This window comes from Shewanella ulleungensis, from assembly GCF_014648315.1.
Classification (GTDB): Bacteria; Pseudomonadota; Gammaproteobacteria; order Enterobacterales; family Shewanellaceae; genus Shewanella; species Shewanella ulleungensis.
In genome coordinates this window covers 576714-634384 of sequence record NZ_BMQW01000001.1, presented here as the reverse complement: position 1 = coordinate 634384, position 57671 = coordinate 576714, and the positions used below count along the sequence as shown (strand labels likewise).

The 57671-nt window shown below is 41.0% G+C and carries 43 protein-coding genes and 1 pseudogene (2 of these 44 cut by a window edge); 29 read left to right on the top strand and 15 right to left on the bottom strand.

Annotated elements, in window-relative coordinates:
• From IEY40_RS02645 to IEY40_RS02580, 14 genes are all read left to right on the top strand, one after another.
• Positions 1–1471 carry the 3' portion of a secretin GspD/PilQ domain-containing protein gene (locus IEY40_RS02645; RefSeq protein ID WP_188953048.1) on the top strand. 461 nt of this gene lie to the left of the window's left edge, so the window shows 1471 of its 1932 coding nt (coding positions 462–1932); the start codon falls outside the window, past its left edge; its stop codon occupies positions 1469–1471.
• Between the two features lie 20 nt (positions 1472–1491).
• A complete protein-coding gene (locus tag IEY40_RS02640) occupies positions 1492–2217 on the top strand; it encodes a tetratricopeptide repeat protein (RefSeq protein WP_188953046.1) in 726 nt (241 codons plus the stop codon).
• A gap of 370 nt (positions 2218–2587) precedes the next feature.
• Entirely contained in the window at positions 2588–2980 is a 393-nt protein-coding gene (locus IEY40_RS02635; protein ID WP_188953044.1) for a hypothetical protein, read from the top strand.
• An 80-nt stretch (positions 2981–3060) separates the two neighbouring features.
• Complete coding sequence (locus IEY40_RS02630) at positions 3061–3825, top strand: CpaB family protein (RefSeq protein ID WP_188953042.1); 765 nt, start codon at positions 3061–3063, stop codon at positions 3823–3825.
• Positions 3826–3857: 32 nt separating this feature from the next.
• Complete coding sequence (locus tag IEY40_RS02625) at positions 3858–5201, top strand: TadA family conjugal transfer-associated ATPase (protein WP_188953040.1); 1344 nt, start codon at positions 3858–3860, stop codon at positions 5199–5201.
• Complete coding sequence (locus tag IEY40_RS02620) at positions 5188–6051, top strand: type II secretion system F family protein (protein ID WP_188953038.1); 864 nt, start codon at positions 5188–5190, stop codon at positions 6049–6051. The genes IEY40_RS02625 and IEY40_RS02620 overlap by 14 nt, the downstream gene beginning before the upstream one ends.
• Entirely contained in the window at positions 6048–6872 is an 825-nt protein-coding gene (locus tag IEY40_RS02615) for a type II secretion system F family protein (RefSeq protein WP_188953036.1), read from the top strand. Before IEY40_RS02620 ends, IEY40_RS02615 begins: the two co-directional genes overlap by 4 nt.
• 11 nt (positions 6873–6883) lie before the next feature.
• On the top strand, positions 6884–8092 hold the full coding sequence (locus IEY40_RS02610) for a hypothetical protein (RefSeq protein ID WP_188953034.1): 1209 nt from the start codon (positions 6884–6886) through the stop codon (positions 8090–8092).
• An 11-nt stretch (positions 8093–8103) separates the two neighbouring features.
• Positions 8104–8442 (top strand): hypothetical protein, encoded by a 339-nt coding sequence (locus IEY40_RS02605; protein WP_188953031.1) that lies wholly within the window; start codon positions 8104–8106, stop codon positions 8440–8442.
• 543 nt (positions 8443–8985) lie between these two features.
• On the top strand, positions 8986–9522 hold the full coding sequence (locus IEY40_RS02600; protein ID WP_188953029.1) for a Csu type fimbrial protein: 537 nt from the start codon (positions 8986–8988) through the stop codon (positions 9520–9522).
• 67 nt (positions 9523–9589) lie between these two features.
• Complete coding sequence (locus IEY40_RS02595; RefSeq protein ID WP_188953027.1) at positions 9590–10099, top strand: Csu type fimbrial protein; 510 nt, start codon at positions 9590–9592, stop codon at positions 10097–10099.
• 11 nt (positions 10100–10110) lie between these two features.
• Positions 10111–10848 carry a fimbrial biogenesis chaperone gene (locus tag IEY40_RS02590; RefSeq protein ID WP_188953025.1) on the top strand — a complete coding sequence of 246 codons (738 nt, stop codon included), beginning with the start codon at positions 10111–10113 and terminating at the stop codon, positions 10846–10848.
• 2 nt (positions 10849–10850) lie between these two features.
• Positions 10851–14630, top strand: coding sequence for a FimD/PapC C-terminal domain-containing protein (locus tag IEY40_RS02585; protein WP_188953023.1), 3780 nt, complete (start codon positions 10851–10853; stop codon positions 14628–14630).
• Positions 14627–15550: a spore coat protein U domain-containing protein gene (locus IEY40_RS02580; RefSeq protein WP_188953021.1), complete on the top strand. Its 924-nt coding sequence runs from the start codon at positions 14627–14629 to the stop codon at positions 15548–15550. Before IEY40_RS02585 ends, IEY40_RS02580 begins: the two co-directional genes overlap by 4 nt.
• A gap of 92 nt (positions 15551–15642) precedes the next feature.
• On the opposite strand, the gene IEY40_RS02575 is transcribed toward IEY40_RS02580, so the two are convergent.
• The 11 genes and pseudogenes from IEY40_RS02575 to IEY40_RS02525 form a co-directional block, all read right to left on the bottom strand.
• The gene (locus tag IEY40_RS02575; protein ID WP_188953019.1) at positions 15643–18546 is read right to left on the bottom strand and encodes a DEAD/DEAH box helicase family protein; all 2904 of its coding nucleotides are present in this window, start codon (positions 18544–18546) and stop codon (positions 15643–15645) included.
• A 9-nt stretch (positions 18547–18555) separates the two neighbouring features.
• On the bottom strand, positions 18556–19143 hold the full coding sequence (locus tag IEY40_RS02570; protein WP_188953017.1) for a class I SAM-dependent methyltransferase: 588 nt from the start codon (positions 19141–19143) through the stop codon (positions 18556–18558).
• A gap of 99 nt (positions 19144–19242) precedes the next feature.
• Entirely contained in the window at positions 19243–19833 is a 591-nt protein-coding gene (locus tag IEY40_RS02565; RefSeq protein WP_188953015.1) for a hypothetical protein, read from the bottom strand.
• Between the two features lie 342 nt (positions 19834–20175).
• Positions 20176–21264, bottom strand: a complete 1089-nt coding sequence (locus tag IEY40_RS02560; protein ID WP_188953481.1) for an alkene reductase — start codon at positions 21262–21264, stop codon at positions 20176–20178.
• A gap of 18 nt (positions 21265–21282) precedes the next feature.
• A pseudogene (locus tag IEY40_RS02555) lies at positions 21283–22371 on the bottom strand (alkene reductase); the annotation flags it as partial.
• Positions 22372–22782: 411 nt separating this feature from the next.
• Positions 22783–23661 carry an NAD(P)-dependent oxidoreductase gene (locus IEY40_RS02550; RefSeq protein ID WP_188953013.1) on the bottom strand — a complete coding sequence of 293 codons (879 nt, stop codon included), beginning with the start codon at positions 23659–23661 and terminating at the stop codon, positions 22783–22785.
• A 333-nt stretch (positions 23662–23994) separates the two neighbouring features.
• On the bottom strand, positions 23995–26979 hold the full coding sequence (locus tag IEY40_RS02545) for a TonB-dependent receptor (RefSeq protein WP_188953011.1): 2985 nt from the start codon (positions 26977–26979) through the stop codon (positions 23995–23997).
• Positions 26980–27574: 595 nt separating this feature from the next.
• Positions 27575–28249 carry a glutathione S-transferase gene (locus IEY40_RS02540; protein WP_188953009.1) on the bottom strand — a complete coding sequence of 225 codons (675 nt, stop codon included), beginning with the start codon at positions 28247–28249 and terminating at the stop codon, positions 27575–27577.
• A gap of 98 nt (positions 28250–28347) precedes the next feature.
• Positions 28348–28701 carry a YkgJ family cysteine cluster protein gene (locus IEY40_RS02535; protein WP_188953007.1) on the bottom strand — a complete coding sequence of 118 codons (354 nt, stop codon included), beginning with the start codon at positions 28699–28701 and terminating at the stop codon, positions 28348–28350.
• A gap of 143 nt (positions 28702–28844) precedes the next feature.
• Positions 28845–31085, bottom strand: coding sequence for a peptidase U32 family protein (locus IEY40_RS02530; protein WP_188953005.1), 2241 nt, complete (start codon positions 31083–31085; stop codon positions 28845–28847).
• A 257-nt stretch (positions 31086–31342) separates the two neighbouring features.
• Entirely contained in the window at positions 31343–32944 is a 1602-nt protein-coding gene (locus IEY40_RS02525; RefSeq protein WP_188953003.1) for an ABC-F family ATPase, read from the bottom strand.
• Positions 32945–33513: 569 nt separating this feature from the next.
• Here IEY40_RS02525 and IEY40_RS02520 point away from each other — a divergent pair.
• A complete protein-coding gene (locus IEY40_RS02520; protein ID WP_229776985.1) occupies positions 33514–36264 on the top strand; it encodes an EAL domain-containing protein in 2751 nt (916 codons plus the stop codon).
• A 98-nt stretch (positions 36265–36362) separates the two neighbouring features.
• Complete coding sequence (locus IEY40_RS02515) at positions 36363–36899, top strand: VF530 family protein (RefSeq protein WP_188953001.1); 537 nt, start codon at positions 36363–36365, stop codon at positions 36897–36899.
• A 79-nt stretch (positions 36900–36978) separates the two neighbouring features.
• Here the strand turns inward: IEY40_RS02515 and eat are convergent, their stop codons facing one another.
• The 3 genes from eat to IEY40_RS02500 are packed head-to-tail and all read right to left on the bottom strand — an operon-like array spanning position 36979 to position 40691.
• Positions 36979–38379, bottom strand: a complete 1401-nt coding sequence (gene eat, locus IEY40_RS02510) for an ethanolamine permease (RefSeq protein ID WP_188952999.1) — start codon at positions 38377–38379, stop codon at positions 36979–36981.
• A 21-nt stretch (positions 38380–38400) separates the two neighbouring features.
• The gene (gene eutC, locus IEY40_RS02505; protein ID WP_188952997.1) at positions 38401–39288 is read right to left on the bottom strand and encodes an ethanolamine ammonia-lyase subunit EutC; all 888 of its coding nucleotides are present in this window, start codon (positions 39286–39288) and stop codon (positions 38401–38403) included.
• Complete coding sequence (locus IEY40_RS02500) at positions 39288–40691, bottom strand: ethanolamine ammonia-lyase subunit EutB (RefSeq protein ID WP_188952995.1); 1404 nt, start codon at positions 40689–40691, stop codon at positions 39288–39290. The genes eutC and IEY40_RS02500 overlap by 1 nt, the downstream gene beginning before the upstream one ends.
• A 211-nt stretch (positions 40692–40902) precedes the next feature.
• Here IEY40_RS02500 and IEY40_RS02495 point away from each other — a divergent pair, with 211 nt between their 5' ends.
• The 6 genes from IEY40_RS02495 to IEY40_RS02470 all read left to right on the top strand — a co-directional run bounded on the left by IEY40_RS02495 (position 40903) and on the right by IEY40_RS02470 (position 49603).
• Positions 40903–41853: a helix-turn-helix domain-containing protein gene (locus IEY40_RS02495; protein ID WP_188952993.1), complete on the top strand. Its 951-nt coding sequence runs from the start codon at positions 40903–40905 to the stop codon at positions 41851–41853.
• A gap of 87 nt (positions 41854–41940) precedes the next feature.
• The gene (locus tag IEY40_RS02490) at positions 41941–42831 is read left to right on the top strand and encodes a dienelactone hydrolase family protein (protein ID WP_188952991.1); all 891 of its coding nucleotides are present in this window, start codon (positions 41941–41943) and stop codon (positions 42829–42831) included.
• A 222-nt stretch (positions 42832–43053) separates the two neighbouring features.
• The gene (locus IEY40_RS02485; RefSeq protein ID WP_188952989.1) at positions 43054–43893 is read left to right on the top strand and encodes a response regulator; all 840 of its coding nucleotides are present in this window, start codon (positions 43054–43056) and stop codon (positions 43891–43893) included.
• Between the two features lie 96 nt (positions 43894–43989).
• Positions 43990–46998 (top strand): chemotaxis protein CheB, encoded by a 3009-nt coding sequence (locus IEY40_RS02480; protein WP_188952987.1) that lies wholly within the window; start codon positions 43990–43992, stop codon positions 46996–46998.
• 109 nt (positions 46999–47107) lie between these two features.
• The gene (locus IEY40_RS02475) at positions 47108–49177 is read left to right on the top strand and encodes a GGDEF and EAL domain-containing protein (protein WP_188952985.1); all 2070 of its coding nucleotides are present in this window, start codon (positions 47108–47110) and stop codon (positions 49175–49177) included.
• Positions 49178–49186: 9 nt separating this feature from the next.
• Entirely contained in the window at positions 49187–49603 is a 417-nt protein-coding gene (locus tag IEY40_RS02470) for a response regulator (protein WP_188952983.1), read from the top strand.
• A gap of 86 nt (positions 49604–49689) precedes the next feature.
• On the opposite strand, the gene IEY40_RS02465 is transcribed toward IEY40_RS02470, so the two are convergent.
• On the bottom strand, positions 49690–50598 hold the full coding sequence (locus tag IEY40_RS02465) for a LysR family transcriptional regulator (protein ID WP_188952981.1): 909 nt from the start codon (positions 50596–50598) through the stop codon (positions 49690–49692).
• 301 nt (positions 50599–50899) lie between these two features.
• On the opposite strand from IEY40_RS02465, the gene IEY40_RS02460 reads away from it, so the two are divergent.
• The 7 genes from IEY40_RS02460 to IEY40_RS02430 all read left to right on the top strand — a co-directional run.
• Entirely contained in the window at positions 50900–51634 is a 735-nt protein-coding gene (locus IEY40_RS02460; RefSeq protein WP_188952979.1) for a histidine phosphatase family protein, read from the top strand.
• Positions 51635–51701: 67 nt separating this feature from the next.
• Complete coding sequence (locus IEY40_RS02455) at positions 51702–52472, top strand: SDR family oxidoreductase (protein WP_188952977.1); 771 nt, start codon at positions 51702–51704, stop codon at positions 52470–52472.
• 48 nt (positions 52473–52520) lie between these two features.
• Complete coding sequence (locus IEY40_RS02450) at positions 52521–53645, top strand: NADH:flavin oxidoreductase (RefSeq protein ID WP_188953477.1); 1125 nt, start codon at positions 52521–52523, stop codon at positions 53643–53645.
• A 52-nt stretch (positions 53646–53697) separates the two neighbouring features.
• Positions 53698–54909, top strand: a complete 1212-nt coding sequence (locus IEY40_RS02445; protein ID WP_188952975.1) for an acyl-CoA dehydrogenase family protein — start codon at positions 53698–53700, stop codon at positions 54907–54909.
• A gap of 122 nt (positions 54910–55031) precedes the next feature.
• Positions 55032–56066, top strand: a complete 1035-nt coding sequence (locus tag IEY40_RS02440; protein WP_188952973.1) for a phosphotransferase family protein — start codon at positions 55032–55034, stop codon at positions 56064–56066.
• Positions 56067–56112: 46 nt separating this feature from the next.
• On the top strand, positions 56113–56874 hold the full coding sequence (locus IEY40_RS02435) for an SDR family NAD(P)-dependent oxidoreductase (RefSeq protein ID WP_188952971.1): 762 nt from the start codon (positions 56113–56115) through the stop codon (positions 56872–56874).
• Between the two features lie 61 nt (positions 56875–56935).
• Positions 56936–57671: the 5' end (the start) of an acyl-CoA dehydrogenase gene (locus tag IEY40_RS02430; RefSeq protein WP_188952969.1), read on the top strand. 1070 nt of this gene lie beyond the right edge of the window; only the first 736 of its 1806 coding nucleotides appear in the window; it begins with the start codon at positions 56936–56938; its stop codon lies off the right edge, out of view.

The window sequence follows — 57671 nt, the reverse complement described above, 5'->3', positions numbered from 1 at the left end:
ACGTCATTATCTAGATGCCGGCAATAATCAGCTAATCGACAACAGTTTAGTGGTTAAATCATCAAACGATCTGCTTGCTGGGTTAAGTCAAAATATTCGCTTACCATCATTACAACAGCGTAAATCTCCCGGATTAACTAAAGGTAATGCAGCCATCATCAATTTAATCCAAGTAGATTTATTGCCGATGAACATGGCTGAAAAAGTCAAAAAGGCGATTAATCAACTAGGTGGGCAATCAGTTAATGTCAGCCGTATTCAAAAAGGCGATTTGCCTAATGATCAGGCCGACACGTTATTGCTTAGCGGCCAAGTTGAAACCCAGGTTGATTTAGTCAGAGTGCTTAATCTAGCGGCAAGACTATTCACTGGCGATAGAGTCAATACTGTTACCGGTAAAGTCGATAACGACAGTAATGACATTACCGTAATTGCCAATGAGTCTGGCGGACTAATTAACTCGGGCCAACAAAGTAGCAGAGCGGGTTCAACAACCAGCAACTCTACTTCAAGTTCTACGGGCAATAACGTTAAATCGAATATTGCACGTGCAAAATTATTGTCGATGGCCAACGGCAGATTACTTTCCACCATCGAAGTACGCGATTTACCGCAAGTGAGAGTGGCCATTCAAATGTATGAAGTGAATCGTCGAAGCTTAACTCAATGGCGTCCAGATTTTTCATTAATCACTAATGGATACAATAAGTCTGACGGTAACTTTGGTTTAGAAGGCGCAACCAACCAGGCATTAGGCTCAGGCCAGGTTGAAAATGCACTTCAGGTGCTCGGCGGAGCCCTAATTAATAACTTCCAGGTTGGCGGCAGCGAGGTGGCATTTGATTTGTTGTTTTCATTGCTTGAAAAAGACGGCATATCACGAACACTTTCGCGTCCTAATTTAACCGTATTATCAGGCGAAAAAGCAGTATTTCGTGCCGGTGGTGAAGTTCCTGTACCCACATCATTTTCACCTAATGGCATCAGCAGTGGCGATACTGGCGGCAATAGCCAAGGAATATTTAGTGGTACAGAGTTTAAGTCTTTTGGAATCGAACTTGGGGTGCGAGCCATGGTAGATGAAAACGATTTGATAACCCTGGATTTAAGCCCAAGTATTTCAACGCCAGACACCTTATTAACTCAGCAAATTTCATCAAGTACAGGGTCATCATTAACAACTAGCGCATTTAATGTGAGAAACCTAACCACGAGTACCCGTTTACGTGATGGTCAGCCATTAATCATAGGTGGTTTAGTTAGTCGTGATATCAGTGATTCACGTGACTTTGTGCCTGGCATAAACGATGTGCCTTTATTAGGTAAATTAACGGAATCATCGCAAGAAGCCGACACCGCACGTGAACTGATTATTATTGTTACGCCAACGTTAGTGCGCGAACCGCGCCATGACGTAGCATTATGGCAATTCCAGTCTTCAACAGAAATGCTACAAAGCATGCAATATTAATCACAATAGAGGATTAACTGATGAAAACATTATCTTATTTACATATTGCTGGCCTATGTATGCTTACATTAGCCAGCAGTGCTTGTACCAACATCAATAACACTACACAAGCTTACCAACCCGATGAGCAATTAGATGCCGTATTGTCAAAATACAATGTTAATGCATCATACGGTATTCATTGCCAAGGTTATCAAGCTGCGGTGAGTGACTGCGGACGACTGGCAAACGAATTAGGTGCGTTATCGATGAGCTATCCACAGCATCAAAAAATTGGTTTTACGTCTGCCATTGTGTATCACCAGGTGGGCCAAAAAATAGACAGTCAAATGGTGTTAGACCGTCTATTAGCACAACAAAATCCAATGTCTGAAGTCGCTATTTTACGCAGCCAAATTGCCATGCAAGAAGGTAACATTACCCTTGCAAGAACCGTCTTGCAGCGCCAGGTACAATTACAGCCTGACCATCCAGAATTACACGCGACACTAGCCGCAACCTATTATTTAGAGGGCCGTTATAAAAAAGCGCAAGCGGTTATCGCAACCGCAGATAGGTTAGGAGCCCCCGTTTGGCGAACCAGCTATCACTTGGGGTTAATACATGAAGCTCAGTCTCATTGGGCCCAGGCTTGTCACTTTTATGCAGATACTTTAGATTCAATGCCTGATCATCGACAGAGCTTATCTCGCTTACTGTACTTAAGTGATCATCCTGAATGTCGAGTCGCTTACAGCCGAATTTAAACGATGTGTAAAATCTAAAAGCTTCCAGATGGAAGCTTTTTTATTGGGAACTCGGCATATTGCAAACCGCATCCAAGGTTTCGCATTTTGCAAATCATTGTGCTGTTCATATCTGCTATTGCTTAATGCTTATGTTGTCTTGTGGCAACTAAATCAATTCAACATTTACATAAGCTATTGTTTAAATTCTATTATTTTAAATTCTAGCTAAGTTGTCGATATTGGCATGCACTTCGCAACTATTGAAACAGAGGCAAAGATAAGTAATGGGACATGTCTCTTAGTCAAAGAGAAATCTATTCTCTACTCCTAACACAATCAACCAACTGGGTGATGTGAACAAGACAGAAACTAACATGAGGTACACATTATGAAATCAATTAAATCAATGATCAAAAACAGCAAAAAGCAGGGTGGTTTTGTTATGACTTCAGAGTTGATTTTATTATCAACCGTCATGGCAGCAGGTTTAGTTATCGGCCTAACCACAATGCGAGATTCTGTTACCGCAGAACTTGAAGATGTCGCTGAAGCCATTGGCTCGTTAGATCAAAGTTACGCATTTGACGGCATTATCAATGCAGAAAATACTGCCGAAATCAGTGGATCAGGCTTTATTGATGCCGTGGATGTTAATGCCGGTGACGGTGCAACATTTACCTTTGTTGCTAGCGACTTTAGTGAAGCTGCGGTATCGATTTCAAATACGCCTAGTGCTGCAGGCGCTTCTCCTTCAGTAGAAGACGGTAGTTTAGATAATTAATCGTTAGTCTTGGTCGGTTGTCTCACCGCGAGGCAATCGGCGCCTTCAATTAGATTAACAACACATCGAAGAGGTGCAACATGAAACGCAAATTCACAGGTAGTACAACGATAGCCATCGCACTATTCGTGACCTCTGGCGTGTTGGCATCGGCATTAGGTATTCGCCAAATCGATCGTTTAACCACCACAACAGCATTGATATTAACCCAAAACTTACAGGCAGGAGATGTCATTACCTCTGAGGCATTGGTCCGTAAGAAAACTGAACAACAAGGTATTGAACAGAGCATTCAAAATCCACAACTACTGTTGGGTAAAGTCATCAATGTCGCTAAAAAAAGCGGAGAAGCGATTTATGCCAACGAATTAGCGACTCCTAAGGTCAAATCGTTGTCATACGCCGTGCCAGAGGGCCGAGTGCTATTCACCCTAAGCCAGCCGCCATCAGGCTTACCATTTTCTAAGCTAAACCAAGGTGATAGGTTTGATATTTTGGTGAGAGGTCGTACTAATGTGCGAACCGTTGCTCGTAACGTGCAATTAATTGGTTTACTCAAACCACAGAACAAAAATACCGCCAATAGCGGCAGTAAAATAGAGAGTCTTAATTCACAAAATACCAAAGCAACGTCGGGTAAAACAGCACTCGTTATGGCTGTAAGACCAGCTGATGTATATCCACTGGCAAGCATTGGAGCTAACGACATCGTCACTATTGTGCTTCATAGCGCTTATGACATTGCCAATGGCACTCAACCATTATTAGGAATGGCCAAAACCCATCGTGAGGTGATTATTCATAGCGGTAATCGTCGTAAAACCGTCAGCATAGCGCGTGAATAAACGGTATTAATACAACCCGTAGGAGGTGAGGTATGTTTAATTCAGCCCAAAACATTTTTACTCCAACAGCACACAATGTGATGTCGATGCCTAACGACGAAATGCGTCGTCTTAAGCAACTGCTCCATAACAGTTTAATCGATGATATGGAAAACGATGACTCACTTCACTTAAAGCAGCCTGCACAGCTCAAAACGCAATTACATGAGCTTATTGAAACTCTACCAGGTCAACAGCAACAACCCATGAATACGGCAGACAAAAGTTTGTTGATTCAACAGGTCATGGAAGAGTTACATGGGTTAGGTCCTATTTCTGAGTTAATGCTCGATAATGGCGTAACTGACATTTTAATTAATGGTCCTTTTTCAATCTGGGTAGAGCGTCATGGGGTATTACAACAAACCCCGCATACCTTCGACAGTGAATCACACTTAAGACGATTCCTTGAACGCATAGTCAGTGCGCAAGGCCGTCAGTTAGATGCCAATAACCCTATGGTCGATGCCATGCTTGCTGATGGCAGTCGATTACATGCGGTTATACCGCCTTTATCTAACATTGGCGCAGTAGTATCAATCCGTCGATTTCATCACGAAACAATCAGTGCAGAAACACTCGTAAACAGCCGGTTTATTAGTGAAGATATTTTACAGTTTTTAGAAAAGGCGGTTATTGCGGGCGTTAATATTGTCATAGCAGGCAGCGCAGGTGCAGGTAAAACCAGCTTATTAAATGTGATCTCTGGCTTCATTCCTCGTCGTGAACGAGTGATTACCATAGAAGAAACAGCTGAGTTGCAGTTACAGCACCCACACGTTATCCCACTAGAAAGCCGCAGTACAAATGGTGAAGGTCATGGCGAAGTATCATTACGAGCGTTAGTCAAAACCGCATTAAGAATGCGTGCCGATAGAATTATTGTTGGTGAGGTAAGAGGTGGTGAAGTGTTCGACATGCTTCAGGCCATGAACTGTGGTCACGATGGAAGTTTAACCACAGTGCATGCCAATAACCCGAAAGATGTGATTAATAGACTGAGATCACTGGCTCAAATGGAAGAGGCATCAATTAGCCGAGACACCATTGACCAAATGATTAACTCATCTATTCAGATTATCGTGCAAGTGAGACGTTTTAACGATGGTAGCCGTCGAGTGGTTAGTGTCTGTGAAGTTGTACAAACCGAACTGAACACCCAGGTTAGACCGCTATTTGAGTTTAAACACAACACCGAACATGCCAGTAACCGCATCGTGGGCGAACATCTATGTTGCGCTGATTATTGTCACTTAAGCGAAACTATCGCGGCGAAAGGATATGACGTAACGGCATTAAACGAACTGTTCACTGGAGCAGAATATGCCTTGGTATGAATGGCTAATTCTATTAGTGCTTATTATCGTGATGATAATTTGTGCCAAAGAATGGTGGCAAGACAGTAATCTTAAAAAATCTTGGTCTGCTACATCGAGCAAAAATGCATCTGGCTTACAGCACAAATTGCGCTTGTTAGACATTAACCTAGCCCCCATTAGCGTGATATTGGGCATTATTAGCTTGTCTGTTTGCACCTATGTCGCCATCAATTATGCCTTTCCCAAGCAACAAGGTATCGCAATTATAATGGCGCTTGCCATTATGTTGAGTAGCTATTTTTTACTTGATGATTTAGTCACCTGGCGTACAAAAAAAGTGGAAACGGAATTAGTCGATGCCATGGATACGATGCATTCATCGTTGCAGGCAGGTTTATCCCCACTGCAAGCTATTTCGACAGCTGCCAATTTAGCCAAAGGGGTATTGAAGAGTGAATTAACCGAAGTCGTGACTCGTTTGTCGTCTGGTTACGATGCAAGCCAAGCAGTACATCGATTAGTCAGTCGTTATAACACAGAGGGAACCCGTTTATTTGCTCAAGCATTAGTCGCAAGACATCAAACAGGTAGCGATTTTAGTGCAATGCTCCAAGCCGTGAGTCAATTAATGCGCCAGCGTATTGAGCAATATCAATATATTAATAGCCAAATGTCAGCCACGCGCTACGCCGCTATTTTTTGTGGGCTAATGCCTTATGCACTAATCCCGCTTTTTATTTCACAAGAACAGCAATGGTTTACTCCATTACTTGAGCATCCCAATGGTGCTAACTTTTTAAGCACAGCTTTATTTCTACAGATTGTTGGATTCTTTTGGTTACGTAAAGTATTAAAGGCCAATGTATGAATATTTCACTGTATGCAGACATTATTTTAGGGTTGCTGTTAATCGCAACCACCTGGTTATTCTATCTTTTTCATAACACTCGAGTGGATGATAAAGACATCACCACCATAAGTGAAATAGTGCCATTAGAGCGGATATATCCCGCCATGCTGATCCGCCAAGCGGGTTTGTCTGTACTGCGAAATCGTATGTTGTACTGGTCGATTAAAATCAGTTTAGTGTTTGTCACTATTATGATGCTGTTTGAATTTATGTCTGAGCTAAGCCTGTGGGCTAAAGCGGGCATGACGATAAGCGCCTTTTTAGGGCTCGATATTTGGTTGTTGCTTAAACGCCAGGTTAGAAAGCAGCGCATTAATCATTCATTAGAGTTTTTTATCAGTTTACTCATAGTGTATTTAAAATCTGGAACCGCATTAAGCCAAGCATTTAGATTATCTGCAGAGTATGGCTTAGCCAAAGATCATCCCTTGGCTGACGAATTACTATTGTTGTCGTTAGAAATCGAATCGGGCCGAGATCGCGAAAGGGCATTTGAAGATCTTGCTAGCCGAACGGGAGTGCAAAACTTAACCAAGCTTGCAGCCATTATTCATATTGGTTTGAAAATCGGCTCGCCACTGGTCAATTGTTTGCAGTCGCAATTAAGTTCAATACAGCAACAGCGCCAACAGATTGTGAACGCCAAAATTAACCGCAAATCGTTAGAGTTATTATTACCAATGCTATTAGTGTGTTTTCCAATGTTTTTAGTCTTGGTATTTTTTCCTGCTGCGATTCAATTCATCGACTTATTAACCGTATTAGGCGACTTAATATAAGGCAGGCAAACATGAATCAAGCACCTTTAGCCACTCATTATCGCCAAGCTGGGTTTGTATTAACCATAGAGCTAATTTTAATTACCACTATTTTAATTATTGGCAGTTTTGTTGGGATCTCTGCAGTCAGAAATGCCCTAGTAAAACAACAAGTCGCGCAGCAAGACCGCACCATAACCGTGTCAGACAGTAATGGCGTTAAATTAGGTAAAATGCTCAGTTTAAATGAACATGAAACACCAATTATTCCGTTTATAGATAATAGCGTCGCACCATTAGCGCCCGATCCAGCGCATCAAAACTATAGGGCTCTGCTAGGCGTAAGGGATGACCGATTTACCTCAAGAGAGCCTGTATATTACGACGCGCCAAATTGCACCGGTAACCCTTGCATTAAAGGCACAAGCGACGAAACCTCAGACAGTGTCGGTGTTGACGGTATCAATGGCACAGGTGCAGTGAGTTATTTTCATGCATTACAAGGTGGGCCTAACTATGCGATAGGCCGTTCAAACAATAATGTGACCGGTTATTTATTTCGTTCAACACCGCAACAGTGCCCCGTCAATATAAGCCAAATTGAGTCACGCTATTTATCGCAAAAAGTGATCTCAGGTATGCCATGCGAGTCATTTAGTGTAGAGCAAGCCGAAGCCGATGTGAGTTGCCTGGTGGGGGTAGAGTCGGGGTCATCGATCATTAATATCGGTCCCACAATTGATAACCCTGTGTGCGATCAATGTCCTGCAGGTACTGAGGCGCAAGGGGACACCTTAGATCGAAATCGTTCAGCCATTGAGCCGCTCATCAACACCGTATTTAGTACGTTATCGTTAACCGGTTTAGTGCCCAATGTCGATGTCACGTTAGGCGAGGTATGTTGTCCTATTGGCACTAGATTGGACGAAAACAACGATCTCACCAGCTCTGTCACTTACATTGCATTAGCTACCGCCTTTGATCTGCTAAACGTTAATTTAATCGACAATCCTTTGGTCTCAAACTTACTTGCAAGTTTGGGAATACAACAAGGGACACTCAATTGTGTCGCCGATATTAATTTGCTCAGTGCAGAGCAAGTGGTTGATCCATTTAACGATAATCAAAATGTATTACAGCGTTTTACACCGCCATTTAAGGTTAACTTGCCAAGTGTGAGTAACGAAGATAGCTGGATTTATGTCGCGCCAGACGGCGAAGGCGTTAACAGCGGATTATAGAGGTAAAAGTTATGCAGCATTTACATGAGCAAACATTACAACAAATGTACTTAGCTTCGTTATCTGTTATAGCGGCGCATAATGAAGATAAATCAAATCAATTACTCACCCAGTTAAAGGGCGATACCCAATCGTTATTGGCTTGTACATGTCGGCCATTAGAGGTGTCTGAACAGCACATGCTTGAGTTTTGCCGAGATGTATTACTCTGTTTGTCTAAGGCATCTAAGCCAAGTAATGTGCAGCACAGAATTAAGCATCTTGATATTGCAGCCAGTTCTAACGATGATAATCCTGCACCATTAGTTAATGAAGAACTTGAGTTTATTCAACAGCAATTTATTGAATAGATTCTAGCGATATTATCATTTTTACAATATTTACAGATAGTTATCTAGTAATATGATGAATTATATCTATCGATATAATAAATAGTATGCCAATAACTCATTAAAACGAGGACTGCATTAGTTCTTGTCGATCTTAAGCCGCACGTACTACTCATCAAGTACCTTTAAACCACCATTCAAGTGTTAATTATTCTGCATAACCATCCAAATACTAACGCCATTTCTATGCTACTACATCGAGTAAACCAGTATTTATATCTCCATTTACGTCATCTACTCGAAAACCTAAGTAGCGCGGTTAGTTTGTCGCTGTATAACAATCAAACAATCAACCAATCGCAAATTGCTAATCATTTGCAAAATGCGAATATCGCATTGCATTTTGCAAACCTGCCAGACTCTTAAAGCACAAAATCAAGCCGATAATTAAAATAATCCCATTTAAACAGTATCTTATAGTTTTTATCAAAGTTGGCATTCTACCTGCAATATTTAAATCGAGTTCCAAATAACTCTTAATTTTAAACAACACCGAGGTGACATATGAAAAAACTACATATCGCAATCGCAGCATTATTATCTTCTTCTGTAGCTATGAGCCCATCATTTGCAAGTGAAATACGTGGTGATGTCGATGTATCACTCGTTATTGGTGAAGGGTGTGCCGTAAACGGTACCGCAGATGCTGGTGCGGGTATTAACAAATTTGGCTCAGTCGACTTTGGCGAACAAAGTAACTTAGACCTGTTTATTGATGCTGAGTCAGCAGGAGCGGCAGGAGCGGGCAGTATCGAGCTGACGTGTAATACAAGCTTAGCGTATAGCGTGGCGCTTGATGATGGTTCAAACCCACAGGCCGGACAACGTCGTGTTTCACGCGGTGGTTTAGATTTTGTGGACTATGAACTTTATCAAGATGCTGCACGCTCTGTGCGTTGGGGTGAAGGCCCGCAGTCACAAGCCTTAACCGGTACTGGCGCAGTACAGCCATTAACTATTTATGGTCGTGTACTGGCAGGACAAACCACACCCGCGGCAGGTAACTACTTAGATACAGTGCGAATGACTATCTCGTGGTAAGCAACCTGCATGGCGTCATTTTTCTCAGTAAATGACGCCGCATTCTTCATCAAACGAGGATGAAATAATGATGACCAAAACATTAATTGCACTACTCAGTTTGACCCCGTTAATTGCCATCGCTGAACAAGCTCAAGATATTAGCGAAATTAGCATACAGATCGAACAAGGCTGTGTGTTAGACAACGGCAGTGGAGCGACTGCGTTTGGTGCGATTAATTTTGGTGAACTGAGTAGTTTAACCTACGGAGCAGAAGCAACATCGACACCCGGAAGTGGTTCTATCGGCTTTAGATGCTCCCCTAATTTAAGTTACAGAATTGAACTCGGTAACGGGTTAAATGGCACCGACAGCAGCAATCGCTTGCTACTCAATAATGTTACCGGAGAAACAGTGCCATACCAATTATTTCAAGACCCTGGACGTGCGCAAATATGGGACAGCACTAATGCTGTCAGCGGTAACGCCAGTGGTTTATTTGAATGGCTGCCTATATACGCCGCTATTTCGCCTCAAGCAGTGACTCCCTCAACCGGGAACTACCAAGACAGCGTAGAGGTTGTACTTATTTTCTAAGGAGAAACAACATGAAGCATTTAGCCCCGCTCTTATTAGCCAGCGTATTAGCGATAAACCCTGTTAGCTTGTCAGCGGCTGAATTATTGATTTCGCCTGTGAATATTGATATTGCCCCTGGCGAAAAAGCAGCACTACTCAAATTGCAAAACAACAGCAATACCGCAATGAAAATTCAAGTGCGTGTGCGTCAATGGGACGCACACAACAGCAAGCAAGATAAGCCCAAAGTGGTGGTAAGTCCGTCATCACTTAATATTTTACCGGGTAAACAACAAGTCGTGCGAATTGTTAACACCGGCCCTGCAAGTGACATTAACAACGAACGTTTATATCGGGTATTTTTAGACGAAATTCCAGATATGCAAAACACCTCAGATCAGGGTTTATTACTGCAAGTTCGCTATGCTTTGCCGTTATTTATTGGTGGTCCAAACTTGTCAGTTGCGCGCACTGAAAACTTTGACCAATTAACCAGTATCTGGAATCGCGCTCTAACTTATTCGTACAACAAAAACGCCAATCAGTTGAGCTTTACTAACCAAGCAAACGGTCACGCAAGAATCTCTAAAGTCCGTTATACCAACGGCAGCGATAAAGAGAGCGTTGTATTTGGTGGCTTACTTGGCTATGTCCAAGCCAACAGTCAAGCCGCGTTTGCTGTGTCGCCGGTTGCGCTTACCTCTTCGTCGAAACTATTCGCAGAAATCAATGGTGTCGATGTGGAGATTAACCACGATGGGAGGTAACAATGAAAAATCTAACAAAAGTTATCTTAGTCGCTGCAAGCACCTACACCAGCGCAGTATCTGCTGAAACCTTATATTTGGACGTGTATCTAAATGGCGTTCAGGTAAACCAACTTATTGAGTTTAATCATATCCAAAACCATTTTTGGAGTTCCGAGGACGTTCTCGGCAGTTCATCATTAGCTGAGTATGCAAGTGGTTTAAAGGGGCGTGTTGATTATTGTAACTTACAAGCCGTAACGTGTGACTATAGCTACGAAACTCAACGTCTTTATCTTACCGCAGACATAGATTTGTTTCCTGCCCAGGTAATTAACAGTAAAAAACGAACGTCTATTCCTATCACTCGTTCAAGTGGTGCGCTAGTTAATTACGATATTTATTATCGTGATTACCAGTCTGGCACAACCACAGTCGATTTACTGCAGCAATGGCGCGCATTTGGCGATTGGGGAGTATTTGAAACCACAGCAAATTACCGTAAAGAACTGGGTGGAAGCGATAGCAGTACCGTCGATGAAGGTATGATCCGCTACGACAGTTATTGGCAATATAACGACGAAGAAAATATGCGCTACTGGCGTGTCGGTGACATGATTAGCGCCGGAAATCCCTGGGCTCGTCAAGTGCGAATGGGCGGGATTAAACTGTCGCGTCGTTTTGAGCTAGATCCACAATATGTCAGTTACCCTTATCCCGAATTTATCGGTAGTGCTGTGTTGCCGTCAGACGTTGAAGTGTTTGTAAATAATTACAAAATGTATTCTGGCAATGTAGAACCCGGTAACTTTATTTTAGACAGTGAGCCCACTGTAAATGGTTTTGCCAGTGCCAGTATTGTCACCACTGACATTAACGGTCAGGCTGTCAGTCGAGATTTACAATTTTATGTTGCGCCAGATCTACTTAAGCAAGGCGTGTACGACTACGACCTTAACTTAGGGGTATTAAGACAAGGGTTTGGTCTTGATTCATTTGATTATGACTCAAATCTAACCGCCATTGCCGATGTGCGTTATGGCTTAACCGACTACATGTCGGTATCTTCGCATGCCGAACTGAGCAAAGATGTTTACAACGTCGGTTTTGGAACTGATTTTACGCTAGGTAATCTTGGGGTATTTTCGTTTGCTGCTGCCCACGGGCAAGACAAAAATAACAGCGGTTGGTTAGGCCTTGCTGGTTATCGTTTTCAAGCCAATAACTGGGGTTTTTCAGCCCAAGTTAAGCAACAGCAACAAGGTTACCGCGACACAGGTTCAACCCAATTTGTGTCGCAAATCGAACGTGAAGTGCAAGCCAATGCAGCATACTCATTTGATAATGGCGTATCTGTTGGTGTGGGCTATTTTGATATTACCAAGTTCGATGATGATGACCGTCGCCTGGTATCTGCTTTTTATAATCAATCAATCGACACAGCCTCTATTTCAGCGAGTGTTAACTGGGATCCGGATCGCGACGATGTGAGTGTTGGGTTAAATTTCTCGATCCCATTTGGGACTCGTTCGCGTGCTAGCGTAAGCCATGTACGTGACAATAAAGGTGAAGACCGGACCGTTGCCTCTGCCTCATTTGCCCGCAATGGCAACCGTGGTTTTAGAGGTAACGTAAGTAATGTTGTTGGCACCAGTGACTTTTCAGCTAACGGCAGCTGGAGAGGTGACAAAGTTGAATTAACTGGTGGGTACTACAACCGTGGTGGTTCAAGTGGCCATTGGGGTCAGGCCTCGGGCTCGTTAATTTGGTCTAAAAGTCGTTTCTTGTTAGGTAATCGCGTCGCCGATACTTTTGCTGTGGTATCAACCGGTGGTATTGCAGATGTGCCGGTATTAATTGAAAACCAGGAAGTGGGTGAGTCTGACGATGACGGCATGTTACTGGTGACTGGCCTTGCATCATATAATCCAGTCAATATCAGCATTAACACTAAATCATTACCGTTAGACACCAATGTGGTGAACGATCAAATACAAGTGATGGCAGCAGAAAGTCACGGTGTAGATGTCGATTTTGAACTGTATCAAACCAAAGCGGCCATTGTGATTGTTAACGACGAGCAAGGTCAGCCTATTCCTGTTGGGGCATTAGCGACCCTTAATGGTCAGCAAAATGGATACTTTGTTGGTTGGGATGGTGAGTTATATCTTGAAAAACTACAAGACAACAACACCTTAACCCTTATATGGGACGGTAAGCAGTGTGTGCTTGAGTTTGCCTACAGCAAACAAGAAGATGACATTCCTGTTATTGGCCCATTGGTATGTGCGCCTGAAGTAGCCAATGCACTGATAATGATAAACGATCAACAAGGCCAACCGGTACCCGCAGGAACCTTAGCCATTATTAATGATCAACTTGAACCACAAGTTGTCGGTAAAAATGGTCAGTTGTCATTATCATCGCTTACGGCGCAAAACATCGTGACCCTTAACTGGGCAGACCAACAATGTTCTGCTGAATTTACATATCGTAAAACAGATGAGCAAACACCGGTCATTGGCCCAATTACCTGTGAACCTAAACAGTTCATTGCAATTGTGATTGTTAACGACAGCAAAGGTAATCCTATTCCTGCTGGCGCCAGTGCCATCATTAACAGTGATGAGCAACCACAAACAGTAGCGCATCACGGTGAAGTTTATCCGCAAGTACTACAGGCGCAAAATCAGATGGTATTGCAGTGGGATAACAAACAATGCTCAGTTGAGTTTAGTTATACCCAAATCAATCATCAAAAAGCCATCATTGGGCCATTGGTATGCCAACATCCTGACAGTATGGCTAACGTCACATCGCCTGAAACCCAGACTGACTCTAAGCCTGAAATGCTTGATGCCATCAACACGGTTGCTATCGATGTTCAGCCAAGTCATACAAACACGCCAACCCATGCAGATGAACAAACTCATGTCGACGCTCAAAGCGTGCAAGCAAAGGTTAACACTCAGGCATCTGTGAGCTTTGATACTCCTGTTGATACTCAAGTAACGGCAGGCATTCAAGCCGCGCAGAGTGCAGAGTATGCAGTAAATACTCAGGTATCAGTCAAAAATGAGGCATCTGATAATGGCGCATCTGTTAATGAGATGACCGTTAATGAAATGATAGTGAAAACCCAAGCGGCTATTAACACTCAAGCGTTGGTTATAGAGCAACATCAGCACAGCATAAACCTGGAGTACATATCAGCTACAGTGCAACAGGTTGCCTCACAGTTAACGTTAACCGCTCAAACACCAGCGATAGCGTCAACCACACACAAAGCCGCTATTACAGAGTTCAGCCAAATCCTTAGCGATACCTTAATCGTAAAGGCACAACAATTTATTCAAGATACAGCTAAGTGGTTTTATAAAAACAAGCAAGGTTATGCAAACAAATGGATTATAGAGCAACAGGTCGCTGTTGATACCGCTATCGATGCTACTCAAAGCATCAACGCTACTCATACCAGTATCCACAAAGCCGCTAAACAGGCCGCAAACAAGCAATGGTTTATTCAAGCAACCATTAATACTATGGAAATTAATCGTATAAACGAAGCGTTGATTACAAAGGGCAACAGGTATGCAGTTAACACATTGAGAACAAGTATGGCCTCAATGGCATACATGCCTAATGCGCCGAATAGATACAAGCAACGACGATGGTATTACGCAAGTCCCCATCAATTGAAACACCATGGCTCGAAGTTACAACAAGCACCGCCACAACGATATTTAATGTACCAACCACACACACGTTTTATTACACAGCAAAGTAAAGGGGAAACAGTATGAACATAATAAGCAAACTGTGTTGTACAGCCGTTATGGTGTTCACATGCCAACATGTTTACGCAGACTGTGTTGTGGGTGGTAACAGTAATCAAAATCTAGGCACGTTTAGCTCAGCATCAATTTCTACCGGTATTGTAGAAACGTCGTTTAGCTCAGACTTTGGTTGTTCAGGTTTTGTTAACTTATTAGATTTTAGTGAAATTGATGCCACGTTAGTGGGAGCAGATTTCCAATTGACCGCTGTTAATGGAGATGCAATACCTTATACACTTTATACCGCACCAGAGCGTACAGACCCGTTTACCCTTAACGAAACAGTCAGCTTTGGCTCATTTAACCTTTTGGATTTACTGGGCTTATTTGGCGACGACGGTACTATCCCTATCTATCTGTCTACGGGAACCGCGAATGTAGGTGTGGGGACCTATAGCGACACCATTTCAGTACTATGGCAATGGGATTATTGTTCAGGAATTGGCTTATTAGGGATCTGCTTAGGTCGCGACAATGGCTCTGCAACCGTAATGATAAATGTGCAACTTACCGTGACAGAAAGCTGTAGCGTACAAACCTCAGATGTGTCGCTGGGCACAGTGTCTTACCTCGGAGCCGCTCACAGTGCCATATTACCGCTAGACATCAACTGCACTAAACAACTGAGCTATCAATATTATGTCGATGGCGGCGATAACTTTAATGCCGGTCAAAGGAACATGGCATTTAACACCGATACCATCGCCTATAAAATCACCACAACCGACGGCAATACCTTAATCGGCCCAGACTTATCAGCCAGTGTTGCAGGAATTGGGATTGGTAATAACCAGGCATTTCAATTTTTGGTTGAAACCCTAGTCGAAGACCGATTCCCACTTCCAGGTGTATATCGCGATCAGGTGAGGGTGATTGTTGAGTTTTAAGATTGTAAATCAGAGTTCTAGTTTAATGTGATAATCAAAGACAGTTACACAGCCTAACGAGCCAACAACTATGATCGCGTTGTTGGTTCGTATTAGGCATTTACTTCCTCAAAGTCAGCATCAACCAACACCTGCTTTAATCGAGCAAAAGTGACCATAGTGTCATTGGCAATCAATGGGGCATAATCAAGATTATGTGCATTAAGCTGGTATTGACCATTTGATAATTTACTCACTTTTCGCAGTAAATACTGATTGTCGCCAGCGTCATCCTGTATTTCGATAGCCATGATTTTACCTGTTATTGAGCCTGCATTAATGGCGGTAACACGTTCAAGTAATAATAAATCACCATCTTTAATGGGATTCTTGCCACCATTCATAGAGTTACCGCTGGCTGGAGCAATAAAGTAAATCGTGGGATCAAGTTTACTGTATGTGTTGTTTAGTTTGAGTAAGTCATGATTATCATCAGTACCCGTTTTAAAATGACCACAGGCAATTTTTAAATTCGGGTAAAAATTCAGTTGTACAGTGTCTTTGGTATTAACTGCTTTAGCGAATGAAACCACATTGTCTTTTTCATTGTTAATAGCAAGGTCTTTGGACTGTTGACGCTCGCTGTAACGCGCTAACAGTAATTCAGTTAGTTCTCGGATTGCCATTGATAGCAGAGAGATATCTGCGCTATTTATTTCAATATTGGCTTGTAATTGGCCATTTTTTACAACAAACCACGGCTGTGGATCGGCCTTATCTTGTTTGCATAAAAACGTAATTGGATTGTTCAGCCAATAGGTTTTCCATTTAGGTGAGTTTGCATCGATGGATTGCAAGTCGGCTTTAACATCTTGAACCCATAACTTGGGATAACGCTTAAATATGTGCCAACTTTTAACACAGACAGCTTCAATTGTGGGTGGTTGATTTAAACCATCTAATTCTATAAATGCTTCCAGTAAGATGGCTTTAAAACACTTGCTAATTGAGGCTTTTTCTATCCCTTGACTGAGAAATGTAAGATAAGTTGCCAGGTTAGCTATTTGCTTATTTTCGCTTTCATCTTGTTCTTGGTTTAACACCAGTTCAAACCAGCTACCAAACTGCTTGGTCATTTTATTCCAAGCATAATCACTTCTATAAAACTCAGTTGCTGTTGGTCGATGCCCTAAATTATCTCTGAGTAATCGATATTGTTCATCTGCTTTGGTGTAATCGAGTTTTAGTTGTCGCCAAAAGTCGATTAATTGTGGATCGATATTAATAACACAGTCTGGATGAAGCTTTGGCGCGTCGAGCTCTTTTAATGTCTTTTTGGCATCGCTTGTTTGCAGTAATGCCATTGGGCGATTTAAAAAGCTAATATGATTTCCGATGAAGTCGATTACAGATACATAGGTTTTATTAGTGTCGGGTGAGGTACGTAGACCTCGGCCTAACTGCTGTAAAAATAAGATTTTTGACTCTGTGGGGCGCAAGATCAAAATAGTGTCAATTGAGGGTAAATCAGTACCTTCATTGAATAAATCGACCGAAAAAATAACTTCAATTTTGCCCATGGCTAATAGGCTCAGTGCCTCACCACGTTTTACTTGAGAGTCACTGTGAACAGACACTGCGTTTATGCCTTGAGTCGTAAACCATGTAGCCATAAAGTCTGCATGTGCTTTAGACACACAAAATGCCAAGGTGCGTTGTTGTTTATGTGATTGCCAATGACCAAAAATGTGTTTTGCCCGTTTTTGAGTGGCAAATTTGAATTCAAGTGTTTTAGGATCGAACTTACCATTTCGCCATGGTAAATCACGATAATCTACGGTTTCGTCATTAATGCCTTGGTAACGAAATGGCACCAAAATGCCTAACTCAATACCACCAACGATGTTCTTTTCGTACACTAAATTGTTATCGCACAGGGACAAAATATCAGCTTGGTCGGTTCGCTCTGGTGTAGCTGTTAAGCCTAATAAAAATTGTGGCGTAAAGTGGTTTAATAGAGATTGATAACTGCTAGCACCAGCATGATGAAATTCATCCACAATCACATAATCGAAGTGATTAGGGTTAACTTGATTAAGGTTTGCCTGTTTACCTAATGTCTGAATTGAAGCAAATACAATATCTGCATCCAACACTTTAGTTTTTGCATTAAAATGACCACTCACAAGTTTTGGTAATAAAGACTTAAATGTTCGTTCTGCTTGCAATAAAATCTCTTCGCGATGAGCGACAAACAACACTTTGCGGGCATTAAATTGTTGCACATCAAATGCGGCTAACCATGTTTTGCCCATACCTGTTGCAAGAACAACTAATCCTTTTGATTGTAATGCGTGTCGTGTTTGTGCCAGAGCATATAAAGCTTCTTGTTGTGCAATATTCGGAACTAATTCTTCAGGTTCAGCTTCACCAACGACTGCTAACGGAGGTTTAACTTTTTTGCGGATCTCAGCATATTGGTTTATGTACGTGTCATTAAGATCGATAGCTTGAGGGTGATTAAATATATACGTAAATTGATGGCGGATATTATTAAATTCAGTCGGGTTTTGGTTTTCTATTAAATCGTAACGTAAGCACCATTCAAAGGCATGAGTGAGTGCTGTTTTACTGATATTGTTGGATCCGATATACGCACAACCCGTTTTTAATAAATCTGAATGTTCTTGTACGAAGATATAGGCTTTCATGTGAAAACTTTGTTGGCCTTCACAATTAAAAATTTTGGTTTTTGCGCCTAGAGATTGCAAAATCATCAATTCGCGTAAAGCTACAGGATCGGTAATATACAGGTAATTTGACGTTAAAATAGCAATGTCCGCGCCGCGTTCTAATGCTTCCGTTAAACTATCAAATAGCAACTTAAGTCCAGAAAACTGGATAAACGAAACCGATATTTCAATGTGTGATGCTCGGTTAATTGAATGCAGTAGCTTTGGTAAAAGTGGGTCGTCTTGACCACCGCTGGTTAATACAGGTCCTTCTGCTAACTTCATATTTACTCTCTACTTTACAGCCTTAATGAGAATGGCATTAAGCCAACTTTCGTTTTCACGTCCAGGGCGAACATCTGTTGTTATCCAAGTTTGTTTACACAGCAAACCAGAGCCTTTAATCCATTGTTTTAGTAAAGACTCATCTGCATCTGCGAAAAAACGGCCGTTATGGGTTCGCTCTTGTTTGCCATATTTAAAAGAGCAATAAAATACGCCATTTGCTACTAGTGTACTGCCTAAAATAGCAAACGTGTTGGGTAGGGCACTTGCATCAACATGAAGTAAAGAAGCGCAAGCCCAAATCCCATCAAATGTCAGTGTTGGATCTATTTGATCGAAGGTACATACGGTAACATTTTGACCAATATATTCAGATGCTGCTTTGGCTAATTCAGCACTGGCATCGATTGATGTGACATCGAACCCTAATTGGATAAAGGCTTTACTGTCTCTACCTGAACCACATCCAGCGTCCAATACTCGAGCATTGACTGGTAAGTGATTTAAAAAGGGTTGGTATAACTCACTGACATCGGCATTAACAGTTGAGTTGAAAAAGTCTTGGGAATGTTGATTGTAAAACTCGATAGTAGACATGGTTAACCCTATAAAAAACATAATTTGAGTTTATCGAGAATCTACAATGCTCTCAAGTATTTAGTTTGTGATTTCGTTACTTAAAACACAACGTTGTTATCAATAATCGACTTGCCTAATCACTGCGATAGCGACTTCGCTTCGACCTTTTTTAGACGGTACGCGATGGCCGGTATCGGCATTGGTTTTCATGGTTTGTAAAAACTGATTCATTTGTGGGCCAATACTGATGTGTAACGGGCGGTCTTTGCCGTAGTAGTAGAGACGGTCGAATTTCAGGTTTTCACAAATCCATGCAGCGACTTGTTGCATATTAACGGCTGTGCCAGCTGGATTATCGATTACGGTAAAGTCGCAGGCGGCACCTAGGCGATCGCAAATGAGTTTTTGATTTTGATTAACCTCGTGTGAACAATGTTGATCTAATTTGGGCGCAATGTGCGGATTACGATTTTTGGCTATTTTACGAGCAAGTTCTGGAGAGCAAAAACCGTAGGTGAGTGACAATGGACCAAATTGGTCGACTATGGGGTCAAGTATCTGGGTTGCCAGTAAACTAAGTGCGCGCCAGGTGTCGGGTTGTAATGGTAGGTTTTCAATATGATGTTGTTGCGCGGTAACACCACAATTAATGAGGTCAGCATAGGTAAAATGGCGGCTGGCTTTGCCATTAATATTATAGGAAAACAATCGACATCCCTGATGTGTGTGCATTTAGGCTAACAATAGCGTGTATTGATTATGTTGACTAGATAGCTGTGCTAATTGAGGTCGCAATATGTTGATAATGTTATGGAGTGTGATCGGTTTAGATTTAGCAGCAACGCTTTTGCATGGCGGTATCGATAACCTTGCTTAGTTACCATTGATGAATACGATTACCACGCTGTATTTTTTAACTCGTTCACTAGCGCTTAAAGGGTGTGTTTTTTGTGAAGATTTTGATTGTTAACGTTAACGAGTTAAAAAAAGCCCAAAACCGAGTTGGTTTTGGGCTTGTAGCATAACGTTAGTGGTATAGGTTAAGACTTATTACGCCTTGTATTGCGGGTAGTCGCTGTAGCCTTTAGCATCACCACCATATAAGGTGAGGCGTGCGTCGGCATCAAATTCGGCTAATGGCCAGTTATGATAGAAACGTTCAACCAAATCTGGGTTAGTGACATAAGGCGTAGCAAATGCGACTAAATCTGCATACTGCTTGGCGAGCAAGTCTTGTGCTGTCTCTTTGGTTAACTTGCCTGCGATCATGATTGGGTTGGGGTAAACCTCACGCACTTGTTGGCGAAACGATTCTGGCACTTCAAGGTAACGTGAAATGTTTTCAGAAAAGTGCACGTAGGCTAAGTCTAATTTCACCATGTTTGCCAATGCTGCTAGCGTTAACTCAACAATTTCAGGATCTTCTTCTGTAAAGCCTTCAATAACATGCGGTGATAGTCGCACGGCCACTTTGTTGCCGCCAATGGCATCAGCTACTGCGGTTAGCGTTTCTAATAAAAAGCGCATTCTATTTTGTTGACTGCCACCATATTGATCTTGGCGCTGATTGCTTTCTAAGTGTAAAAAAGTGTCAAACAAGTAGCCGTGTGCTGCATGAATTTCGACACCATCAAATCCGGCTTCTATGGCATTTTTAGCCGTCTGCACAAAATCGTTAATGGTATTGTTGATATCTTCTTGAGTCATGGCTTTAGGTTGCTCGGTTTCGATCATCCCAAAACCACCTTCTGGCAATGGGCCAAACACTTGGTCGGGGATTTTTATCGCCGATGCTGCCACAGGTTGTTGGCCTGAAATGCTTGAATGACTGCGACGACCTACATGCCACAATTGAGCAAATATCTTACCGTCTTTGGCGTGTACGGCTTGTGTGATCTGTTTCCAGCCCTCAACTTGTGCTGTGGTGTAAATGCCTGGGGTCATTGAGTAGCCACGGCCCACTGCAGAAATAGGTGTGCCTTCACTAATAATTAATCCCGCACTGGCGCGTTGTTGATAATAATCAGCCATGATTTGGTTGGGTACATCACCTGGCTGTGAGCTGCGTGAGCGTGTCATTGGTGCCATGACAATTCGGTTGTTGGTATTAAGTGATGAGCCGCTAAAAGGCTGAAACAATAAGTGGTCTTGTACTTTGTATGTTGGGTAATCTGTTAAGCCTACTTCGCCACCACCAAAGAGGGTTTCGGGCACGTGTTTGGCTAATGGGTAACCTTGTTTTATGCGTTCAGGTAGGTCTGGGTTTGCAACAAATGGACGGCCAAAGCCAATCATGTCGGCTAAGCCTGAGTCAATGGCGTGATGGGCTTTATCGCCATTGTAACGGCCAGCATAAATCAACACACCGTCAAATGCGTCACGTAAACCTTGCTTGAATGAGACAGGAGTATCAGGCGCATCGTCCCAATCGACTTCGGCAATATGTAAATACACAATGTGATGTTTGTTCAGTAATGCCGCAGCGGCTGTGTAGGTGTTGATTGGGTCAGCATCGACCGTGCCGTTGAGTGTAGTGAGCGGGGCGAGGCGTACACCCACACGATTAGCGCCTATGGCGTCGACCATGGCACCGACCACTTCATCAAGAAAGCGTAAACGATTTTGTAAACTGCCACCGTATTGGTCGGTACGTTGATTCGATTCTGAATCAATAAATTGGTTAATAAGGTAGCCATTGGCAGCATGCAGTTCGATACCGTCAAAGCCTGCTTCTATTGCGTTAATGGCAGCTTGTTTAAATTGTGCCACGACTTGTTGAATATCATCTATGGTCATTTCGCGTGGTTGTGCGGCATCGACAAAACCGGGTGCATCGGTATTGTTGTCGATAAACACTTTTACGTTTTGTGCTTTTAGTGCCGACGATGATATAGGTTGCTCACCGCCAATATTGTCAGGGTGGGTAACACGTCCAACATGCCATAACTGGGCAAACATGGTGCCGCCTTTGGCATGCACGGCATCTGTTACTTTACGCCAGCCTTGAATTTGCTCTGCGGTATAAATGCCCGGAGTCCACGCATAACCTTTCCCCATGGCTGAAATTTGGGTGCCTTCTGAAATAATGAGTCCTGCTGTGGCGCGTTGTGCGTAGTACGTTGCCATTAAATCATTAGCAACGTCACCAGGTTGGCTAGCTCTAGAGCGGGTCATTGGTGGCATAACAATACGGTTTTTTAGGGTGATATCGCCCAGTTGAATGGGTTGGAAAAGAGATGTTGTCATTTGTGAGCCCTCATAAAGAATTGACCACAGAGTAACAAATAACACTGATTTGATTTATAGCGTTAATCGCAAATGATTTTTGTGAAATATGCAAAAATAAGTCAATTGCATTTGCGCCAGCTCTAACATCAGAGAAAAACTAAGACCAAAGGCGGGTTAGGCCATGATGATAGGGCGTAAAGTTAGCGGTTAAGCCAATGATCGAGGTCTTCTGGGGTTATGTGGTATTGGGCGTCAGCTTGAAGGTAGACTATTTTAGCGCGTCTACGGTCGATAAATTCAGTAACGTAACATGAATCCAGGTCATCGACAGCGCGTTGTTGATATCATCGATATCTGGGAAATAAAAAAGGTCTTCATTATGAAGACCTTTATTGTATTGATGACTTATCTGTCATCGATAGGGAAAACTTACTTAGCTAATTTTAAGAAGTAGTCAAAGATTTCAGGTACGTTGCCGTTACCTAAACCTGAGTCGAATGCAGCTTGTAAATTAGCAGATGAACCTTCGGCAATTTTAGATTCTGTGCCTAGATCTTCTACCATTTTCAAGAAGTAGCCTAAATCTTTGTTGGCGTTAGCAATTGAGAAACCTAAGTCACTTACACCATCAACTGCGTAGTTTTTACAGAATTTCATAAACGGTGAGTTAGATGGACCTGCTGACATGATGTCGAACAGTTGCGCACGGTCAACACCGGCAAGTTCTGCTACTGCAAACGCTTGAGACATTGCACATACTGTGGTCATACCCATAAAGTTGTTGATTAACTTAGTGGTATGGCCGGCACCTAAAGCACCTAGGTGGAATACGTTTTCACCTTGCTCGTCAAGCACAGGTTTTACCTTATTAAAGGTGTCCATGTCGCCAGCGGCCATGATGTTTAATAGACCATCTTTAGCATGTGCAGGAGTACGGCCGAGTGGGGCGTCGATCATGCCTGCGCCTTTAGCTGCTAAATCTGCACCAATTTTGCGTGTAGAAGATGGGATTGATGTACCAAAATCAATTAGTACAGAACCTTCTTTGATACCGGCTAAGATACCATCGTCACCGTATACAAGTTTTTCAACGACTGCTGATGTGGTTAAGCACAACATAACAATGTCACTTGATGCGGCAAGTTCTTTTGCTGAACTGACTGATTTAGCGCCACGAGCAACACAGGTCGCAACAGCGTCTTTATTAAGGTCCATTACATTTAGCTGGTAACCTCTTTTTTGTAGGTTCTCAACCATGTTGCCGCCCATAAGGCCTAGGCCGATGAAACCGATGACTGGTTTTGTCATATCTAACTCCTAAATATAGTGGTGAATGCGTATCTACGATAAAATTTGTATGCCTGACTAATGAGACTGGCAATGTATTTCATGTTGTCTGTGTTGTTCAAAAATCGGTAAATTGATTATCAACTTGTATTACAAAATTTTAGTTAATTATAACCACATTGTCAACCAATTATGCCAATTGGACATACCAAAATTTTTATTGGTATGATTTAAGGTAAAACACGTGATTATTGAGTCGGTTTAGTACTGGATTTAAGAAAGACAACAAGGCATTAGTATTGATTCTATAAAGTAAAAAGCCTATCGATTGATAGGCTTTTTAGTGTTTGTCGATTAGAACTTAGCGCGGACGCCTAGGGTGTATCGACGGTCTGCTTCGCTATATGCCCAAACAGAACCTAGCTCAGTTGTGTATTCAATTGGTTCACCTGTTAGGTTAACCGCATTGGCTACAACAGTGAAACTTTCGTTGATGTCATAACTCACAGAGAAATCAAACTGTCCTCTGGCTTCGCGATAGCTATTACCTACAGTAGGGTCGTAGCTGTCAGCAGAAGGGTCGTTTTGGTTAAATACGTTGTAACCTAACGCACCTACAGTTTGAACACGTTTAGTTGTTTGCTCATCTAAATAACGATCACGCCAGTTGTATGCAAGACGTAACTGAAGATCTTCGCCTTCCCAGTAAACTTGAGTATTTGTTGTGTGCTTAGAGATATTCAACAATGGGTTACCATCTGGTTGCTCACTGTCTGCATAAGTATAGTTAGCGTTAACGCCTAAACCTGACCAAATGCCTGGTAAGAAGTCAAACTGCTGCTGATAACCTAGCTCTAAACCTCTAACTTCACCGCTACCGCCATTCACATCAGTATCAATTACGATACCAGTACGACCTGCTGCTTTTTCTGCATCAACATACGCTAAACCTTGATCTTGTGTCGCGTTAACGATGTCGCCTTGGCTTTGGCCAGCGGTATCAAGTAAACAGATGTTGTTCCACTGAGTCGTGTTTTGACCTGTAATGGTACCAGAGTCAGCTAAACAGCTGCTGTCGCTTTGAGTGAATGATTGAACATCTTTATAGAATAAAGCTGCTGAAACGATTCCGCCGCCATCAAAGTAATGTTCAACTGAAAAATCATACTGAGTAACACGGTATGGTTCTAACTGATATGAACCTTGAGTACCAGTTACTAACGAGTTATCAATTGATAGTGCAGGGCTTAGCTCATCAAAGTCAGCACGACGCATTACTTTTGCAGCTGCAAAACGTAGTAGTGTTTCTTCTGATAGGGTATACGTCACGTTTAAGCTTGGTAAAAAGTCTGAGTAGTCATTTTTACCCGTGGTTAGGATTCGATTGCCGTTTGTGTCAATTGAATCAACAATGCTTGATTCCAGTTCAGTTTGAATATAACGACCACCAACAACTGCAGTTAGGTCTTCAAAGTCTAAATGGAATTGTGCGTAGATAGCGCTGGTTTTTTCGTTAATAAACTTATATGCACTTGTGTCTTCAACCATGTTGTCTGCTAAAGAACCGTCCATTGCATAGGTGGTGCCCGCTAACATTTGTTGTACTAATGCATAAGTTGCTTCAGCATCTTGTAGTTTTTCAGCATCATAAACATTGTAAGTAAGTAAATCATTTTGACCGGCAATGCCTGTTTGGTCGAAAGAGTTACTCATATTAATGGTTTTAAAGCTGTCACTGATGATTGGGTTATCAATCCATGTAGGGCTGTATAAACCGTCAGCATTTTTAGCATTTTTATATGCATCTTTAAGCGTGTTACCGTTTGGCTTAAGGTCAAAACGGTTAGACGTGTAGTCGCGGTCTGTAAAACGAACACCTGCTTTAACAGCAGTAACAAAGTCGACACCAATATCGTTGATCTTAAAGTCAAAACGTAATGCTTGCTCTTCGTTATCAGTATCAATAGTTTTATGGAAAAACTCACGGAAAACTAAGTTGTCTGGATTTGTTAGCATGCCCGTGTCAGCAAACACGTATGATGGAATACCATCGCCGCTGGTTGAGCTACCAGTACTGGTGTGTGTCACTAGACTTAATGTTGGATCAGTACGTTCAATAGGGCGTAAGTTAAATTCTGACGCAGTTTGACGTTCTTCCGATTTTGAAATGGCATATTCAGCAAACAATTCAATATTGTCGGTAATATTCCATTCTGCACCAATTGCGTGTGACGATGTTTCGTTGGTGGTAAAATCACTCCAGGTTTTTGGAATAGTTAATACACCGGTTAAATCGTAGTTATGCAATTGACCGTTGCCGTCGTAGTAAGAATCGCTTCTTGGTACTACGCTTCCGCCAACGTCAAGGATAGAGTAGGCTGCCTGGCCACCATCAAGTTCAGTCGCGTTCATGTCAACGTAGATGTTTAAATCTTCGTTAGTTGGCGCCCATTGTAATGATAAACCGTAAGCAGTACGTTCACGTTGTTCAATTTTTTGCTCAACAGTGCTTTCGGTACGACGTAGGTATTTACCGTTAGGTCCACCTGATACATCGACAGTACCATCGCCATCGATATCAATGTCGTCTTGTAGATCGACTTTATTAAAGTATTCGTCGCGACGAAGTTCACGGTCTTGGTAAGACACGTTAACAGAAGCACCAAAAGTACCCGCTTCGCCTAAGTCCCAGTTATTACCCATTGCTGCGGTAAAGTTAGGCGCTACGTTTTCTGTTTTGTCTGCGTATTCACCGTCTAGTGTTACAGCAACTAGAGGCTCTGAAAGTTCTAGTGGACGTACAGTTTGCATATTAACTGTACCGCCGAGAGCACCTTCGATCATTTCAGGCGTTGGCGACTTAATTACTTCAACTGTTTTTAAGAAGCTTGAAGGGAAGTCATCTAGGCTAATACCGCCACGGCCTGGGCCGGCAGTAGAGCGGCCATTTAATAAAATAAGGTTTTCTGATACGCCACGAATAGTGACCGACTCACCAACACCAAAGTCAGATTCAATTGACACACCGGTGATACGCTGAAGAGCTTCTGCAATGTTATTGTCTGGTAATTTACCAATATCTTCTGCAACGATTGCATCAACGATACGGGCATCAGTACGTTTAAGTAAGTTAGCCGCTTTTAAGCTACCAAAGATACCGCGCACAGCAATAACTTCAATTTCACTTGTGTCGACTTGTTCTGCTGCAACTTCTTCTGCATCAGCGGCATAAACTGCTGGCATAGTTAATATTGCAGTTAGTGTTGCGCCAAATATTGTTATGTTATTGGCTTTATTTTTTGAGCTACTAAACATAGCGCTTATTTTATTAAGCTTCATAATTCCCCCCAAAGAACTAAATAGTTGGTATTACCAGTTGGCCTACCAATTGTTGTTGTTTTATTCAACAACAACATTTATATAACACGTTACCAATAATTGCAATCTACTTTACCAAAATAAAAACATTGTATTACCAAGAGCTAACAATTGGTTGATATCTTATTTATCCCAGTGTTCATGGGCTTTAGGAGCTGGTATAACTCTAATTGAGTAAGTATTTGCTTGTGCAACAAAAACAGAATCTTGTATCTGTACTAATGATTTATGGGGATTTAAAATCGATTACAGTAATTTAACATACCACCACAATTGGTAATGCTTGTTTTAATTTCTGGTAAGGCCAATTTTGGTTTTGCCGTTATATGGGCAGTCTATCGTGCGATCAAGTCATGGAATAAGCTGGTATTTGTTTTAAATGTGACAGGTAAGTGACAGTAAAGCGTTTTTGTACATCTTTTATTACGCTTAACGATAAAATAATCGCCGTTAAGTGATGATTTATTGTGTTACCAATCTAAATTGAGCCGATTTAGTTGAAAATTGCGCTATTAGCATATGGATTTACTTATAGAGGCGTCAACATTTGTGCCGGTTAATGAGTGCTGCCAAACAGATGATCTTGTTTCAACTCGATCCACAATGGATATTTTGCCATTACCTTAGTAAACATTTTGCTTTGAAGGTAATGGTTAAGCCATTGACGTAGTTTAGGATAGGGGGCTTGTAAGTACCATTGACGCTCTACCCGAGCAAACTGTCGAATAAACGGCACTAAGGCTAAGTCGAGCAGGCTAGGTTTGTTTGACATTAAAAATTGATGTTGGCTTAAGCGTGACTCGAGTTCAGTAAGATATTGTTCACAAGCTTGTCTGTCTTGAGTTAGCGTAGGCTCATGATATCGCTTTGAACAGCGGTATTGTTCAAGAAGCCCTTTAAACTCAGTATCAAACTGGGTAATGAGTGCCAGCATTTCTGATAATGCAGTGGTTGATTGATTATGTAGATAATCATTGGGGTCGGTTTGCGAAAAAGCCCACTGCATTATCGCCAGGCTCTCATCAATAACCTGACATTGCTCAGAAACTGTATTGGCTTTGATGACTAATACTGGCACGGTGGCTTTGGGTGATGCGGCAAGTAGCTCTGCGGGTTTGTTGCTCAATACTAAGTCGCGTATGTGTACTTGTTGACCCGATGCATAAATCGCTAACCTTGCCCGCATTGCATAGGGGCAGTTTCGTAATGAATAGAGCACAGGTAAAGTCATGGTGTATTCTCTTATTGCTTTGGCTCTAACGTAATATAGCGTCTGTCATGAAAGATAGGTTTGATATTGATAAAAGCCTGTGCAAACTTTTGTTAATGCTACACCAGCACTTGGCGAGTGTTGGCAATATAATGATGTATCTGTTGCTCTGTTTTGGTGTCGATCATTTTTTCAGGCGCGCGATCTTCTGGACATGGCATCCGTGGGGTAGTGCCAAACAATCGACAAATGAGCGGTCGTTGTTCATAAACTTCGCAGCCATTTGGGCCTAAATGAACACAGTTCCATTGAGCTAATGCAGCGTCGTGCTCAGCATCAGTTTTAACGGGTAACCTTGCCATTTCAGCAGATGATGTAGTGACAGGCCCACAACAATCGTGACATCCGGGTTTACATTCAAAAGATGGAATGCGCTCACGAAGTAGATCGACTATTTCTATGTCATTTCTCATATGATTATTTCTTTCTATTTGTTTACAGTTTTTTTTAGATTGAATCTTAAATTGACTAAAACGATTACAACATTGTTATTGACTCAGCGCATTCTTGCTATCAGTTATGACTGAGCCAATAAGTTTGGTTAATACGAGCAATATTATAAACCTTGTTGGTACTGCGCGTTAGTTGACACTGTCACCAGTTGATTAAGTTCTATTTTAGCTTCTGAAACACCTTTCAGTACGTTTTCAAAATGGGTAACCAGTTGCACTTTGTCGATTTCTGCTTTTGAACCTGAACCAATGTTAGTCAAGTCGATAAAGAACTCGTCAAACAAGTGAGATAAGTCTTCAACGGCTTCGATGTTTAAAAACTGCTCATGGTTATAAATGCTCGGGTAGCCCCCTTTTTGTTTGTCGACTGCAAAGGAAATGCCTTTGACGTTTGTAATCGTGGTGGCTTTTTCACATTTGAGCATACAGCCGTCTTCAATACTTGGCTTATTACAGCCAACCGTTTGTTGAAAAAAGCATTGGCGGCTGGTCATCATTAAAATGGGGTGATAGATACTGTAAAGCAGTTTAAAGTTTGCCGGTCTGGCGATATGTCTAATTTGGTTACGGTTAATTTCGTTAGAAATAAACGCGCCAGCACAATTTAATTGCTCTTGCAGTGTCATCAGGGCATATGAGTTGGTGGTGTTTAAGAACGGCCCCGCAATCCATTCGATACCCATTTCAAATGCTTTAAATGCCACACCAGTATTATTACTGACGATACGTGCAGGTTTAACGACCTCTAATAGTCGTACAGATTCTAGATAGTCTTTACCGATCAATACGGCTGGAAACCACGGAATTAGTCGTGGATTTCGTAAAAAGATGTCGATGTATTTATTGTCGTTTTTCTTAAAGCTTTCTGGCAACTTAAAATAGACATCGGCATCGGTTACATCGCATAAGTTAACGTCTTTCTCGTCACTGATCAGTAAAGATAACGTAGGTGTCTCGGTCACTTTGGGGTGTTTAACTAACTTTGGCAGTGTGACTGCGCCTATGTATTCACGCTGGGTGAGTCGTAATAGCAATTGGTTTTTTAGCTGGGTGAGTTGGCTAAAGGGCAGGGTTAAATTGGCGTCTAGGTTATCAAAATTGAAGGGCTGTAGCAGGTAACCCGTGCCTTTTAAGCTTTTAAAGCGTTTTTCAATGGCGGCTTGATCAATTTGTGATTCAGTTGCAGTTGTTAACCTTGTATCTGATTCTATTACAAAATGTTGTGCTGGCGTGGTGACAGTAATCGATAGCGTCTGGCCTGCTTTGCCCGCAAATGCGAGAGTTAATGGCGGCTTTGTGATGCTTAAGTGGTTAATTTTTTCTGCTACTAATTCAACAATGGCATCTTTAGCGGTAGATAATGTGTGTTGAGCTTCTTGGATTTGTACCACAGATATCGCATTGCTGATGTCGTTAGCATGTTTAAAGCTGTTATCGCGCGGGTTGTCGATAAACATGTCTTTGGTGAGATTACCTTTTAAAAATGAGTTGGTAAAATCACGGTTAAACACTTTATATAAATTTGAATCGTCGGCTAACAACTTGCCAGTGTCGACAAACTGATCAATCTGTTTACGCCAGCTGTCTACCACTGTGTGGACGTATTGCGCGCCTTTAATACGGCCTTCAATTTTTAATGAATCTACGCCAGCATCGACCAACTCGGGTAAATCGAAATAGGCTGAGTTGTCTTTTAAATTTAGCGGAAACTTATTACCCGCTGCGGTGATTTCATATTCGTCACGACAGGCCTGGCTACAGCGCCCACGGTTACCTGAGTTACCAACACTCACTGAGCTTGAATAACACTGACCAGAGAAGGCAATGCACAATGCACCGTGGACAAACACTTCTGTTAATACATCGTGGTCGTGGGCCAGAGTGGTTAAACTTTTAATTTCACCCAGGTTTAACTCGCGCGATAAATTGACTCTGGTTGCGCCAATTTTGGCTAAGAAACCAATTTGGCCTTCATTGTGGGTTGTTAATTGAGTCGATGCGTGAATGGCTAAGGTTGGAAAATGTTTGCTAACTAAGTTAAATAAGCCTAAATCTTGTACTATGATGCCGTCGATGCCGGTATTAACCAATTGATTAAGTAGCTTAACCAACGTAGGCACTTCGTTTTCCAGAATTACGATATTCATGGTTAAGAAGACTTCACATTGGTATTGGTGAGCCAGGGCGATTACACCAATCAAGTCATCGAACGACAAGTTAGACGCTCGGTTGCGGGCGTTGAAGGTATCTAAGCCACAATACACGGCATTAGCGCCAGCTATTATTGCTGCTTTGATTGCATCGACGTCTCCACCGGGTGCCAGTAATTCGATTTTTCTCTTCATGATAGTTTCGCTACTTTTAGTTAATTTATTGTTTTACTTTAGTATTTGGCGATTTACACATTTAATAAAGTGTTTAAGCTTGTCCATTAGCATTTACGATTGTAACAGCCATAAAGACATCGCACAGTGTCTTAACTACACTGTAAGTGAAATATAAAATGGCTTAAATAGAAAAGGCTTCCATTTATGTTGTATCACCACATAAACGGAAGCCTTTAAAGTGTGCGGGTAAGTGTTATCACTTGCACACATCATTATTACATTTTTGCTGCTGACTCTGCTTGGCTTGCAAGATATTCATCGAAAGTACCTTGGAAGTTTATAAGCTTTTTGTCTTTTACATCAATGATTCGCGTTGCAAGTGATGATACAAACTCACGGTCGTGACTAACAAATATTAAAGTGCCTTCAAATAATTTCAAAGCTTGGTTTAATGCTTCAATCGCTTCCATATCCATGTGGTTAGTGGGTTCATCCATTACCAACACGTTAATGTCCATCATCATTAACTTACCGAATAACAAGCGGTTTTTCTCACCACCTGAACAGTTACGCACTTTTTTGTTGGCGTCATCTTCAGTAAAAAGTAAACGCCCAAGCATGCCACGCACCATTAAATCGTTATGCTTTGGAGTACGCCACAACGACATCCAATCAAATAATGTCATGTCATTGTCAAAGTCGGCGCTGCTGTCTTGCGGGCAATAACCAATGGCGGCATTTTCTGACCATTTAATACGGCCGTGATTATGTTGAAGTTCGTTTACTAAACAACGTAATAGGGTAGTTTTACCCACGCCGTTTTCACCGATAATCGCCAATTTAGAACCCGCCTCTAAGATGAGGTCGCCGTGTTCAAATAACACTTCTTCAAAGCCATGGCCTAACTCTTCAAGCACGAGCGCCTGACGGTGTAATTTTTTCGATTCAGTAAAACGAATTGATGGGGTAATACGGCTAGATGATTTAACGTCATCAAGCTTAATTTTATCCATTTTTTTGGCACGTGAACTGGCTTGTTTGGCTTTAGAGGCGTTAGCACCAAAGCGGTTAACGAAGTCTTGTAGTTCGTCAATTTCTGCACTTTTCTTGGCGTTACCTGCTAATAACTGCTCACGAATAAGGCTTGATTGCTCAAGGAAGTACTCGTAGTTACCTGGGTAAATACGTAATTCGCCGTAGTCAATGTCAGCCATGTGAGTACACACAGAGTTCAAGAAGTGTCTGTCGTGCGAAATGATGATCATGGTGCACTTACGCTTGTTAAGCTCTTCTGCTAACCAACTAATGGTATGAATATCCAAGTTGTTTGTGGGTTCGTCGAGTAACAAAATGTCAGGGTTGGCGAATAAGGCTTGTGCTAATAACACACGCAATTTCCAACCTGGTGCAACTTGCTGCATTAAACCGAAGTGAAATGACTCTTCTATACCAGCCTCTAATAGAATTTCACCAGCACGACTTTCTGCTGTGTAACCGTCCATTTCAGCAAACTGGCTTTCAAGATCGCCAACACGCATACCGTCTTCATCGGTCATTTCAGCTTTATTGTAAATGAAATCACGCTCTTGCTTTACCTTCCACAGCTGTACATCACCCATGATTACGGCATCAACTACGCTGTATTTTTCAAAGGCGAACTGGTCTTGACTCAATGTACCGACTTTTAAGCCTGGAGTGATAGATACGTTGCCAGAGGTTGGGGCTAAGGCTCCACTGAGGATTTTCATGAATGTGGATTTACCACAGCCATTTGCGCCAATTAAGCCGTAACGATTGCCATGGCCAAATTGCGCCGAAATGTTTTCAAACAACGGCTCTGGGCCAAACTGCATAGTAATATTAGCGGTAGAAATCAAAACAAGTTTCCATTGAGTGGTACAGCATTGTTATCGACAAGCGGCTAGGGCGTAGCGTTGTGAAAATAAGACTGATAGGACGTAATATATAAGGTCGCGGATTATACAGGGAAGTGTTCAATTGTCGATTTATTATCTGCCTATTACTTATATTGATTACGCTAATACTCTATTGATGGTGCAAAATACTTTGTGATTTATTAAATTTGCTCGCATTTAAATGTGGTTTAACTGCATAAAAAGCATAATATAATTGAATTTTGTAACTTTTGGTGAGTATTTATTCTTATTGTCATGTGTGATTTCTGTGAATGTGGGCTAAAACAGTCTTAAGTGTGGTATTTTTCGACAGTATTAACCTCATTTTTGTGTACTAGTTCACAACATTCAATTTAAAATAAGTGCTCGCTAATTTAAAGCTCATATTTCACCGTTAAGTGTCTATAATCATTCAACAATAAAAACCATGCTTAAAGTAATGTTTTGTTTGATGTCTTGTTTGAATTTTTACAACGTGCCATTTTTAATAAACGAACGCATTTGTGTACGTACGGTTCTGGAATGATTGAATGATAAAGATAACCTCAAATGCTGTTGTAAATATTGGTTTGTGTTTGCTTTACCTATTCTGTTTTGTGGGTCAGGCTTCTGCAATTGATAACACTTCTGCCGACACAGATGTTCCAAATGCTATGGTTCATGTGTTAACTCCTCAAGAATTAACATGGTTAGCGCAACATCAACCCATTAAAGTGGGGGTAGACGGTTATTTTCCTCCCTATAGCTTTATCGATGAACATGGACATGTTGTCGGCATGGCAGTTGATACGCTCAATTTGATAGGTAAAAAACTCGATATTACATTCGTAATCGACGATGAATACCACTGGCAGAATATCCTCAATAATCTCGACAACAAACAAATTGATGTTGTGCTGACGATGGTTCATACCCCTGATAGAGCTGAGCGTCTGCTTTTTACAACGCCTATTATTTGTAAATCATTAGTTATTATCACTAAAAAAAGCAAATTCTCTATTCATAATCGAAGTGATATTGCTGGTAAAACAGTCGCGTTGGTACAAGGCTATCATTATGCTGAAAAAATCATTGCCGAATTTCCCACTGTTACACCTTATTATGTTGCTAGCATGCGTGAAGCCCTTGAAGTCGTTCAAGCTGGTCAAGCCGATGCGGCGATTAGCTTTTTGGCTGCGGCAAATTATTTTCAATTTAAGTATTCATTTTCAGACTTAAAGGTTGCGGCTTTTTATGAGAAAAATAATGCTAATGAGTCTATTGCAGTAAGGGCTGATTTACCCGTATTAGCAAGCATTATGCAAAAAGGTCTCGATTCTGTGACCTTAATAGAAAGAAAGGCAATCAATGAAGCGTGGGGGGCTAACATTACTCTGCCAAAAGATTACAAAGAGTTTATTGAGTTAGCGGTTATTGCCAGTGTGCTGATTTTATTGCTTATTATTTGGATTGTTCAAACTAGACGGAATAATAGAGCGTTGCGACTGGCGAATAAGCAAACTGCAGAGGCTAATACGGAGTTAAGTAGCATAAAAGATAATCTTCAAGAACTTGTTTTAGAAAGAACCTTACAACTGAGTAACAGTGAAAACCGTTATCGGGGCATTGTTGAGTCTTTACAGGATGAATATATTTTTTATCAGCATGATACTAAAGGTTATATCAATTATGTTAGCCCTTCGGTTACTCATATTTTAGGCCATACGGTGACGGGGTTTGGTGCCTTTTACGATAAGTTTTTATCTAATAGTCCTAAGAACGTGCTTATTGCTGATTATGTACAACGTATTATGAATGGTGAGCATTTAGCGCCATTTGAAATGGATATTATTGATACAAAAGGTAACATGCACATTTTTGAAGTGCTTGAACGGCCAATGTACGACGATGAGGGCAATTGTATCGGCTGTGAAGGTGTCGCACATGATATTACCGCCAAAAAAGAGCAACAAGATAAACTGCATCAGTTATCGCATTATGATGAATTAACAGGACTGGTTAACCGTTATTTTTTCAAAATATTGCTCGACGATGAAATTGAAATTTGTCATTTAAACCAGCAACCTTTAGCTCTGTTATTCCTAGATTTAACTCGCTTTAAGGTCATTAACGACAGTTTTGGTCATTCTGCAGGTGACTATATTTTAACACAATCGGCTTTGCGGATTGTTAATCATCTCGCTGATTCTTACACCGTATCGCGCTTTGCTGGTGATAAGTTTTGCATCTCATTACCAAACAAGTCAGCGGCAGAAGCAAATATTATTGCTGTTGAACTAGTTGAGGCGTTTCAACCCCATTTTGAGTTTTTAGAGCAAACCATCATTTTAGGCTGTCGTGTTGGGATTAGCTTGTTTCCAAACGATGGTCTTAATGCCGATGCGTTAATAAGCCATGCTGACTCGGCTTTGTACGAAGCGAAAAAAGTTCCTGCATGTGTTGCTTTTTGTAATAAAGAAATGGCTTCTTATAATAAAAAACGGCTTATGTTAGAGCAAGAACTGCGTAAGGCGCTGTCGCTAACCGTAGATGATAAACCGCAATTATTCATGGTTTACCAAGCTTTAATTGATTTACCTGATTTTCAATTAGCTGGTTTTGAGTCTCTAGTTCGTTGGGAACATCCAGAGATAGGCGTTATTTCTCCCGCCGAATTTATTCCCATTGCAGAAGACACAGGTTTGATTTTTGAACTTAGTCATTGGGTCCTTAACACTGTGTGTAAACAACTGGTTATATGGGATCAACAAGGCTATGACTTTAAAAGAGTATCGATAAACTTCTCTGCTTTAGATTTAATGAACATTAAATTTGCTGAAGAATTATTGGAGTTAGTCGAACTGCTTGGTGCAAAACCAAGTTGGCTTAAATTAGAAATTACCGAAACAGCTTTAATGGCTATCCCAGAGCAATCAATAGCCATTTTAACACAACTTAAAAATGCAGATATTCAGGTTGCTATTGATGATTTTGGTACTGGATACTCATCGTTGGCTTACCTTAAATCATTGCCAGCAACGACATTAAAGATTGATCAATCCTTTATTCGTAATTTGATTGATTCAAGTGAAGATCAGGCTGTGGTGAAAGCAGTGATCAGCATGGCACATTCATTAGGTAAGCAGGTCACCGCAGAAGGTGTTGAACAACAAGAACAACTTGATTATCTGGTTGCACATGGTTGTGATGTTGCCCAAGGTTATTTTTTCTCAAGACCTATTAGTGCCCACGAAGTCTGCCGGCGTTATTTTGATCAAGTGAACGATTCCAAGACAGATTAGTTCGTTTGCATCGTTGTTTAATTAGCGGCGTAGCGTGATTTGTTGGTACAATATCTTTATGTGCCAAATAGGCAGACAAGACAGAATTGGAAATACCCATGGTAGAAGAACAACAAAACAATCCGTTACATGGACTTAAGCTTGAGACATTAATTACTGAGCTGGTTGAATGTTACGATTGGAAAATTTTATACGCGGCATTAAAACTTGAATGTTTCAACTTGAATCCATCTATTGAAGGTTGCCTTAAGTTTTTAAAAAAAACCGAATGGGCCAGAGAGAAAGTGGAACATTTTTACCTTTATCGCTATAAGCGTATGCCTAAAGCCGTGGGTGAGCAGTTTGACCTTAAACCGCGTGAACGTGGTTTTGCAGCAGGTATTATGCCGCGTAAGCCAATGGAGTTAACCTTTGAGTCCATCGCAAGAATGCACGAGCTAGCAGCAGAAAACTTTGAAGCTAACCGTAATGCAGGCAGACCAAGAGGTTCAGGTAAACCACAAGGTAATAGAAAGAATTCTGGTTATGATAACCGTGCAGGCCAATCATCGAATTCATACCGCCGTGATGGCGATAGTTCATCTAAACCAAGCCGAGCTGTATCATCCGACCCAAGTAATCCTTGGGGTAAGTAAGTCTTGAGATGATAACGCCTAGCGATCTCATCAGTTAATAATAAGCCCTGAATTAACAGGGCTTATTTATGCCATAAATTTAGTTTGCAATCGAAAGATCAGATTCTGCAGCTGCGAGCATAGCAAATTCTTCTTCAGCATTTTTAGCGACCAGACGTTTTGAACTGTAGCCAAAGTAATATGCCGCACCAATCACAAACAAGCCCACAGTGAACAAGAATGCACGCGGATCAAATGCATAAACGCCGGTCAGTGCAATTAATGACAATACCAAGGCAATGCCAGAGGTGACAACGCCGCCAGGTGTTTTATAAGGGCGAGCTAACTCAGGTTGTTTAATGCGCAGTAAAATATGACTTAAAGCCATTAATGCATAAGACACGGTGGCGCCAACAACGGCCATCGCTAACATTAAATCACCTTCACCGCTAAGTGATGCAATAAAGCCAAATATTGCAGGGACAATTAGCGCACGAGCAGGGACTTTACGCGAGGTGGTAATCGATAACGCGCGAGGTAAATAACCAGCACGAGATAACGCAAATACTAGGCGACTATAGCCATAAATAATCGAGAAAAATGAGGCGACTAAGCCTGCTAAACCGAGAATGTTGACTATGGTGGCTAAGCTCTCATTGCCGGTCACTTTTAAGGCATCAACTAAAGGTACTGCACTTGCACCCATTGCTGCAGCACCGCCTACGCCAGGTACTAATACCACAACCATCAAAGCGGTAAATAATAAGAATATCATTGCACCAATAATGCCTTTAGGCACATCTTTGGCTGGGTTTTTAGCTTCTTCTGCAGCTAAAGGCACACCTTCAACCGCCAAAAATAACCACATGGCAAAGGGTAATGCTGCCCACACACCGTACCAGCCTAATGGTAAAAACTCACTGGCACCCGCAGCATCGGTAACGGCAACATCGTATAAATTATTGGCATCAAAGTTAGCCACGAGTACCACCGCCGTGGCGATAATGGCCAGTACCGCTAAACCACTGATCACCATCATCACTTTTAGAGCCTCGCCAACACCCGCTAAGTGGATGCCAACAAACACTAAATAAAACATCGCATAAACCCAAGGGCCATTAAAGCCAAGCAGTTCTTGTACCGCAGAACCAATAAAAATAACAATGGCAGCAGGTGCTAGGGCGTATTCAATTAATACTGCTAACCCCGTCAAATAGCCACCAGCAGGTCCCATGGCTTGACGTGCAAAGCTGTATCCGCCACCCGCAGCGGGGATTGCCGCTGACATTTCTGCCAATGAAAGGACTAACGTTAAATACATCACTGCCATTAAGATAGCGGCAATGGCAAAGCCACCCCAACCAGCTTCGGCGATACCGAAATTCCAACCTGCGAAATCGCCTGAAATGACATATGACACGCCTAAGCCAGCTAGTAAAATCCAGCCTGCGGTGCCGCCCTTTAATTGCCGTTTGGCAAGATACTCTTGGTTATCTGACATGATCTTTCTCCAGGTGTATTATTATTCTGCAGTTAAAAAGTTAGTTGTTTGTTGTTGATTTTCGATCACATCATCTTGAGTGCGATCTTTAAGGTTTACTCCTGTAAGTTGGCGTTTTCTGGCTTCATTTATTAAGTATTCAGCCTTTTTGGCGGCTTCATTGAAGCTGAGGCCCGCCGGACGAATATTAGAAATACAATTACGATAAGCGTCTGTTAACCCAGTTTTAGGGGCCCAGGTCATATATAAGCCAAGGCTATCTGGCGAACTTAAGCCGGGGCGCTCGCCAATAAGCACTATGACTATTTGGGCGTTAAATATTTCTCCAATATCGTCACCAATGGCTACACGGCCTTGTTCAACGATTGTAATAGGGGCGAGGGTAAGTGTTTTTTGTTGTTGGTTGAGCCGAGTTAACAATGCATGAATAAACGGTTTTGCATGACTTTGAACGGCTAAAGACGATAAGCCATCTACGACGACAATGGCCAAATCAAATTGTGGCGTTGCAGCTTGGCCCTGATTGAGGTGTTTTACTAATAAGAGACGACTCGCATCAGCTAGTTTCCGGCCCAAATCTGGGCGTTGTAAATAGGTCACCCGATCATGTGCCTGACTGACGACAACAAATGCCGGTGTAGCGTTTGCTAGTAACGGGATCGCATTAAGCTGCTGGGTTAAGGCACTAATATCTAATGGTAAGTTAACGGCATCACGAGCTTCGGCGTGCGACAATTGAAACGCCAGTAATTCTGATGTTGGCAAGCTGATTCCAGCACGACCAAGCCCAATTCGTGCATCGGTAAATTGGCGTAAATCGCGCCATGGATTATCAATTACTGCCCCGTTTGTTAACTTGTCTGAGTTTATAGTGGTTTTGAGCGTTTGAGGTGATGAAGTTGATTTCATTAGCAGCCCCCTTGTAACGCACGTAATGGTTTGACAAACGCGCTGGGTAAAGCGGTTGATAAAATGGTGTTGGACGTATCTTGCATTATGTTCATGCGAGTTAACCATTGCTCAAACTCAGGCGATGGGCGTGAGCCTAATACGCGGCGAACATAGAGGGCATCGTGAAAAGAGGTCGTTTGATAATTGAGCATAATGTCGTCTGAACCTGGAATCCCCATCACAAACGAACATCCCGCGACGCCGAGTAACGTGAGCAGGTTATCCATGTCATTTTGGTCTGCTTCAGCGTGGTTGGTGTAGCACACATCGCAACCCATGGGCACTCCGAGCAATTTACCGCAAAAGTGATCTTCTAATCCTGCGCGCGTGATTTCTTTACCATCAAACAGGTATTCAGGGCCGATAAATCCCACCACGGTATTAACTAGTAATGGATTAAACTTACGTGCAACAGCATAAGCTCGCGCTTCACAGGTTTGTTGATCTAAGCCATGGTGAGCATTGGCTGACAATGAACTGCCTTGACCAGTTTCAAAATACATGACGTTTTGGCCAACAGAACCACGATTAAGGCTCAGTGCAGCTTGTTGAGCTTCGGCTAAGGTATTTAAATTAAATCCAAAACTGCTATTGGTGGCTTCTGTACCGCCGATTGATTGAAACACTAAATCAACCGGTGCGCCGGCTTCAATACATTCAATGGTGTTGGTTACATGTGTGAGAACACAGCTTTGAGTCGGGATTTGATATTTTTGGATAACATCATCCATTAATTTCATTAATTTAATAGCTTGCGCTACGTTATCGGTAGCCGGATTAATACCGATAACGGCATCGCCATTGCCATAGAGCAAACCGTCTAACATTGAGGCTGCAATACCGTTTACATCATCCGTAGGGTGATTAGGTTGTAAGCGGGTAGAGAGGTGACCCGGTAAGCCGATAGTATTTCGAAATGCGCTTGTTACATGACACTTCTTGGCAACCAATATCAAATCTTGATTGCGCATAATCTTGCACACAGCTGCTGCCATCTCTGGGGTAATCCCCATTTTCACCGTGGCCAGAATCTCTGGCGTTACATAATCGCTTAATAACCAATTACGAAAATCGCCAACAGTTAGGTGGCTAATATGACTAAAAGCATTACTGTCATGGTCATCAAGGATCAATCTGGTAACTTCATCTTGTTCGTAAGGAATTATGGCTTCATTCAAAAAGGTTTTTAATGGTAAATCTGCCAAGGTCATCTGGGCTACAGCTCGCTCTTTAGCTGAGTGTGCAATCACGCCCGCTAAACGATCGCCAGAGCGCTGCGGCGTGGCTTTCGCCATAAGTTCAGCCAAGTTGGCAAATTGATAAGTTTGACTACCTAATGTGTAGCGATAAGCGTGACCCATTCTTAACCTCAATGCTTTATGTTTTGGTATAGCTTTTGCTCGGATGATGATTGATCCAATTACTTTGATGTTTAGTGCAGCTTAAAGCGTACCAACTGACTATCAAATTTTGGCAAAAGTCATTTTGATGTTTATTTTCAATTAGATACTGTTAGGTTTTTGTCAAATCTTGTTAAGCGTTAACCGTAAAGTGTAAGTTGAGGAGGTCCAAATGCAGCACGACACCGAGCATGACGCACCACAAAAGTGCATAGTGCAAACGACTGATGTTGATGAGCAGGCTCATAATTTAACGTCATGGCAGCAAATTTATGATCAAACCAGTAATGGTCAGTTTTATGGATGTATAGAAGGGATTAATTATCCAGACTCACATTTATTTAAAGAATTTACTCTGCGAGCGCTCAGACAGCAGTGCAATATTGCTCCAGATTCGATATGGCTTGGTATTCCTGCATTATCTTCAGACAGTAAAATAAATGGCCTACAAGTCGAGTCTCATCAATTTATGTGCCGTGGTAGTGATTGTGATTTTGAGTTAATCACTCCAGAAGAGTTTACTATTTATGGTGTAGTGATTAACCGTGACATGCTTTTTTCGATGGCAGAAATCCAAGGGATTAAACTCAAACACAGTATGACGCAAGATAATGCACGTCAAGTGGTAATCCCAGCGGTGTTAAATCAAGCAAGATTAACCATTGAACAGCTTATTAGTCACAATGGGTTAGGCCTTTGCACTCAATTACAACAAGATATTCTCAGCACCCTGGTACTAACATTGTTAGTTGATAACCAGGCCAACCAACATATTGCGCCAAGTTATCATCATAGGTTCGACGTTGTAGAAAAAGTAAAAGACTACATTCATCAACATCCACATCAGGCGATAACCATCACCCAGTTGTGTGAGCATACTCATGTGAGTCGGCGCACCTTACAATACAGTTTCGAGTCAATTTTAGGCATTAATCCATTGCGCTTTTTACGCTTAACCCGCCTCAATAACGTCAGGCGAGAACTTAAAAAACCATTGCAAGATAAGCCCATTGCAGTGATTGCAGCTAATTGGGGGTTTTGGCATCATGGACAGTTCACTAAAGACTACACACAATTATTTGCTGAGAATCCATCGCAAACTCGAAATCGTTTTCAGTATTGAACGTAAAGTATCTTATCTTCGTATTACACTTACGTTATTGTTTTACTTACTATGTTCGACTTACCATAACTAAAGTAGAGGGAACTTATGCAACAAGATAAATTCAACACAATTCCGCAAGAAGCGTTTGATTGGTATGACTCATATGCGCATGGCGGAATGGACCGCAGAACCTTTATCGCTAAACTGGGCTCGTTAGTTGCGCTTGGTTATTCGATGAGTGTGCTCACATCGGCTTTACTGCCAAACTATGCACTGGCAGAGCAAGTCTCTTTTAATGATGCTGATATTAAAGCCACTTACGAAGAGTTTGATTCGCCACTTGGTCATGGAAAAGGTCGAGGTTATTTAGTCGAGCCACTCAATAAGCAAGGTCCATTACCTGTTGTCTTGGTTGTTCATGAAAACCGAGGACTAAATCCTTATATTGAAGATGTAGCCAGACGATTAGCAAAAGCTGGGTTTATTGCGTTTGCTCCAGACGCTCTGTATCCGTTGGGTGGATATCCTGGTAATGATGACGATGGTCGTAAAATGCAAAGTGGATTAGACCGCAGTAAAATAGAGCAAGATTTTGTTGCCGCGACTCAATTTATAAAAGCCCATAAACAAAGTAACGGTAAAGTGGGCGCGGTAGGATTTTGCTTTGGTGGATATATAGTTAATTACCTTGCGGCAGTAAAACCTGATCTCATTCAAGCTGGTGTGCCTTTCTATGGTACTCCTGCTGCAAAAGAGCTTAGAGCAAATATTAAAGCACCACTATTAGTACAATTAGCAGAACTTGATCAACGTGTTAATGATACATGGCCAGAATATGAGCAAGATTTAATAGCCATCAAAGCACCATATCAAATGCTTATGTACCCGAAAGCTAACCATGGTTTTCATAATGATTCAACCGCACGGTTTGATGAAGCAAATGCAGACCTTGCCTGGCAACGAACCATCACATTTTTTGAAAAACACATCAGCTAGCTGAAGCTAAAATGGAAGGGCGATAATAACGTTCTTTCATTTTATACTGAATATTTATATTTTAATTTCGGTTCTATTAAACACGATCAGAAAACGTTATATTTTTTACTTTGCAGTTATTTTTAACATAATAATCATATAGTATGGTTTTATGATGTTATTATAATAAAAAGTTAATAGGATGTGACCATATACCATGTTTAACCGATACCTTGCCAACATATGATTGAGTATGAAAATGCCGATGTTCAAGTTGAGTTAGCTAATGTGATTGAACGTTTTGGCTGTCCGAGTATTTTACTTGCCGATGACAGCTTAACTCAACAATTTGTAATAAAAGCAGTTTTACAAAATGTCGGCTTATCCCTTGATTGTGTTGACGACGGAAAAAAGGCAATAGAGCTCATTCAACAAAAAAAATACGATATTGTGTTAATGGATATTCAAATGCCCATTCTCGACGGCATTTCTGCTACTCAGATAATTAGGCAACAATTCCCTTCTGAAACACTTATCATTATTGCTTTAACTGGCGATACTGAACTTGATATCGATTCTACCGATGTGAAAGCCTTGTTTAATTCCTTTTTACACAAACCAGTAGAAAGCCATGATCTCATTAATGCCATTATCTCGTCTTGGATGCCACATGCTGATTCATCGACAATAAACCACCAACAAACTGCCAACGTTTCAGATGATCAGCAATTAGTGCAATCGATAGCACAATTAGCAAAACACTCATCATTTGACCTTCGTGGTGGAGTGTACGAATGGGTAGGTGAGGCAGCTTATTTACGTGTATTAAACGCATTTGTTCGTGTTTATAAACCGTATGTTATGACCCTTGCGTCTAATCAGGCTCAAGTGATGACTTTATCAGAACAACATAGGTTTTTTCATAAGTTAAAAAGTGCCGCGGCTAATATCGGCGCGATAGGATTAATCAAGGCAATAGACGATTTTGAGCAAAAGGGTGAAAGCAGTATTGATGATATTAATCATCAACTTATACTTGTAATAAAACACCTTTCACCGCTTTATATATCCAAAGTGATATAACAACTTTTTCATATTACATATTATTTATTTCTTTGTATTATATTGCTTTACGTACAATGTCGAAGAAAGTACTACATTAAAAATGGAGTTTATTGAATGTCAGAAGAGCAAAAACCGGATTTAAAAACTAGCACCAATAATCAACCACCAAAATTAATCGTGGTCGGTGTCGGCGCCAGTGCCGGTGGTCTTGAAGCGCTTCAATCGCTTTTGTCCAATATGCCGACTGACAGTGGTATGGCTTTGGTTGTTGCGCAACATTTGTCACCTTCTTATAAAAGTATGATGACAGAATTGCTCGAAAAAGAATCGACGATTTCAGTAGTAACGGCAATCGATAATGCACCAATAGAACCCAATAAAGTGTACATTTGCCCACCCAATTCAAACATTGAAATCACTGCAAACGACAGAATTAAATTATTAAGTTATCCCGATGTGAGGCACACGCCACGTCCATCTGTTGATATGTTATTTGAGTCGATTGCTGAACATAAAAATGATTTTGCTATTGGTGTTGTGTTATCGGGAACCGGAACCGATGGCAGTCGAGGTATACGCGCCATTAAAGGTGAAAATGGCTTTGGTATTGTACAAGACCCTCATGATGCTAAGTATGATGGTATGCCAAATTCCGCGATAAACTCAGGTCACGTTGACCTTATTTTGCAAGCGACTGAAATAGGACATGAATTAAAGAATATAATTCATTTCCCCAGAAATACCGGTATTGATAATGACGGCACCATGCCGCGTGAAACCTATCAGGGTATTATTAAGCAATTAAAAGCACGCCGTAATGTCGACTTTTCGCTTTATAAAGAAAACACTATTTTACGCAGAATTGAACGTCGTATGACGTCTTTAAAAATCCATCATTCCGCTGACTATTTGGCGCATCTGCAAGATAATAAAGAGGAAATCAATTACTTATTTAACGACATGTTAATTGGTGTCACGTCATTTTTCAGAGATCCACGTGCTTTTGATAATTTACAACGCGAATTAGCTAACTACATTCAAAATAAGTCTAATAAATCGTTACGGTTTTGGTGCGTTGCTTGCTCAACGGGTGAAGAACCCTACACGCTGGCGATTATTTTAAGTGAGATCCTCGGTGACAAGATTGATGAATATAAGATTCAAATTTTTGCCACTGATATTGATCAAAATTCGATTAATTTTGCTCGCCTAGGGGTTTATCCTGAAACCGCGTTAAATTTTATTCCTCGCACAATTAAAAACAAATATTTTTTGCTCAATAGCGAACAATATGAATTGATTAAGCCTATTAAATCAAAAGTCATATTTTCAGTTCATGACGTTAACAACGATCCACCATTTTTACGTCTTGATTTGATTACTTGTCGAAACTTGATGATTTATTTTACCGTAGAGCTTCAACGTCAAATATTGCCAATGTTCCATTATGCGTTAAATCCTAAAGGGTTATTAATGCTTGGACAGTCTGAATCTATTGGTGTGTTTCAAGAGCAATATAGGCCTCTGTCTAAAACTGGTAAAATTTATGAAACTCTTTTTGTGGGTAAACAATTACCACCGGAGCGTAAAACGACTCGAGGTATAAGCTTATCAACAAACAATATGAAAGAGCTAAAGCCGTTACTCGCTTCACAACATAATCGCACTAAAGTGGATACTGAACTTACAAAGATTATTGTAGATACCTTGCGTGAGTATGTACTACCTAATGCAATATTATTAAATGAGAACCAAGATATCATCTTTACTCAAGGTGATAATGTATTGTTGGTTCGTCCAACAGGCTTACCGTCCAATAATATTTTTAAAAATCTACATCCGCAGTTATCAATCGATTTACGTAGTGCGTTTCATAACATCCAAAACGGTCAAAAAATTGCAGATACAGGTTACCAATCATTTAAGTTAAATGGCGAGAATGTTTGGGTTAAGTTGATTTTAATGACGATTGAGAGAGAAGGGCCGCTAGGCAGTTTAACCCTAATTTTTTCGCAAATTGAACAGCCTGAAAATATTCCGTTGCTCACTACTGATAAGCAAGATACTTCAAATCAAGCTATTGCGCTTGAGCAGCAACGATTGTTAGCAAAAACAAAAGAACAATTACAAAATGTTATTGAAGAGCTAGAGACCTCTAACGAGGAAATGCAGTCCATGAATGAAGAACTGCAAAGCTCAAACGAAGAATTACAAAGTTCAAACGAAGAGCTTGAAACCACGAACGAAGAATTACAATCTACCAACGAAGAATTACAAACGGCCTATGCTGAATTGCGCATGGCTTATGAAGAACGCGAACATCAACGGATTGAATTAGATAGACTCAAAATTGATTTAGAACATTCCAATACGTTGCAATATGAAGCTGAAAAATCTGCTCAAATGGGTTCATGGTTTTGGGATCTCGCTACTCGTAAACTCGAGTGGAGTAATGGTTGTTATGAACTCTTTGGTTTAGATAAAGATGTTTTTCATCCTTCGTATGAAGCTTTCATCGGTTTAGCGTCTGGTGAATATCGAAGCCGTCTAGAAGAACAATTAACCAATTTATTGCACAATAAAGCAACTCAACCTTTTATTTTTGAAGCACTGGATGTAAATCGGAATATCACAATAATGTCGTTAGAGGCTGTTGTTTCTTTCAATGATTTAAAGCAAGCCACCCGAGTAATGGGGACTATACGCGATATTACTAGCTCGGTAATGAAAGAAAAAGAACAAGTTGTTTATAAAGACACCATTACATATCTATTAAACAACACCCTCACGGCATCGTTTGTATTAGATATCGACAAGCTTCAGATTGAATACATTAATGCCGCTTTCCAAAAACTACTGGGGTATTCAGAAGTCGTTATCAACGCATTAGCTAATGAAAAGTTATTTACATTATTTAATACTAAAGATGCGATTGCGTTTAAAGGCATAGTCGATAAAGTCTCTCGCTCAACCGTGGGGGAATGTATCCCAGGAAAATATGCTATTAAGCCGAAAGACAGTAATGATTTAATGAATGTGTATGCAAATCATACCGTGTATGAACTTGACGATACCACCGGTTTGCCAAAGAAAATGTTAGTGACACTCTTTGCTGCAGAATAATGCAACATAAAATACGCAAGTATTAAATATATGCGTATTTTAAGGATGTAGATTTAAACATCAATTTATTTAAGTCAGTGATGATTAGTGTAAATATTAAGGAGAGGTTTTGGAGCGATATAACGGAATTGGTATCCCATGTATTACGACAACACATAAGCTTGAGATAGTTGGCTTTAATGATGTTGCTAGAAACATGTTTGGCCGTGCGTTGACGATGACGCCTATGGGCGAAAAAAGAATCGTCTTAACGGCTTTAGTCAATTCTAATGTGTCGAACTTTCTTGCCTGGGTAACAAATAAAGATAAAGATTACATAGAGTTAAAAATTGTTTGTAATGGTGCGGTTAAGCACTTTGTGGCTAATTTAAAAAGTGTTAAAGACATTGATTCCCTGGGGAATGAAACCCAGACGTACAACTTTTGTTTTTTCCCATTAGACAGTTATCACTCTCTAAATAAAGACTTTAACCTTTATCGCAGTGTGTATATGTACTCGACTCAGGCGATATACATTACTGATCATCAACACAATATTGTATCGGTAAACCCGAGTTTTATTAATTTGTTAAGTCGTTCATTTAAAGAGGTAATGGGTAAGAATGACGGTATGATATATACCGCGGATTCACACACTAAATTACAAAAACTACTTTCGACGTTAGACACTGAACGCGATGACATCAGTGAGCGTTTAGAATGCATCAGAATGTACCCTAATGGTGAGCCTGAGATCATCTGCTGCAAAGTTCATATCAATGTGATTTTTGATGAAGAAACGAAAGAAAAGCAATATTTACATATATTAGATGATGTGACACAGCAGGTATCTATTGAACAATCTTTGTCTAAAGCAGCTTACACCGACAGTTTAACCGGTTTATCTAATCGGATGAGTTTTAATGAAAGATTCAAAGACATGTATGATTCTGCTCAACGACTCGGTGAAAAATTGTGTGTGTTTTATATTGATTTAGATCGTTTTAAATATTTAAACGATGAGTATGGTCATGATTACGGTGATTTATTACTTAAACATGTAAGTGAACGTTTAACTGGTTGCTTTAAAAAACAAGATTTAGTTGCTCGAGTCGGTGGTGATGAATTTGTCGCCGTGATTCAGTCAGATGAAGATATTGAATGTTTTGAACATATTGCGTTAAGAGCTATCAATGAGTTATCTAAGCCTTATACATTACATGAATTACTTTACACCTGTACTTGTAGCATTGGTGTATCTGTATATCCCGATGATGCTGTAGACCAAGAATACCTTTTAAAGGCTGCTGATAGTGCTATGTACATAGCTAAACAAAATGGCCGCAATAACTTTGCCTTCTTTGATTTAAACCATAAAAAAACCGAAGATAAACATCAAAAAATCATTAAAATTGTCGAAAAAGCATTAGCGGATAAAAAGATTATTCCTTATTTTCAGCCTATCCATGATGTTGACTCTGGCGAATTAGTCTCGTTTGAAGCATTGGCGCGTTACTGTAATGACAACAACGAGATTTTACCACCCAGTTATTTTATGCCTTCTATTGAGCAAGATGTATTGTTGATAGGTTTAGGTGTCACTATGATAAAACAGGTGATTACTCAACTTAGGATGCTAGAATCTCATGGTATAATGATCCCAATATCAATTAATTTATCATCGTATCAGCTGCTTTCTGAAGTCATTATTAAACAACTTGAAATGATTGCGCTGAGATTTCCGCAATTTGTACCCTTATTAAAAATTGAAATTACCGAGACATTGATTTTCGAAAACAATCAGTTTGTGGTTGTTAACATTGCTCGCCTAGTCGAGTGTGGTTTTAGATTAATGCTTGATGATTTTGGCACCGGTTATTCGTCAATCTACTCGTTAAAAAAATTCAAATTTGAAACCGTCAAAATTGATAAAACGTTTATTGATGACATACATTCAGCGAATATTGAAGATCAAACCTTACTGAATACCATTATCTCTTTGGTAAAAAATCTCAAATTAAAGATTATATGCGAAGGTGTTGAGACCGAATCACAAGTTTCTTTTTTGAAAGATCAACACTGTGGTTTTGCGCAAGGTTATTATTACTCGCAAGCCATATCGAAAGCTAAAATGCTTGATTATATTAAAAAGCACAGTAAAAAAGACATTTTTTTACCCATTAAAATAACAGTGCAATAGAGATTATTAATGAATACAGAAAAGCTAGCTCAAGTATTAATTATTGATGATGAGAGCTCGTCAATTGAAGTCATGACGACGATGCTCGAATCAACCATGACTGTTTTTGTTGCTGAAACGGCTGAAGATGGTTATAACTTACTTAAATTGCATGATTTTGATATTATTTTGTTAGACGTTGATTTACCAGATATTTCAGGGTTCGATCTCTGTAAAAAAATTAAATCAGAGAAAAAGTTCGCTAATATTCCTGTCATTTTTATCTCAGGTTACAAAGATCTTATTTTCGAAATTCAAGCGTTCGAGGCAGGAGGTGTTGATTATCTCAGTAAGCCAATCAGTCCAGTTAAAATGCTGATAAGAATGAGCGTGGCTTTGAATATTAAATTACCAATCCCAAGTTCGAAAAGTATCAAAATCGATTAAAAAATTACCGCTCGATAACTGTATTTAATCGCTTTAATGAAAACGAAAAGACATCACAATTGCGATGTCTTTTTTACTATTCCGTATTATCGTTTTACGGAATTAGACGCGGCAATAATCATTTTATTTCTTAACCATTTATTTGCGGGTTCTTTATCAACATTCACATGCCAATATAAATGTATGCCAATTTCAGGCAATTCAACTGGCATTGGATGTATTGCAATATCTAACATTTCGCTATACATCATTGCAGCTGTTTTAGGTAATGTTAACAACATATCATTGTTTAATATGACTTTACATGCTGATAATGCTTGTTGGCAACGTAAAGAAATACGGCGATGATGTCCCATTCTTGATAATTCAAAGTCTTCTAAACCAGGTCCCGTCGAACGAGATGATACCAATACATGATCAAGTGTTAAGTAGGTCTCCAAATCAAGGGTTGTGCTTAGTGCAGGGTGCTGTTTACGGGCCACGACAACCAACTTATCGCTTTGAAGCTGAGTGTGGCGAATATTATTACTCACAGGGATCAATGCATCGATAGCTAAATCGATATCGCCACTGGCTAATTTGTTTTCTAATTCACTGCGATTGACACGTTTATTACTGTTGAGATGAATAGCAGGAGATTCTAACGATAAGCTTTCTTGTAGAATGGGCAAATAGTAAGGTTCTAACGAGCCGTGAAGTGACAATGAAAAACTTTTACGTGAGGTAAGCGGTTCAAATTGTCTTGATTGAACTAGGCATACTTGTAATTGATGTAGAGCTTCACGTACATCATCAATCACATTTTTTGCCACAGGAGTCGGACGCATCTCGTTACCCTGGCGGATAAATAAGGGGTCATCGAAATGATTGCGCAATTTTCCTAATGAGTGGCTAACTGCTGGTTGCGATAGGTTCAATACTGATGCTGCTTTAGTAATATTACCTTCACAATAAATAGCATCAAAAACCACAAACAAATTCAAATCAATTTTCATACTCACTCCATTGAATTAAGCCCAATACAGTGCTTATCCAATATGTATTTTTTAATATCCTACTATTTAAATAGTTAATAGTAGGATATTAGAACTATTCATTTGTTCAATTTAGAACTTGGGATTAGCATAGTCAAGTAGATTCGGATCTGGTAAATAATTCAACTCAATTGTTGTAAGCAATCACTGTAGTGAATGTGCAGGATCTAAACGACAACGCGCGTGTAACTGGTTTCAATTATTAGCAGTACCTAACACCTTGTTGTTCAAGTCATGATTTTTATAACGTTAGAGACACTTAATGGCTGCGATATATTTGATTAGACACGGACAAGCTTCTTTTGGCAGTACTGATTATGATCAATTGTCAGACAAAGGTTGTGAGCAAGCTAGCTTGCTTGGAAACTATTGGCGCAAAAGAGTTCAGCCAAGCAAATTTTATTGCGGTGATTTATTACGTCATGGTCAAACGCTAAGCCATTTTGCAAAGGGGTTAGAAATCAATACCACGCCGATGGTTATCCACTCTGGTTTTAATGAATTTGACCATGTTGATATTTTGCAAAAATTTAATGGCGAATGGCATCACTTTGCGGAAAAAAATGCAAAGCTTCAACAGTTTGACGAACCCAATAAAGTACTCCATAAAGAATTTTATCAGGCATTAACTCGTTGGATGAGCGGTAATCATGATTTGGAATATAAAGAAAGTTGGCCGCAGTTTAAAAGCCGTTGTATTCGTGCATTACAGAATATTATTGAACAAGAGTTGGCAACAAAACGCGTAATCACTGACAACACAAACCCTGTAAAACAACCTAAAGATATTTTAGTGTTCACATCTGGCGGTACTATTTCGACAATAATGCAACACATATTGAAACTAAGTGATGAGCAAACTCTGGCGATAAACCAACAAACTAGAAACACCAGCGTCACTAAATTGTTGTTTTCTGAAAACATGTTAAGTGTCGATTACTTTAATAACTACAGCCACTTAGAAATAATGGGCGATGAGTGGATTACCTTTAGATAATTTTCTTCCACATTTCAATGCTTCGAAACTGATGCAGTTGGAAAAACCAATACACTAAGGAAAAAAAATGAATACTGCTAATTTATTTGATTTAACAGGGAAGGTTGCATTAGTAACAGGTGCTAGCCGCGGTATTGGTGAAAGTGTGGCTAAAACGTTAGCGCAATATGGAGCGCATGTCATTGTATCAAGCCGTAAATTAGATGCCTGCCAAGCTGTTGTTGATGAAATAGTAAAAGCAGGAGGCAGTGCTCAAGCTATTGCATGTCATATCGGTGAGTTAGATCAAATAGACTCAATTTTTGCCGCAATTACACAGCAACATGGCAAGTTAGATATCCTAGTTAATAATGCTGCTGCGAATCCTTATTTCGGCCACATTATCGATACCGACTTAGCGGCTTTTCAAAAAACGGTTGATGTAAACATTCGCGGTTACTTTTTTATGTCGACTCAAGGCGCCAAATTAATGAAAGCCAGTGGCGGCGGTTCAATTGTTAATGTGGCTTCAGTCAATGGTGTTATCCCTGGTGATTATCAAGGTATTTATTCAGTCACCAAAGCCGCGGTGATATCCATGACTCAAGCTTTCGCAAAAGAATGTGCCCAATTTAACATTCGAGTTAACGCTTTACTTCCAGGTGGCACTGACACCAAATTTGCATCAGCACTGGTTGATAACCCAGCCATTTTAAAGCAGATGATGTACCACGTACCAATGAAACGTGTGGCACAGCCTGACGAAATGGCAGGTACAGTTTTGTATCTTGCATCAAATGCATCAAGTTATACCACGGGTACGGCGATTAATGTCGACGGTGGTTATTTGATTGGCTAACTCTTTAAAACAAAAACTAAAAATGAATATCACGCATAGGAATTTATGATGGCGAGCACTCAAAATACCAGTATCAACAAGCTATTTGAATCGTTTTCAACTAAATCGTTATCGCTTAAAAACAAAACAGTAATGGCGCCGATGACCCGCGCCTTTTCGCCAAACTATATCCCCAATGCAGAAGTGGCCGCTTATTACCGCCGTCGTGCTGAAGGTGATGTCGGTTTAATTATTACCGAAGGCACTTTTATTTCACATAAAGCGGCTAACGGTTATGAAAATGTGCCGGCCATTTTTGGTGAACAAGCCTTAGCTGGTTGGAAACATGTTGTTGATGAAGTGCACGCAGCCGGTGGCAAAATTGCCCCACAGCTTTGGCATGTTGGCGCGGTTAGAAAACCAGGAGTAGGACCAGACAAAGAAATGCCTGCCTACAGTCCATCAGGTTTATATAAACCTGGCGCATCAAATGGGGTTGCCATGTCACAAGCTGATATTGATGAAGTGGTTGCTTCATTTGCGCAAGCAGCACTTGATGCAAAAAATATTGGTTTTGATGCGATTGAAATACATGGTGCTCATGGCTACTTAGTGGATCAATTTTTCTGGGAAGGCACTAACCAACGTGACGACCAATACGGTGGCTCACTTGAAAACCGAACCCGTTTTGGTGTTGAAATCGTTAAAGCAATCCGTGCTGCAGTGGGCGATGACTTTACTATTATTTTCCGTTTTTCTCAGTGGAAACAGCAAGATTACAGTGCAAAACTCTGTAAAACTCCTGAAGAGTTAGCCATCTTTTTAGGCTTACTAAGTGATGCAGGGGTTGATATTTTTCATGCGAGTACCCGTCGTTTTTGGATACCAGAATTTGAAGACTCTGATTTAAATCTTGCTGGTTGGACTAAAAAGCTGACCCAAAAACCCGTGATTACAGTGGGTAATGTTGGCCTAGACAATGATTTTATTGGCGAAGGGAATGCCGATTTGTCTGGCACCTCAAATCCAACAGGTATTGATGAATTATTAGTGCGTTTAAATAACGATGAATTTGATTTAGTCGGTATTGGACGTGCGTTATTGGTTGATCCGCAATGGGTGAATAAAATTAAAACCAATGCGATTAATGAGATTAAGCCGTTTAACAAAAAGTCTTTAATGTCGCTTAGCTAGCTAACCATTAGCGTCACTTATTACGCACTAAGACTCAGTAAAAGGACATGATATGAATTTTGAATACAGTGAAAAAGTTCAAGGGTTAATCAACCAAGTCAGCCTGTTTATGGATGAACATGTTTATCCAAACGAAGATAAAATGCATCAACAAGTTGCCCAAGACCCATGGTCAACACCACCGTTATTGGAAGAGCTTAAAGCTAAAGCTAAAGCGCAAGGCTTATGGAATCTATTTTTGCCTGTTGCTTATGGTAAGTACAGTGGCGGTTTAACCAATTTAGAATATGCACCATTAGCCGAAATTATGGGAAAAGTGATGTGGGCATCAGAAGTGTTTAATTGCGCCGCACCGGACACAGGCAACATGGAAGTGTTAGCAAAATACGGCAGTGAAACACAAAAAAAGCAATGGTTAGAGCCACTGCTTGAAGGCAAGATTCGTTCGGCATTTGCCATGACAGAACCCGATGTCGCATCGAGTGATGCAACTAATATCGAGTTAAGCATAGTGCGTGATGGTGACGAGTATGTCATTAACGGCCGCAAGTTTTACATTAGTGGTGCGTGTCGTAAACAATGCGAAATAATGATTGTTATGGGCAAAACTGACCCAGAAAATACCAACCGTTATATTCAGCAATCTCAAGTGCTTGTGCCAATGAATACCCCCGGCGTCAATATGGTTAGGCCAATGCAAGTATTTGGCTATAACGATTCTCCTGAAGGCCATGCTGAAGTCATCTTTACCGATGTGCGTGTACCAGTAAGTAATATTATTGTTGCTGAAGGTAAAGGCTTTGAAATTGCCCAAGGTCGTTTAGGTCCTGGGCGCATCCATCATTGTATGCGCTCAGTGGGTGTTGCCCAGCGCGCATTAGATTTAATGTGCAAACGAGTCAGCGAACGAATCGTTTTTGGACAACCAATGATTAAGCAACAATCTGTTCGTGAAGATATTGCCAAATCTGCTTGCCAGATTGAACAAGCGCGTTTAATGACCTTAAAAGCAGCGCAAAAAATGGACACAGAAGGCAATAAAGCCGCTAAAGACTTAATTGCGATGATTAAAATTGTTGCACCTAGTATGTCACTTGATGTGATTGACCGTGCCATTCAATGCCACGGTGCTGTGGGTGTCAGCCAGGATACATTTCTAGCACATGCGTGGGCAGGTCAGCGAACACTTAGGTTAGCGGATGGTCCGGATCAGGTACACATGATGCAACTGGGTCGTGATTTAGTCAAAAAAATCACACAATAATCACTTAACAGGCCGGCATTTGCTGGGGCGTGTCGGCCTGTTAATTTCATCTAACATAATGGCTGGAATATTGAGTCATTAGTTTATCAGTGACATTAATCTAACAATAAGAGTATTGCTAAATGCCACATACATTTTCTATTGATAATGAGCAGCTTAGTGCTTATTTACAGCAACATGTCGAAGGCTTTATTGGGCCAGTTACACTTGAGAAATTCTCAGGTGGTCAATCTAATCCTACTTATAAAGTCACTGCACAATCTGGGGTGTACGTACTGCGTCGTCAACCGCCAGGCAAGTTATTAAAATCTGCTCACGCTGTAGACCGTGAATACCGTGTTCTTAATGCACTTAAAGACAGCGATGTGCCTGTAGCCAAGGTGTATCACCTATGTGAAGACATTAACATTATTGGTTCAATGTTCTATCTGATGGAGTTTTGCGATGGTTCCGTATATTGGAGTGCATCATTAGCAGACATTGACTCAAATGAGCGCCGCGGTGCCATGTACTCCGAGATGAATAGAGTATTAGCAGCATTGCATCGTGTTGATGTTGATGCCGTTGGCTTAAGCGATTATGGCAAAGCCGGTAATTATTTTGAACGTCAATTGGGCCGTTGGGTATCACAATATAACGTGACAGAACTTCAACCCATTCCGGCAATGCACCAGCTTATTGAATGGCTTGAGGCAAACATACCAAATGATGATGGCAGAGTATGTTTAGTGCATGGTGATTTTCGTTTAGACAATATGATGTTCGCTAAAGACAGTCCGCATGTAATAGCGGTGCTTGATTGGGAACTCTCTACATTAGGCCACCCATTTGCTGATTTAGCATACCAATGTATGCAATTGCGTATGCCTGCGGGCATGGGCACCATCGATGGTTTAAAAGATATTGATCGTGCCAGTTTAGGTATTCCTACTGAAGATGAATATGTCGCGCAATATTGTCAAAGAATGGGTATTGAGCGCATTGATAACTGGGCATTTTACCTTGCCTTTAGTTTTTTCCGTTTAGCGGCTATTGCTCAAGGTGTTGCTAAACGCGCAGCACAGGGAAATGCCTCAAATGAACACGCTAACAAAGTCGGCTCATTTGTTGAACCTCTGGCACAAATGGCATTACAAGTAATACTCAGCGCCAAATAATCATAAAAATAATACAACAAGACCCTCTATTACAGGAGTTACTCGCATGGATCCATTATTAGATTTTACCGGCAAGGTTGCCGTTATCACCGGCGCAGCACAAGGATTTGGTAAATTACTTTCACAAGAGTTGGCCAAACGTGGTGCCAAGCTCGTGATTAGTGACATTAACGAAGCTGGGGTACATAAAGTGGCCGATGAGATTGCTGCCACAGGCGCTGAAGTGGTCGCGATGAAGTGCGATGTATCTAAAGATGAGTCTTGTAAAGCGATGGTCGATACCGCGCTTGAGTATTTTGGTCGCGTTGATATTGGGGTTAACAATGCCGGTATTGCCCATGAATTTATGCCACTGCACATGATTGATGAGTCAATTTTAGACAGCCAATTTGCCATTAACGTTAAAGGTGTTCAATTTGGTATGCGCCATCAAATTACGCAAATGCTTAAACAAGGTGAGGGTGCAATCTTAAATGTCAGTTCGATGGCCGGATTGGGTGGTGCTGCAAGAGGTAGTGCTTATTCTATGGCAAAACATGCGGTCATTGGATTAACCAAAACTGGTGCAGTTGAATATGGCCGTGACAACATCCGTATTAATGCTATTTGTCCCTTCTTTACGTTAACGCCCATGGTCACCAATTTTGCGGATGAAGAAAAGCAAAAGAAAATGGCGCGCGGCACTCCCATGAACCGCTTAGGTGAGCCTAAAGAAATCGTCGCCGTAATGCTAATGATGTTGTCGCCTGGTAACACCTATATGACAGGACAATGTATCGCAGTCGCCGGTGGTGTGTCTGCATTCTAACTTGTGGTTAATTTGTCTATTGCCATTGGTTTGAGTTTTTACAAGATAAGAAGAGAATATTATGCCAGCAACATTAATGAATGAACGCGATCTAGAGTTTATGCTGTACGAACTGTTTGACAGTGAAGGGTTAACCAGCCGTGAACGTTACCAAGATCATGACCGTCAAACGTTTAATGAAGTGATAAACACAGCTAAAACGATTGCTGAAAAACATTTTCTTCCTATTCGACAAAAGCTAGATACTGACCAACCGACCTTTGACGGTAAAAAAGTCCATATTCTGCCTGAACTTAAAACTGCAATCTCTGCGGTCATTGAATCGGGTATTGGTTCGGCTACTGCCGATTACGACTTAGGCGGCATGCAACTACCACCCATCATAGCTAGTGCCGCAGGTGCGTTTTTAAGTGTTGCTGGCGGCGTGGGTATGGGTTACAACATGCTCACCACCGCCAATGCAAATTTGTTGCAAGCACATGGTAGCGAAGAGCTTATCAATACTTGGGTGAAACCCATGCGCGAAGGCCGCTTTATGGGCACGATGGCAATGACAGAACCGGGAAGTGGTTCTGGGCTAGGCGATTTGATCACTAAGGCGGTAAAAGCAGATGATGGTACTTATCGTATTAGTGGCAGTAAAATCTATATTTCGGGTGGCGATCACGACTTAAGTGAAAACATTGTTCATCTGGTATTGGCACGTATTCAAGGTGCGCCAAAAGGGGTTAAAGGTATTTCGCTGTTTGTCGTGCCTAAGTTTTTACTCAATGACGACGGCTCTATTGGAGCCGACA

What these genes read in the sequence shown, in the direction of transcription:
- IEY40_RS02610 (WP_188953034.1), top strand. Translation starts at nt 6,884, where the DNA reads ATGAATCAAGCACCTTTAGCCACTCATTATCGCCAAGCTGGGTTTGTA.
- IEY40_RS02550 (WP_188953013.1), bottom strand. Translation starts at nt 23,661, where the DNA reads ATGACAAAACCAGTCATCGGTTTCATCGGCCTAGGCCTTATGGGCGGC.
- IEY40_RS02545 (WP_188953011.1), bottom strand. Translation starts at nt 26,979, where the DNA reads ATGAAGCTTAATAAAATAAGCGCTATGTTTAGTAGCTCAAAAAATAAA.
- IEY40_RS02585 (WP_188953023.1), top strand. Translation starts at nt 10,851, where the DNA reads ATGAAAAATCTAACAAAAGTTATCTTAGTCGCTGCAAGCACCTACACC.
- IEY40_RS02485 (WP_188952989.1), top strand. Translation starts at nt 43,054, where the DNA reads ATGATTGAGTATGAAAATGCCGATGTTCAAGTTGAGTTAGCTAATGTG.
- IEY40_RS02465 (WP_188952981.1), bottom strand. Translation starts at nt 50,598, where the DNA reads ATGAAAATTGATTTGAATTTGTTTGTGGTTTTTGATGCTATTTATTGT.
- IEY40_RS02500 (WP_188952995.1), bottom strand. Translation starts at nt 40,691, where the DNA reads ATGGGTCACGCTTATCGCTACACATTAGGTAGTCAAACTTATCAATTT.
- IEY40_RS02440 (WP_188952973.1), top strand. Translation starts at nt 55,032, where the DNA reads ATGCCACATACATTTTCTATTGATAATGAGCAGCTTAGTGCTTATTTA.
- IEY40_RS02570 (WP_188953017.1), bottom strand. Translation starts at nt 19,143, where the DNA reads ATGTCTACTATCGAGTTTTACAATCAACATTCCCAAGACTTTTTCAAC.
- IEY40_RS02535 (WP_188953007.1), bottom strand. Translation starts at nt 28,701, where the DNA reads ATGAGAAATGACATAGAAATAGTCGATCTACTTCGTGAGCGCATTCCA.
- eat (WP_188952999.1), bottom strand. Translation starts at nt 38,379, where the DNA reads ATGTCAGATAACCAAGAGTATCTTGCCAAACGGCAATTAAAGGGCGGC.
- IEY40_RS02615 (WP_188953036.1), top strand. Translation starts at nt 6,048, where the DNA reads ATGAATATTTCACTGTATGCAGACATTATTTTAGGGTTGCTGTTAATC.
- IEY40_RS02600 (WP_188953029.1), top strand. Translation starts at nt 8,986, where the DNA reads ATGAAAAAACTACATATCGCAATCGCAGCATTATTATCTTCTTCTGTA.
- IEY40_RS02635 (WP_188953044.1), top strand. Translation starts at nt 2,588, where the DNA reads ATGAAATCAATTAAATCAATGATCAAAAACAGCAAAAAGCAGGGTGGT.
- IEY40_RS02530 (WP_188953005.1), bottom strand. Translation starts at nt 31,085, where the DNA reads ATGAAGAGAAAAATCGAATTACTGGCACCCGGTGGAGACGTCGATGCA.
- IEY40_RS02605 (WP_188953031.1), top strand. Translation starts at nt 8,104, where the DNA reads ATGCAGCATTTACATGAGCAAACATTACAACAAATGTACTTAGCTTCG.
- IEY40_RS02470 (WP_188952983.1), top strand. Translation starts at nt 49,187, where the DNA reads ATGAATACAGAAAAGCTAGCTCAAGTATTAATTATTGATGATGAGAGC.
- IEY40_RS02455 (WP_188952977.1), top strand. Translation starts at nt 51,702, where the DNA reads ATGAATACTGCTAATTTATTTGATTTAACAGGGAAGGTTGCATTAGTA.
- IEY40_RS02640 (WP_188953046.1), top strand. Translation starts at nt 1,492, where the DNA reads ATGAAAACATTATCTTATTTACATATTGCTGGCCTATGTATGCTTACA.
- IEY40_RS02575 (WP_188953019.1), bottom strand. Translation starts at nt 18,546, where the DNA reads ATGAAGTTAGCAGAAGGACCTGTATTAACCAGCGGTGGTCAAGACGAC.
- IEY40_RS02435 (WP_188952971.1), top strand. Translation starts at nt 56,113, where the DNA reads ATGGATCCATTATTAGATTTTACCGGCAAGGTTGCCGTTATCACCGGC.
- IEY40_RS02520 (WP_229776985.1), top strand. Translation starts at nt 33,514, where the DNA reads ATGATAAAGATAACCTCAAATGCTGTTGTAAATATTGGTTTGTGTTTG.
- IEY40_RS02445 (WP_188952975.1), top strand. Translation starts at nt 53,698, where the DNA reads ATGAATTTTGAATACAGTGAAAAAGTTCAAGGGTTAATCAACCAAGTC.
- IEY40_RS02630 (WP_188953042.1), top strand. Translation starts at nt 3,061, where the DNA reads ATGAAACGCAAATTCACAGGTAGTACAACGATAGCCATCGCACTATTC.
- IEY40_RS02490 (WP_188952991.1), top strand. Translation starts at nt 41,941, where the DNA reads ATGCAACAAGATAAATTCAACACAATTCCGCAAGAAGCGTTTGATTGG.
- IEY40_RS02595 (WP_188953027.1), top strand. Translation starts at nt 9,590, where the DNA reads ATGATGACCAAAACATTAATTGCACTACTCAGTTTGACCCCGTTAATT.
- IEY40_RS02625 (WP_188953040.1), top strand. Translation starts at nt 3,858, where the DNA reads ATGTTTAATTCAGCCCAAAACATTTTTACTCCAACAGCACACAATGTG.
- IEY40_RS02580 (WP_188953021.1), top strand. Translation starts at nt 14,627, where the DNA reads ATGAACATAATAAGCAAACTGTGTTGTACAGCCGTTATGGTGTTCACA.
- IEY40_RS02480 (WP_188952987.1), top strand. Translation starts at nt 43,990, where the DNA reads ATGTCAGAAGAGCAAAAACCGGATTTAAAAACTAGCACCAATAATCAA.
- IEY40_RS02590 (WP_188953025.1), top strand. Translation starts at nt 10,111, where the DNA reads ATGAAGCATTTAGCCCCGCTCTTATTAGCCAGCGTATTAGCGATAAAC.
- IEY40_RS02460 (WP_188952979.1), top strand. Translation starts at nt 50,900, where the DNA reads ATGGCTGCGATATATTTGATTAGACACGGACAAGCTTCTTTTGGCAGT.
- eutC (WP_188952997.1), bottom strand. Translation starts at nt 39,288, where the DNA reads ATGAAATCAACTTCATCACCTCAAACGCTCAAAACCACTATAAACTCA.
- IEY40_RS02540 (WP_188953009.1), bottom strand. Translation starts at nt 28,249, where the DNA reads ATGACTTTACCTGTGCTCTATTCATTACGAAACTGCCCCTATGCAATG.
- IEY40_RS02450 (WP_188953477.1), top strand. Translation starts at nt 52,521, where the DNA reads ATGGCGAGCACTCAAAATACCAGTATCAACAAGCTATTTGAATCGTTT.
- IEY40_RS02495 (WP_188952993.1), top strand. Translation starts at nt 40,903, where the DNA reads ATGCAGCACGACACCGAGCATGACGCACCACAAAAGTGCATAGTGCAA.
- IEY40_RS02515 (WP_188953001.1), top strand. Translation starts at nt 36,363, where the DNA reads ATGGTAGAAGAACAACAAAACAATCCGTTACATGGACTTAAGCTTGAG.
- IEY40_RS02620 (WP_188953038.1), top strand. Translation starts at nt 5,188, where the DNA reads ATGCCTTGGTATGAATGGCTAATTCTATTAGTGCTTATTATCGTGATG.